Raw genomic sequence first — 55,566 nt, forward strand, 5'->3', positions numbered from 1 at the left:
CGGCGAGATCCGCGAGTCCGTGCCGTGGATCCCCGCGCTCGACATCGCCCTCTCCTTCCGCCTGGACGCGCTCTCGATCGTCCTCGCCCTCGTGGTCAGCGGAGTCGGCGCCCTGGTCCTCGCCTACTGCGCGACGTACTTCAGCCGCGACGAGCCCTCGCTGGGCCGGTTCGCAGCGCTCCTGTCCGCGTTCGCCGGAGTGATGTACGGGCTGGTCACGGCCGACGACGTGATCATCCTCTTCGTCTTCTGGGAGGCGACGAGCGTCCTCTCCTACCTCCTCATCGGCCACTACAGCGGGCGCAAGGAGAGCCGGGGTGCCGGGCTCCAGGCGCTCCTGGTCACGACTCTCGGCGGGCTGGCGATGCTGGTCGGGATCATCGTCCTGATCGTGCAGGCCGGTACCACCAGCCTCTCCGGGATCGTCGCCGCCGCCCCCTCCGGCCCGATCGTGTCGACGGCCCTGGTGCTGGTGCTGCTCGGCGCGTTCTCGAAGTCGGCCCTGGTGCCGTTCCACTTCTGGCTGCCGGCCGCGATGGCCGCTCCCACGCCGGTCAGCGCCTACCTGCACGCCGCCGCGATGGTGAAGGCGGGCATCTACCTCGTCGCGCGCCTCGCGCCGGGCTTCGCCGACGACTCCGTCTGGCTGCCCGTGGTGGTGAGCGTCGGAGTCTGGACCATGCTCGTCGGCGGCTGGCGCTCGCTCCGGCAGTACGACCTCAAGCTCGTGCTGGCCTACGGCACCGTCAGCCAGCTCGGCTTCCTGACCGTCGCCGTCGGCTTCGGCTCGCGCGACGCCGCGCTGGCCGGACTGACCCTGCTCGTCGCCCACGCTCTCTTCAAGGCGCTGCTCTTCCTCACCGTCGGCATCGTCGACCACCGCGCCGGCACGCGCGACCTCCGCAAGCTCAGCGGCCTGGGACGGCAGGCGCCGGTGCTCGCGAGCGCCGCCCTCGTCGGCGTGCTGTCGATGGCGGGCATCCCGCCGCTGCTGGGCTTCGTCGCCAAGGAGGCCGTGTTCACGAGCCTGATCTCGGCGATCGAGCAGGGCTCGTTCTGGGCCTGGGTCGCGCTGGTCGGCCTCGTCCTCGGCTCGATCCTCACCGTGGCCTACTCCGCGCGCTTCTTCTGGGGCGCCTTCGCCCGGAAGAAGGGGCTCGAGGACACGCACCTGCACGCCGAGCCGTGGACCTTCACCGCCGCCCCGGTGCTGCTGGCCGCCGCCAGCGTGATCGGCGGGATCGCCGCCTCCGTGCTCGACCCGCTCGTCGCCGTCTACGCGGACACCCTCCCCTACGCCGCCCCGGACGCCGACCCGGAGCTCGCCGCCGCCGCGGAGGCCTCCGACCACGGCGGCTACCACCTCGCGCTCTGGCACGGCTTCGAGCCCGCGCTGGCACTCAGCGCCCTCGTGATCGCCGTCGGACTACTGCTCTTCGCCAAGCGCGTCGCCGTCGCGCGCGCGCAGTCGATGCTGCCCAACCGGATCGACTCGGCCGAGGGCTACTGGGCCACCGTCCGCTGGCTCGACCGCGTCGCCAGCACGGTCACCGAGTCCGTCCAGCGCGGCTCGCTCCCCCGCTACCTGACGGTGATCTTCGCGGTCTTCGTCCTCGGCGTCGGCGGTGCGGCCGCCCTCAACCGCACCTGGCCGGGCGATCTCGTCTTCTGGGACAGCCCGGGCCAGCTCGCGGTCGCGGCCGTGATGATCCTCGCGGCGGTGCTGTGCGCGATCGCCCGCAACCGCGTCGCCGCCGTGCTGCTGGCCGGCGCCACCGGCTACGGGATGGTGGCCCTCTTCGCCCTGCAGGGCGCACCGGACCTCGCCCTCACCCAGGCGCTGATCGAGACGGTGACCCTCGTGGTCTTCGTCCTGGTGCTGCGCCGCCTCCCGACCCGCATCGCCGCGAAGCACCAGCCGATGCGCAAGCGCCTGCGCGCCGTCATCGGCATCGCGGTCGGAGCGGTCATGGCCCTCGCCGCCACCATCGCCCTCGGCGCCCGGACCGCGACGCCGATCTCGGCCGAGCTGCCCCGCCTCGCCTACGAGGAGGGCAAGGGCCGCAACATCGTCAACGTCCTGCTCGTCGACATCCGCGCCTGGGACACGATGGGCGAGATCTCGGTCCTCGTCGTGGTCGCCACCGGCGTCGCGAGCCTGATCTTCCTCTCCAGCCGGGCCGGAGGCGCTCCCCGCCTCGAGTCGCAGAGCGCCGACGACCGCCGCGAGCGCGCGATGGACCTGACCACCTCCTCCGCCGACGCCGAGCGCGACGGCGACCGGGGCTCCTGGCTCGTCGCCGGGCGCACGCTCCGGCCGGAGAACCGCTCGATCGTGCTCGAGGTGCTGGTGCGCCTGCTCTTCCACCCCGCGATGATCGTGTCGGTCTACCTGCTCTTCACCGGACACAACACCCCGGGCGGAGGCTTCGCGGGCGGCCTGCTCGCCGGTCTCGCCCTCGTCGCGCGCTACCTCGCCGGCGGCCGCTTCGAGCTCGGCGAGGCCGCGCCGATCGACGCGGGCAAGGTCCTCGGACTCGGCCTCTTCTTCGCCGTCGGCACCGCCGTCTCCTCCCTCGCCTTCGGCCTCGAGGTCCTCGAGTCGAGCTGGCTCGACCTCGAGGTGCCGGTGCTGGGCGAGCTCCACCTGGGCACGTCCACCCTCTTCGACATCGGGGTGTACCTGATCGTGATCGGCCTCGCCCTCGACATCCTCCGCAGCCTCGGCGGCGAGGTCGACCGCCACGGCGAGGAGGCCGAGCAGGGCTCCCCCTCGGGCGACGGCGTCACGCACTCGACGGACAGCACCCCCGGCCCCGGCCAGGGCACGGTCGACGGGCTCGAGACCTCGCTCCCCACCGGCTCCACGGTCGTCGGCGGACCGGGCAGGGGGGACGGCGCATGAGCATCACCCTCGTCCTCGTCGTCGTGATGGCGGTGATGTACGCGGCGGGCGTCTACCAGATGCTCGAGCGCAGCCTCACCCGCATCCTGATCGGGTTCCTGCTCGTCGGGAACGCGACCAACATCCTCATCCTGCTGATGGCCGGCCGCTCGGGCATCGCGCCGTTCGTCACCGACGACGGGCGCTCCTACGAGCAGATCGCCGCCGAGATGGCCGACCCGCTGCCGCAGGCGCTGATCCTCACCGCGATCGTGATCACCTTCGGGGTGTCCGCCTTCCTCCTCGCGATGATCTACCGGCGCTGGCGCCTCGCCAACGCCGACCAGGTGGAGGACGACGAGACCGACGCCTCCGTCCGCGAGGACGCGGCGGGCATCTCGGCCCAGACCACCGCCGACGACCGGGCGCTCGACGTCCTGCTCGAGTCCAGCGACGAGGGCACCGCCGCCAAGCACGGGGAGAGCGACATGACCGACGACAGGAAGGAGGACCGATGAACGCCCTGATCCCGCTCGTCGTCACCCTCCCCCTCCTGGGAGCGGCCGTCGCGCTGATCCTCGGACGCCACCGGCGCGCGCAGATCACCGTGAACATCGTGACGCTCTCGAGCGTTCTGGTGATCTCCTCGGTGATGCTCGTGCTGGTACTCACCGGCGACGGAGGCGGCAGCGCCGTCTACGTGGGCGGCTGGGAGCCGCCGTGGGGCATCGTGCTGGTCGTCGATCCGCTCGCCGCGCTGATGCTCGTGATCACCTCGATCACCCTGCTGGGCGTCCTGCTGTTCTCGGTCGGCCAGGGCCTCGTCGACGGCAACCGCGAGACGCCGGTCACGATCTTCCACCCGACCTACCTGATCCTCTCGGCGGGCATCCTCAACGCCTTCGTCGCGGGCGACCTCTTCAACCTCTACGTCGGCTTCGAGATCCTGCTGGCCGCGAGCTACGTGCTGATCACCCTGGGCGGCACCGCGCCGCGGATCCGCGCCGGCACGACCTACGTGGTCGTCAGCCTGGTCTCGAGCGTGTTCTTCCTCTCGGCCATCGGCCTGCTCTACGGCGCCACCGGCACGGTCAACATGGCGCAGCTCTCGATCCGCATCGCCGAGCTCCCCGCCGACGTGCAGCTGGTGCTCCACGTGGTGCTGCTGCTCGGCTTCGGGATCAAGGCGGCCGTCTTCCCCCTGTCGTTCTGGCTCCCGGACTCGTACCCCACGGCTCCGGCGCCGGTCACCGCCGTCTTCGCCGGACTCCTCACCAAGGTCGGCGTGTACGCGCTGATCCGCACCGAGACCCTGCTCTTCCCCGGCGGGAGGCTGAGCGAGGTGCTGCTGGTGGTGGCGCTGCTGACGCTGATCGTCGGCATCCTCGGTGCGGTCGCGCAGGCCGACATCAAGCGGATGCTGTCCTTCACGCTGGTCTCGCACATCGGCTACATGGTCTTCGGGATCGCCGTGGGCACCCCGGCCGGCTACGCGGCCACGATCTTCTACGTCATCCACCACATCACGGTGCAGACGACGCTCTTCCTCGCGACCGGCCTGATCGAGCGCGTCGGCGGCACCACCTCGATCCTGCGCCTCGGCGGGCTGCTCAAGGCCTCGCCGCTGCTGGCGCTGCTCTACTTCATCCCCGCGATGAACCTCGGCGGGATCCCGCCGTTCACCGGCTTCCTCGGCAAGGTGGGGCTCTTCGTCGCCGGCACGGAGTCGGCCGTCGACCAGCCGTCGTGGCTGATCTGGGCCGTCATCGCCGCCGGGGCCGTGACCTCGCTCCTGACCCTCTACGCCGTCGCGCGCGTCTGGAACATGGTCTTCTGGCGCCGCCAGGAGGAGGTGCCCGGCTACGAGTCGCCCCTGATCGACCAGCTGCAGGAGGACCCCGACGACACGGGCAGCATCCGCACCCGCCACTCGCCGCCGATGATGGTGCTCGCCACCGCGGGGATGGTCGTCGTCGGCGTCGTGCTGACCGTCGGCGCCGGTCCCCTCTACGACGCGAGCGAGCGAGCGGCGAGCGCGGTCGCCGACCCCGCGACCTACATCGCGACCGTCTACCGCGACTCGTCCTTCGGAGAGGAGGGGCCGCGATGAGCCCCCGCCGCCGCGTCGACATCTGGAACCGCGTCGCGATGTTCGTGACCCTCGTCGGGATCTGGGTGCTGCTCTGGGACGACGTCTCGGTGCTGTCGATCGTCACCGGCTTCCTGGTCGCCCTGCTGATCACCCGGGTGTTCTACCTGCCGCCGGTCGAGTTCTCGAACCGCATCAACCCGTGGTTCGTGCTCCTCTTCCTCCTGCGCCTGCTGGCCGACATCGCGGTGGCCTCGGTGCGGGTGTCCTGGCAGATCCTGACCCTGCCCGTCCCGGTGCACAACGCCATCGTCGCCGTGCACCTGCGCAGCCGCTCCGAGGGGATGCTCGTCTGGACGACGGAGGCCGTCTCGCTCGTCCCCGGCTCCCTGGTGATCGACGTGGACCCGCAGCTGAACGTCCTCTACCTGCACGTGCTCGGCGTGACCCACGACGAGGGCGAGCGGATCGACGAGGTGCGCCGGACGGTCCTCCGGACGGAAGCGCGCATCGTCCGGGCCATCGGCTCCCGCGAGGACGTGCAGCGCGTGAATCGGCCGATCGAGGCCGGATCGGGGGTGGTCCGGTGATCGACTGGCTGATCTGGATCCTGGTGCCGGTCTTCGGCGCCGCCTGCCTGCTCGCGCTCGTGCGGATCCTCCGCGGTCCGTCCGTGCTCGACCGGGTCGTCGCGGCCGACGTGCTCGTCGCGACGATCATCTGCGGGATCGGCGCCGAGATGGCGGTCAACCACCACGCGCGGACCCTGCCCGTCGCGCTCGGGCTCGCGCTGTTCGCCGTCTTCGGATCGATCAGCGTCGCCAAGTTCATGGCCAACCGCGAGGAGGACTGACATGGACCTGTTCTTCGACGTGCTCACCGCTGTGCTGCTGCTGGTCGGCGCCCTGCTCTCGCTGCTGGCCGCGATCGGCTTGATGCGGTTCGACGACCTGCTCTCCCGGATGCACGCGGGCACGAAGCCGCAGGTGCTCGGACTGATCTGCGTGATGCTCGCGGTCGCCATCCGGAACCCCGGCTTCGCCGCCGCAGGGACCATCGTGCTGGTGATCGGCTTCCAGCTGCTGACCGTGCCCGTCTCGGCGCACATGGTCGGCCGGGCGGCCTACCGGGCCGAGGCCGTCTCTCCCGGGTACCTCGTCGCCGACGAGCTCGCGGAGGCGGTCACCCGCGCCGACGAGCAGGCCCGCGCGACCGGGCCCGAGACCGCGCACGCGTCCGAGGAGCGGGCGCGCACCTCCTCCGCGCCCCCGCCCGAGGACGAGGACGGCCCGGCCGCGACCGCCTAGGCGACGAGGACGAGCTGCACGGCGGAGGCGCCGGTCATGCTGCGCAGCGCGAATCCGCCGATCGCGAGGGTGACGGCGACCAGGCCGCCGACCAGCAGCACCAGCAGCGGCACCACCCACAGCAGCGCCCGTCGGCGTCGGGCTCGGGCCTCGTCCGGTGTCTCATCGATCACCCGTCGACTGTACGGGACGGCGGAGGGCGTGCCCCCGGCGCCCCCGGGGCGCCCGATAAACTCGACCCCATGACCCTGGACTCCGCTACCTCCGGCGCGCCCGAGAACTCCCCCGGCCCCGACTCCGAGGCCGAGCACCGCCGGGGAGCCGAGTGGTGGCGCACCGCCGTCATCTACCAGATCTACCCGCGCTCCTTCGCGGACGCGGACGGCGACGGCATCGGCGACCTGCCCGGCATCGCCTCGCGCCTCGAGAGCCTCGCCGAGCTCGGCGTCGACGCGATCTGGCTCTCGCCCTTCATGACCTCGCCGCAGAAGGACGCGGGCTACGACGTCGCCGACTACTGCGACGTCGATCCGCTCTTCGGCACCCTCGCCGACTTCGACGCGATGCTCGCCCGCGCTCACGCCCTGGGCATCCGGATCATCGTCGACCTCGTCCCCAACCACTCCTCCAGCGCCCACCGCTGGTTCCAGGAGGCGCTCGCCGCTCCCGCGGGCAGCGCCGAGCGGGCGCGCTACCTGTTCCGCGACGGCCGGGGCGAGTCGGGCGAGCTGCCCCCGAACAACTGGGAGTCTGTCTTCGGCGGCCCCGCGTGGACCCGCGTCATGGAGCCCGACGGCTCGGCCGGCCAGTGGTACCTGCACCTCTTCGACACCTCGCAGCCCGACTTCGACTGGACGAACGAGTGGGTGCACGAGCGCTTCCGGGAGGTCCTCCGCTTCTGGCTCGACCGCGGCGTCGACGGCTTCCGCGTCGACGTCGCGCACGGGATGATCAAGGCCGAGGGGCTGCCCGACTACACGCCGCCCGCCGACAGCGGGTCGATGGGCGGAGTCGCTCCCGCCGACGGCGAGGAGCCCGCCACCGCCCCCTACTGGGCGCAGGACGGCGTCCACGAGATCTACCGCGACTGGCACTCCCTGCTCGCCGAGTACCCGGACGACCGCGTGCTCTGCGCCGAGGCGTGGGTGCAGCCGCTCTCCAAGCTCGCCCGCTGGGTCCGCCCCGACGAGATGCACCAGGCCTTCAACTTCGCCTACCTCGAGACCCCGTGGAGCGCACCCGCCCTCCGCGACATCATCGACTCCTCCGTCGAGGCCTTCGCCGCCGTCGGCGCCCCGTCGACCTGGGTGCTGTCGAACCACGACGTCGTGCGCCACGCGAGCCGCCTGGCACTGACGTCCGACAACCCGCAGGGCTACGGCATCGGCCCGCGCACGCCGGGACTCCCCGACCCCGTCCTGGGGCTGCGCCGCGCTCGTGCCGCGACCGCCCTCATGCTCGCGCTCCCCGGCTCCGCCTACGTCTACCAGGGCGAGGAGCTCGGGCTCCCCGAGGCGATCGACCTGCCGGACTCGGCGCGTCAGGACCCGACCTGGTTCCGCACGGGCGGCGAGCGCTACGGCCGTGACGGCTGCCGGGTGCCGATCCCGTGGGAGGCGGACGCACCCGCGTACGGCTTCAGCGGCACCGGCGACTCCTGGCTGCCGCAGCCCGGCGACTGGGCGCCGCTCGCGCGCGACCGCCAGCGCGGTGTCGCGGGCTCGACGCTAGAGCTGTACCGGTCCCTGCTCGCGGTGCGCCGCGCCGAGGACCTGGGCTCCGGCGCCGTCGAATGGCTCGAGGGCTACCCGGAGGACGTCGTGGCGTTCCGCAACGGAGCCGTCACGGTGATCGCGAACCTCGGCGAGGCTCCGGTCGAGCTGCCCGTCGGCTCCGTGGTGCTGTCCTCGGAGGAGCTGCACGAGCCGGCGCTGCCCGCCGACACCACGGTCTGGCTGCGCGCGGAGTAGCGGGCCGCGGGGTCCGCCCGGCGGCGCCCGCGTCCCGCCGCCGGTTCAGCGCCCGGCGTTGGCCTTGAGCCAGAGGTAGGAGTCGACCTTCGTCACGCCGTCGAGGCGGATCTCGAAGTGCAGGTGAGGGCCGGTCGACATGCCGGTCGTGCCCACCAGGCCGAGGAGCTGACCGACCTTCACCGGGTCGCCCTCGGACACGGCCGCCGAGCCGTGCTGCATGTGCGCGTACACGCTCGAGACGAGCTGCCCGTCGATCTCGTGGTCGACGATCACGTGCACGCCGAGCGAGCCCTCGCCGTCGATGACCGTGCGCACGACGCCGTCGGCGATCGCCTGGATGGGCGAGCCGTCGCCCGGGTTGAAGTCGGTGCCGCCGTGGTTCACCGAGCAGCCCGCGCAGTTGCGGTAGCCGAAGCGGTCGCCCACCGGCACGCCGACGGCGAAGGGCCACTGGATGGACGCGTTCGGGTCGTTCGTGAAACCGGTGTCGGAGGTGCGGACGATGTCGGCGACGTTGGTCTGCGTCTTGCGCTCCTGCACGCCGAACCCGTCGCGGGCGACCGTCTCGGCGCTGACCTCGCCGGCGACGAACGACTGCGCGCCGCGGCGGGCGTCGGCGCCGAAGGGGGTCGAGAGGCTCTGCGCCTGCACGTCCTCCGCGGTCAGGAGCGATGTGGCCGGCAGAGAGGTCGCCGCCACGATGGCCGCGACGAAGGAGAGGGCGACGAGTCCGCCGACCCGGGCCCGGCGCACGGGCCGGAGCGGCGTCGCGCGCGGTGCGGGGACGGGGGCCGGGGTGCTGCGGATCGAGGCGACGCGGCGCTCCGCTTCGCGCAGCTGCTCCGCCGTCGGAGCCGCGAGGAGGTCGTCGGAGCCGCTCGCCAGCGAGACGTCGGAGGCGAGGGCCAGAGCGCGCTCGCGCTCGCGGAGCTCGCGACGGGAGAGGGGTGGAGTCGATTCGCCGGGGGTCGATGCAGGGGCAGCGGGGGCGGGCGAATCGGGGCTCACGAAATCGATGTCTTCCGTCGGGGGCAGGGGACGAGCGGGCCTCCAGGGAGAGGCACCGCTCGGCTCCGTGAGCGCAGCCTGTGCGAACATCACGAATTCATAAAGGATAACCACGGCCGGCGGGATCCGGCCAGAGGCCGCCGCACACAGGCGCGATCGGGGCACGACGCGCGGCGAGCCCCGGCGGGATCCTGCGCCGATCCGCCTCTCGGCGCACGGAATCCTTGTCGGCTCGGCCTGGGAGAGCGGTTACACCTCGTCCGCGCGCAAGCGGCGCAGCAGATCCTCCAGCTCGGCGAAGAGAGGATCCGGTGCCGCGATGAGCAGCCCGGAGCCGAAGGGTGCGCCGTCGAGTCCCGCGACCCGCGCACCCGCCTCCTCGGCGATGAGGGCGCCCGCAGCGAGGTCCCACGGGTTCAGGCCCCGCTCGTAGTACGCGTTCAGCTGCCCGGTGGCCACCGAGCACAGGTCGAGCGCCGCCGAGCCGATGCGGCGGATGTCGCGGACCGAGCCCAGGAGCTCCTGCACCACGGCGCCCTGGCGCATCCGGCGGCCCGCGTCGTAGCCGAAGCCGGTGCCCACCAGCGCGAGCGAGAGGGAGGAGGGAGCCGAGACCTGCAGCGCGACTCCGTCCCGCTCGGCTCCCCCGCCTCGGCTGGCCGTGGTCACCTCGCCCGTCGCTCCGTTCACGACCGCGCCGGCGAGCGCGGTCCAGGTCGCGGGATCCGGCTCCCCCTCCACCACAGCGATGCTGACCGCGTAGGAGGGGATGCCGTAGAGGTAGTTGACGGTCCCGTCGATCGGATCGACGACCCAGGTCAGCCCGCTCGTGCCGCCCCCCGACCCCGACTCCTCGCCGAGGAAGCCGTCGTCCGGACGCGCCTCGGCCAGGCGCCGGCGGATCAGCTCCTCGACCTCCCGGTCCGCGGCCGTCACCACGTCCTCCGGAGACGACTTCGACGCGGCGATCTCGACACCGTCCTCCCGCCGCTGGCGGGCGAGGTGCGCCGCCTCGACGGCGATCGAGCGGGCGATGGCGAGGAGGGGGGCGTTGTCGCTCATGGTCCCAGCCTAGGGATCGGGCCCATCATGGGGGGATGAGCACCCCTATCGCCCTCACCGGAGCCACCGGAGCCGTGGGCGGTCGCGTCGCGCGCGAGCTCGCCGACGCCGGTCACGCCCTCCGCCTGCTGGTCCGCGACCCGTCCCGCGCGCCCGAGCTCACCGGGGCCGAGGTGGTGCGCTCCTCCTTCGCCGACGCGGGCGACTCGCTCGAGGGCGTGCGCCTCCTCCTGATGGTCTCCGCCTCCGAGAACGAGGAGCGCCGCGCCGAGCACCTCGCGTTCGTCGGTGCAGCCGCCGCCGCGGGTGTCGAGCACGTCGTCTACACCTCCTTCGCCGGAGCCGCACCCGACGCGGTCTTCACCCTCGCCCGAGACCACGCGGCCACCGAGGACGCGATCCGCCGCTCGGGCATGGGCTGGACGTTACTCCGCGACAACCTCTACCTCGACTTCCTGCCCGCGATGCTCGGCGAGGACGGCGCGATCCGCGGACCCGCGGGAACGGGCCGGGCCGCCGTCGTCGCGCGCGAGGATGTGGCCCGCTCGGCCGCGGCTGTCCTCCGCTCCCCCTCCGAGCACCGCGGAGCCGCCTACGAGCTGACCGGGCCCGAGGCCCTCACCCTCGACGAGGTCGCGGCGACCCTGACGGCGGCGGGCCGCCCCGCCGTGTACGTCGACGAGACCCTCGAGGAGGCGTACGCGTCACGCCGCCGCTGGAACGCACCGGGCTGGCAGCTGGACGCCTGGGTCAGCACCTACTCCGCGATCGCCGCCGGACAGCTGGAGCACGTCTCGTCCGACGTCGAGCGGCTGACCGGACGGCCGCCGCTCTCCCTCGCAGCGTTCCTGGAGCAGGAGGCGCGGGGCTGAGGCGACGGGGCGGGCCGGAAAGGCGCTCCCCCGGAAAGGCGCTCCGCCGGAAGGGCGATCCCCCGACATGCGGAACGCCCCGCGCATCTCGTGATGCCGGGGCGTCTGCTGGGTGTTCCTGCTCGGTGGCGAGTGAGGGATTCGAACCCCCGAAGGCTACGCCGTCTGATTTACAGTCAGATCCCTTTGGCCGCTAGGGTAACTCGCCGTGGCGCACCCGACCACGTGTTCACAACCGGAGGCGCTCAGCAAGGATACCCACGCGACCGGCGGATCGGAAATCGGTGCCGCGAGGCCTCAGTCCGCCTCCGCCGCGTAGCGGGACGCCGCCTCCGCGACCTTCCCCGCGTAGCTCCCGGCCGGGTTGTAGGCCGCGATCGCCGCCCGCCATCCCGACTCCGTCGAGAGGTCGCCGCCGGCGTCGCAGAGGTACCGGGCGGCGGTCACCGCCTGCTGGTCCACGTTCTGCGGATCCCATCCGCTCGACGCCCACGCCATCCACGTCGCCGGGATGATCTGCAGCGGACCCATCGCCCGGTCGACCTCGGCGTCGCCGTCCAGAGCCCCGCCGTCGTTGTCGGGGACCCGGTCGAAGCGCGTTCCGTCCAGGCGCGGACCGTAGATCGGCTCCGTCGGCCGCCCGTCCTCGCCCAGCTCGCCGCCGTCGATCGTGCCGTGCCTGCTCTCGACGTAGCCGATGCCGGCCAGGGTCGCCCAGTCCAACCGGCAGTCGGGGTCGACCGACGCCGTGAGGAGGGCCGTGCCCGCGTAGGCGGTGAGCGCACGCAGCGGGATGCCGCTCCCCTCGGACGCCGTGCCCAGCCACGCCTCGTCGGCGAGCAGTCGCACCGGCGTCGCCGCGGCCTGCTCGGGATCCTCCAGCACGACGGGGTCGGCCGCGACGGGAGCGGTCGCCGCGGGAGGGACTGTGGACAGGCCCTCCTCGACCGTCAGCGCGGGCGGCCGCTGGCCGCAGCCGGCCAGGAGGAGGCCGGCGAGCGGGACGAGGACGAGAACGGGGAGGCGGCGCACCCCTCAGAGGTACCAGCCGCGCCTGGGGCCGGGCTCCGCCACGCCTGAAAGCTAAACTCGGAGCCATGGCAGATTCAACGTTCGACGTCGTCAGCAAGATCGACAAGATGGAGGCGGACAACGCCCTGAACCAGGCCCACAAGGAGGTCGAGCAGCGCTACGACTTCAAGAACGTCGGCGCCTCGATCGCCTGGAGCGGCGAGAAGATCCTGATCAAGGCCAACACCGAGGAGCGGGCGAACGCCATCCTCGACGTCTTCCAGTCGAAGCTGATCAAGCGCGGCATCAGCCTCAAGAGCCTCGACGCGGGCGAGCCCTTCGCGTCCGGCAAGGAGTACCGGATCGAGGCCACCCTCAAGGAGGGCATCGACCAGGAGCACGCGAAGAAGATCAACAAGCTCATCCGCGACGAGGCGCCGAAGTCGGTCAAGTCGCAGATCCAGGGCGACGAGCTCCGCGTCTCCTCGAAGAGCCGCGACGACCTCCAGGCGACCATGGCGCTCCTGCGCGGGGCCGACCTCGAGCTCGACCTCCAGTTCGTCAACTTCCGCTGAGGAATGACGCACACGGGAGCACGCGCGTGACCGCCGGAATCGACGAGCCCGACCGGCGGGGCCGCACCGGACTCGACAGGGACGGGCTCGACCTCGTCGGGAACCCCGACGTGGTCGTGAAGGAGGTCACCCTCCTCTCGAGCGACTGGTACGTCCTCCGCACCACCCGCTTCGACTACCGGCACCGCGACGGCAGCTGGACGAGCGAGCAGCGCGAGACCTACGACCGGGGTAACGGCGCGGCGGTCCTGCTCTACGACGCCGACGCGCGCACCGTCGTCCTGATCCGGCAGTTCCGCTACCCCGCGTACGTGAACGGCGACCTCGACGGGATGCTCCTCGAAGTGCCCGCCGGTCTCCTGGACGAGGACGGGCCCGAGGAGGGCGCCCGCCGCGAGGCGTCCGAGGAGACCGGACTCGAGGTCGGCCGGCTCGAGCACGTGTTCGACGCGTTCATGAGCCCCGGCTCGGTCACCGAGAAGCTGCACTTCTACGCCGGGCGCTACCGCGCGGGGACCCGCAGCGGAGCGTTCGCGGGACTCGCCGACGAGGGCGAGGACATCGAGGTCCTCGAGCTCTCGTTCGACGAGGCGCTGACCCAAATCGGCGTGCAGATCGTCGACGCGAAGACGATCATGCTCCTGCAGTGGGCGGCCCTGTCCGGCCCGTTCTCGCGCTGACCCGCGGACGTCGCGGCTCCGTGCGCCTCAGCGCGCGTACTCGGCGAGGGCGCGTCCGGTCAGCGTGTCCGCCGCCGCGAGCCCGGCCGGAGTCCCCTCGAAGACGATCGTCCCTCCGTCGTGCCCGGCTCCGGGCCCCACGTCGATGATCCAGTCCGCGTGCGCCATCAGGGCGCGGTGGTGCTCGATCACCACGACCGAGTTCCCGGAGTCGACCAGCCGGTCGAGCAGTCCGAGCAGTGTGTCGACGTCCGCGAGGTGCAGGCCCGTGGTCGGCTCGTCGAGCAGGTAGACGGATCCGGACGAGGCCATGTTGATCGCGAGCTTGAGGCGCTGGCGCTCGCCCCCGGACAGCGTGTTCAACGGCTGTCCGAGCGTGAGGTAGCCGAGACCGACGTCGACGAGACGGGCGAGCACCGTGTGCGCCGGTCCGCTCGCGAAGAACTCCGCGGCGTCGACGATCGGCATCGAGAGCACCTCGTGGATGTTCCTCCCGCGGAGGCGGTACTCGAGCACCTCAGCGGTGAACCGCTTGCCGTCGCACTCCTCGCAGACCGACGAGACCGTCGCGGCGGGGCCCAGCTCGGTGAAGATCATCCCGGCCCCCTTGCAGACGGGGCAGGCGCCTGCCGAGTTCGCGCTGAAGAGCGCCGGTCTCACACCGTTCGCCTTCGCGAAGGCCGCCCGGATCGCGTCGAGGACCCCGGTGTAGGTCGCCGGATTGCTGCGCCGCGAGCCGCGGATCGGCGACTGGTCGGCCACCACCACGCCGGGCCGACCCGCGAGCGAGCCGTGCAGGAGCGACGACTTCCCCGACCCTGCGACTCCGGTGACGACGGTCAGCACGCCCAGCGGGACGTCCACGTCGACGCCGCGGAGGTTGTGCGTGGAGGCCCCGCGGATCTCCACCGCCCCGGTCGGACGGCGCACGGCCTCCTTCAGCGGGACGCGGTGACCGAGATGACGGCCCGTCAGGGTGTCGGACGTGCGCAGCTGCGCCACCGTCCCCTCGAACCGCAGCTCGCCGCCGTGCGCACCGGCCCTCGGACCGAGGTCGACCACGTGATCGGCGATCTCGATGATCTCCGGCTTGTGCTCGACCACCAGGACGGTGTTGCCCTTGTCCCGCAGGCGGCGCAGCAGCTCGATCATCCGCGAGACGTCGTGCGGATGCAGACCCGCCGTCGGCTCGTCGAAGACGTACGTGACGTCCGTGAGGCTCGATCCCAGATGCCGCACCATCTTGACCCGCTGCGCCTCACCGCCCGAGAGGGTGCCCGACTCCCGATCGAGCGACAGGTAGCCCAGCCCGACCTGGACGAGGGCGTCGAGCGTCCCGAGGAGGGTCTCGACGATAGGAGCGACGGACGGCGCCTGCAGCCCGCGGAGCCACGCGGCGAGGTCGGTCGCCTGCAGCGCGGCGCACTCGGCGATGTTCCGGCCCCCGATGCGCGACTCCAGTGCCGCGCGGGTGAGCCGGCCGCCTCCGCACTCGGGACAGGCGGCGAAGGTGGCCACCCGCTCGGCGAAGGCGCGGATGTGCGGCTGCGCCGCCTCCTTCGCCAGGTAGAGGCGGGTGACCTTCAGCAGGAGGCCCTCGTAGGTCATCGTCATCCCGGCGATGGCCATCTTCGTGGCCGGACGGTGGAGGAACGCGTCCATCTGCTCGGGCGTGAAGTCGGCGATCGGCACATCGGCCGGATAGAGGCCCGACTCGGCGAGGCCCTTCCAGTACCAGCCGCCGACGACGAAGTTGGGGATCGCGTCGAGAGCGCCGCCCTCGAGCGACTTCGAGCGGTCGATCAGCGCGTCGAGGTCGATGCTCGACACCCGGCCCGTCCCCTCGCACCGCGGGCACATCCCCTCCGGCAGGTTGAAGGAGAACGCACCGCTCGTGCCCGCGTGCGGATCGCCGATCCGGCTGAAGAGGATCCGCAGCATCGTGTACGCGTCGGTCGCCGTGCCGACCGTGGACCGGCCGTTCGACCCCATCCGCTCCTGGTCGACGACGATCGTGGCCGACAGTCCGTCGAGCGACTCCACGTCCGGGCGGGCCGGCGACCCCATGAACTGCTGCACGAAGGCGGAGTAGGTCTCGTTGATGAGGCGCTGGGACTCGGCCGCGATGGTGCCGAAGACGAGCGACGACTTGCCGGAGCCCGAGACCCCGGTGAACACGGTGATCCTCCGCTTCGGGATGTCGACGTCGATCCCCCGGAGGTTGTTCTGGCGCGCACCGCGCACCCGGATGACGTCGTGGGGCGAGGCCGTGGTCATGCTGTCTCCGTCCAGAGCGGTGCCCGAATCCTAGAGGAGGTGCGCGGCGTCCGCGCCGGAACGACGAACGGCCCCCCGGAGTGCACCGGAGGGCCGTTCGGAGAGCACGCGTCAGAGCGCGACCGGCTCCGCCCGCGAGATCGCGATCATGTCCTCGCGAGGAACGACCTTCACGCGCGCACGGCCCTCGGGCTCGCCGAGCGCCATCTCGTGCTCGTCCAGCCGGTGCCAGCCGTCGAGATCCGTGTAGGCGATCTCCCGCTCCTCGAGCAGGGCGACCACGGCCGCCTCCTCGGGGTGCTCGGGCGTCCACCAGGACGCCTGGTCGTTGAGCACGTGCGCGACGGTCTCCATGGCGTCGGACTTGGTGTGCCCGATGAGGCCCACCGGTCCGCGCTTGATCCAGCCGGTCGCGTACACGCCGTGGACCTGCTGGTCCTCGTCGTCCAGGACCTGGCCCTCGCGGTTCGGGATCACGCCGCGCATCTCGTCGAACGGGAGGCCGTCGAGCGGCGAGCCGAAGTAGCCGACCGCGCGGTACACGGCCTGGACCGGGACCTCGCGGATCTCACCCGTGCCGCGCACTCCGCCCTCGCCGTCCGGCTCGGTGCGCTCGTACCGGATCGCGCCGACCCGACCGGATCCGTCGTCCACGAACTCGAGCGGCTTCGCCCAGAAGTGCAGGTGGAGACGACGCGAGGCGCTCCCGACCTCGCGGGTGCGCCACTGGTTGAGCACCCGGTTGATGACCATGACCTGCTTGTTGGTCGCGATGGCGGCCTCCGAAGCGGGATCGAGGTCGAAGTCCTCGTCGGCGACGATCATGTCGACGTCGCGCAGCTCGCCCAGCTCGCGCAGCTCCAGCGGCGTGAACTTCACCTGAGCGGGACCGCGGCGCCCGAAGACGTGCACGTCGGTGACAGGAGACGCCTTCAGCCCCTCGTAGACGTTCGGCGGGACCTCGGTGGGCAGGAGGTCCTCGGCGTGCTTCGCCAGCATCCGCGAGACGTCGAGCGCCACGTTGCCGTTGCCGATGACGGCGACGGAGGACGCCTCCAGCGGCCAGGTGCGCGACACGTCGGGGTGGCCGTCGAACCAGCTGACGAAGTCGGCCGCACCGTAGGAGCCCTGGAGCTCGACACCCGGGACGTCGAGCGGAGCGTCGCGGACGGCGCCGGTCGCGAAGATCACGGCGTGGTAGTGCCGCTTGAGATCCTCGAGCGTGATGTCGGTCCCGAAGTGCACGTTGCCGAAGATGCGGATGTCGCCCCGGTCGAGCACCTCCCGCAGCGCGGTGATGATCCCCTTGATGCGCGGGTGATCGGGCGCGACGCCGTAGCGGACCAGGCCGTAGGGCGCGGGCAGGTGCTCGAACAGATCGATCGAGACGTCGTACTTCTTCTCGGCCTTGATCATGAGGTCGGCGGCGTAGATGCCCGCGGGACCCGCGCCGACGATGGCCAGCCTGAGCTTGGTCATTGCGTTCCTCCTGCCGGGGCGCCGCAGCGCACAACCGGTCTCATTCCTGCGGCGCAGGGCGCGCCGCGACGATCGGGGTCAGCCGTTGCGCTCGACGACGGTGTCGGCGAAGCGCGTCAGCGCCTTGCGGACGGAGCCGTCGGGCAGCGGAGCGAGGGCGGCGACGGCCTCGTCGGCCCACCGGTGGGCCTCGGCGAGGGTCTGCGCGGTGACGTCGTGATCGCGCAGCTGAGCGATGGCGTCCGAGATGTCGGCCCTCTGCTCCTCCGTGTGCGCGATGGCGTCGTTCGAGCGGCTCACATAGCTCTCGATGCGGGCGAGGAGAGCCGCGGCGTCCCTGTCCGAGGAGGCGCGCTCGCGCAGGCGCAGGATCGGCAGCGTCGACACGCCGGCGCGGATGTCCGTGCCGGGGTTCTTGCCGGTCTCCTCCGGCTGGGGAGAGAGGTCGATGACGTCGTCGACGATCTGGAACGCGACGCCGATCTTCTCGCCGAAGACGCGCATGGCCTCCTCGTACTCCTCCGGAGCCTCCGAGAACGCGACTCCCGTGCGGCCCGCCGCGGCGATCAGGGACCCGGTCTTGTCGGCCAGGACGGACAGGTAGTGCTCGACCGGGTCCTCGCCGTCGGTCGGGCCGACCGTCTCGTGCAGCTGCCCGAGGACGAGCCGCTCGAACGTGTCGGCCTGGAGCCGGATCGCCTTGTCGCCGAGCTCGACCATCAGCTGGTTCGCGCGGGCGAAGAGCAGATCGCCCGTCAGGATGGCCACGTTGTTGCCCCACACGGTCTGCGCCGACGGGACGCCGCGGCGCTTCTCCGCCTCGTCCATGACGTCGTCGTGGTAGAGCGATGCGAGATGCGTGATCTCGATCGCCTGCGCACCGAGCAGGACCTGCGGCGTGTTGCCGCGGCCCAGCGACGCGGCCAGGAGGGTGAGCATCGGGCGCACGCGCTTGCCGCCCGCCTCGAGGAGGTACCGGGTGGAGACGTCGGCCACAGCGTCCGCGAAGGACAGCTGCCGGACGAGACCCTCCTCGACCTGCTCCAGACCCGCGTCGATCGTGCGGGCGAGAGCCCGGTCCGACGAGGAGGAGAAGATGCGCTCGGAGAGGCCGAGCTGCGCCGTCAGAGACGGGCTGCGACGGGCGACGGGCGCAGTGGCGTTCACAGGGAAACCCTAACGTCTCGGCCTGTGCGGACCCCGGTCGTCATCGGGTCGCCGCGATCGGCTTGACGCCGCGGTGCAGCGCCACGATGCCAGCGGTCAGATCGCGGTAGGCCACGCGCTCGAAGCCCGCCGCGCGGAGCCAGGCGGCGACGACGCTCTGCTCCGGCCAGGCCCGGATGGAATCGCCGAGATAGTCGTACGCAGGATTGTTCGACGACGCGAGGCGCACGACGGCGGGCATGACCGTCGACAGGTAGAAGTCGTACGCGGCGGCCAGCGGAGCGATCGGCGGAGTCGAGAACTCGCAGATCACGACCCGGCCGCCGGGCTTCAGCACACGCAGGAACTCGGCGAGCGCCGTCCTCGGCTCGGCCACGTTGCGCAGACCGAACGAGATGGTCACGGCGTCGAACGACTCGTCCTCGAACGGGAGGTCCATCGCGTCGGCCTGGACGAACTCGATCCGGTCGTTGCCCGCCTGACGGCGACGGCCGACGGCGATCATCCCCGGGGAGAAGTCGGCTGCGACGACCTGGGCGCCCGACCGCGCCAGCGACGCGCTCGACGTTCCGGTGCCGGCCGCGATGTCGAGAATGCGCTCACCGGGAGCAGGGTTGACGGCGCGAGTCGTCGCGATCCGCCAGAGCCGGTCGTTCCCCACCGAGAGGAGTCCGTTCACCAGGTCGTAGGCGGGAGCCACGGTGTCGAACATCGAGGCGACCTCGTCGGGCCGTTTGGTGAGGTCTGCCTTCGTCACGATCCGCAAGTCTACGGCGAGACGAGGGACGGCGGCTGTGCATCCGCCGTCCCGCGCCCGGTCGGCGCGCTCCCCCCTGGGGAAGCGCCGGGACCGCCCCGCTCCGCCTCGCGCGGCGGCCCCGGACCGGATCACGGTAGCAACGGAGCCCTGCGCCCCGAGCCCCGCGGCATGGGACGTCCCATCCTCTGGCGCGGGCGTACCCTGCTGAGGTGACGCTCATCGGCGCTGGAACCCCCCTGCTGCGTGCGGAGACGACTCCACTGGACTCTCCGCCGTCGCTCCTCTCCCACTCCGACCCGAGGCGGCCCCTCCTCTGGCAGCGCGACGGCGCCGGGCTCAGCGGACGCGGGGAGGCCCTGCGCCTCGAGTTCTCGGGCCCGGAACGGCTGCGGGAGGCGGCGGCGGCCTGGCGGCGGCTCTGCGACGCGGCGACGGTGGAGGACCGGGTCGGACTGCCCGGGACGGGGCTGGTCGCGTTCGGGACCTTCGCTTTCTCGAGCCGATCCGAGGCGACGAGCGTGCTGATCGTGCCGCGCACCGTGATCGGGACGCGCGACGGCCGGTCATGGCTGACGCGGATCACGATCGGCGAGGCGGAGAGACCGTATACGCCGAGCGAGGAGCCGCTGGGGGCGGAGTACCACGTGCCGCTCTCGCCGGGTGCGCTGCCGCCGGACGGGTACCGCGCGGCGGTCGCTGCCGCGGTGGAGACGATCCGGGCGGGTGAGCTGTCCAAGGTCGTGATCGCGCGCGATCTGCAGGGGCGGCTCCCGCCGGGGGCGGACCTGCGTCGGATGCTGGGTGCGCTCACCGAGCGGTACCCGGACTGCTGGGGCTTCGCCGTGGACGGATTCCTCGGCGCCAGTCCGGAGACGCTGGTCGCGGTCGATCGGGGCGAGATCTCGGCGAGGGTGTTGGCCGGCACGGCCGCACGAGGCGAGGATCCCCTCGCCGACGCGGACGTGGAGGCCGCTCTGCTCGAGAGTCCGAAGGACCGCTCGGAGCACGCTTTCGCTCTCGCCAGTCTGGTCCGGGAACTCGAGCCCCACACACGGGAGCTGACGGCGGGCGCCGCCCCGTTCACGCTCCGCCTGCCGAATCTCTGGCACCTCGCGACGGACGTGCGAGGAATTCTGGACGACTCCTCCAGCGCGCTCGATCTCGTCGATGCTCTTCACCCGACCGCCGCAGTGGCCGGCACTCCGACCGCCGACGCCCTTGCGCTCATCGAGCACCTGGAGCCCTTCGACCGCGGTCGGTACGCAGGACCCGTCGGCTGGATCGACGGCAACGGCGACGGCGAGTGGGCCGTCGGACTCCGCAGCGCCGAGGTCACGGCCGAGGGCGCGGTCACGGCCTGGGCGGGCGCCGGCATCGTGGCCGACAGCGTTCCCGAGTCCGAGCTCGCCGAGACCCGCATGAAGTTCCGCCCGATCACCGACGCGCTGGCCTGACGCACGTCGGGAGTCGCTGAAGCCGTCGGCTACCCCGCCGGGTCCCCGTCGAGCCGGGGAGCACCCGGCCGTTGTCCTGCGCCCACCGGCGGACGCCCGGGCAGTGCCGGCGGCCGGGTCGTCACGCGACGGCCGGTCGGTGTGGTCCAGTCCGCTGTGCCGTCCGGATGGAGCAGATACGTCCAGCGGTCGCCGTGGCGCACGTGGTGGTGGGCGACGCACAGGGAGGCGAGGTTGTCGGGAGTCGTCTCTCCCCCGTTCCGCCATTCGACGCTGTGGTCGGTCTCCGTCGAGGACGCCGGCCGGGTGCAGCCCGGGAAGCGGCAGGTCTGGTCGCGGAGGCGGACCAGCAGCCTCATCCTCGGCGGCGGGAGGCGGTGGCGGCGCCCGACGGAGACGACCGCGCCGGTCTCCTCGTCGATCAGCACGGGAGTGAAGGCGGCGGCGTCGTCGATGAGCGCTCGCACCGCCTCGGCGGGGATCGGCCCGTAGCCGTCGAGCTCGGCGGCCGCCTCGTCGTCACCTGCGGCGGTGCTCGCCGCCACGGTGACTCTCACCTCGGCCCGCGGCCCGGTCGAGGGCGCCGCGGCTCCCTCCGGAGTGGTCCACGCCACGTCCCCGTGGCAGAGCAGGTCGGCCCACGCGTCGGCGCGGAGCTGCGCCAGCGTCCGCAGATCGCGGTCCCCTTCGGCGCCGTTTCGCAGATCCCTCGCGATGCGGTCGAGCCGGGCGAGCGCTCCGACGGCCTCGGGCGCGGGGACGTGCGCGCACACCGTCGCCATGCCGTCGATCCCGGCTGTCATCCACACCCGGCGGTCCTCGCGGGCGCGAGCGTGCCGCTCGGCGAGGGGCTCGTCGTGCAGCTCCTCCCGCACCCGCGCGAGGGCGTGGCGCAGCTGCCCCGGGGTCAGCGTCTCCGCGAGGTCGACGGCCCGGTCGTCGTAGGCCGCGCGCGCCGCTGCCGGGAGGGTCGCCGCGACGGAGCAGACGAGCTGGCCGGCCTCCCAGCGCATCCTGGCGTCGGCGAGCGCGGAGCGGGTCCGCGGCAGCTCCTCCATCAGGAGCGAGGCGTGCAGCAGCTCCCTGGCGGCGGTGCGCTCGGAGACCCCGAGGGCGACGGCGAACTCCGCTCGGATCGACCGTTCGACGAGGTCCGTCGCATCCTTGCTGTCCGTCGAGGAGCCTCGGGCGAACGCGTCGGGACAGGTCAGCGCCGCGCGGTGTCCCGCGTGCAGCGCCTCCGCCGCGGTCAGGAGCACCGGGGAGGCGCTCCTCGCGAGCGCCGCCGCCCGGTCGCCGAGGGCGAGGACCTCTCCTCGCACCGTCTCCGCATCAGCCATGCCTCCAGCGAAGCAGCAGCAGACGAGCTGCGGAGCTCGAACGAGGCGTCCCCGGGAGAACAGCGTCCGACGACGACCTGTGGAGGACCGACCGACCGGACCCGTGCGGACTCAGCGCTCGAGCCGGATCTCCACGATGCCCGGCCCGTCACCCGGCGAGGTCAGCGCCTGCTCCAGCTCGCCGCGCGTCGCCGCACGACGGTGGCCCCACCCGTAGCCGCGCGCGAGAGCCTCCAGATCGGCGTTCTGCGGGGTGAACTGCACGCGGTCGAACGCATCAGGATGCGAGCTCGACGCGACCTCGAGTCCGTCGAAGATCGTGCCGCCCCCGTCGTTCACGACGACGAGCTGCACGCGCGGGCGTCGCTCTCCGGGCGGGAGGAGGAGGCCGCCGGCCTCGTGGAGCAGAGTGAGATCGCCGAGGACCGCCCGGGTGACTCCGCCGGCTCCCTGCTCGGTCGCCTGCGAAGCCACCGCGATCCCGAGAGCCGTCGAGATCGTGCCGTCGATGCCGGCGAGGCCGCGGTTCGCCAGGACGGATATCCGCTTGCCCGGCAGGGTCCCGTCGGCGACGCGGATCAGCCGCGACGCTCCGAACAGCAGCCGGTCGTGCGGCCAGGTGACCTTCCAGACCGCGGCGACGACGAAGTCGCGGGTGAGCGGTGCCCTGATCGCGGCGAGGGCGTTGCGCGCGTAGCCGCGGCGGTCCTCGACCGACATCGACCCCGCGTCGGGGACCTCGTCCAGCTCGTCGGGGTCGACCGTCAGGGCGCGGCTCGCGGACACCCAGGATCCGGCCCAGGCGCGCTCGCCGCGCTCAGGACGCGGCGACCCCTCGGGGCGGACCACGTCGACGCCTCCGACGCGGCGGGCGCGCCGGCCGGGGTTGTAGAACTGATCGCGCACGGCGTCCACGACGATCACCTCGACGTCCTCGCGGCGCAGCAGTTCGGGGACCTCGCGGGAGAGCGTCGGGTGTCCGAGCACGATCGCCCGGCGGATGCGTCCGCCGAAGTCGGGCTCGCCGAGCAGGCGCCGCCAGGCGACGACGAGCTGCGGTCCGAAGCGGGCGCCGGAGGAGACCTCGGCCAGCAGCGGCCAGTCGCCAGCGCGAGCGATCTCCTCGGCCGCGGCGCCCGCCTTGTCCCCGGCGATGACGACCGTGAGCGGCTCACCGGGACCGGCGGTCACGACGGCACGCGGGATCCCGGATCCGACAGCGGGCGACGAGACCGGTCCGATCCGCTCCATGTCAGGCAGAGCGGAGGAGAGCGGGTCGCGGAAGGAGAGGTTCAGGTGGACCGGCCCGCGTCGCGCCGCGGTGACGGCACGATCGGCGAGCGCCCGCGCGTCCTCGGGCCGGGAGCCGTCGTCCGGAGCAGCGACGTCCTCGAACAGCCGCACGGCACGCCCGTACAGCTCGCGTTGCTCGGCCGTCTGGTTCGAGCGGATGCCGCGCAGCTCGTCGGGCCGGTCGGCGGTCAGCACGATCATCGGCACGTCCGAGGCGTCCGCCTCGAGCACGGCCGGGTGCAGGTTCGCGGTCGCCGTGCCGGAGGTCGTGATCACGAGCGCCGGCATCCGGGATTCGAGGGCGAGGCCCAGCGCCAGGAACCCCGCGGAGCGCTCGTCGATCCGCACGTGCAGCCGGATGTCGCCGCGGGTCTCGAGCTCGGCCGCCACCAGGGCGAGCGCCTGCGAGCGGGAGCCCGGAGCGACGACGACGTCGCGGACGCCGAGCGCGACGAAGCGGGTGAGGAGGTCGACCGCGAATCGGGTGGAGGGGGCGACCGGCCGGTGCTCAGGCATCCCGGCGGCCGGGGCCGTCGGCCTCGCCCTGCTCGTCCATGTCGGCGAGGTCGCGCTCGAGCTGGGCGATGCGCTCTGCCTGCAGGCGCTCCTCCTCGGGGTCGCGCTCGGTGCGGAGGGTGCCGAGGAAGTCGGGGTCGTCGTCCGGAGCGGTGTAGCGGCGGCCGGCGGCGCGCTGCTTGCGGGGACGGCCGATCCAGAACCACAGTCCCGCACCGATGACCGGGAGGATCAGCACCACCAGGAGCCAGGACCACTTCGGGATCGCCCGCACGGCGTGACGGTTGCTCATCGCGACGTCGATCACGGTGTAGACCGTGAAGACGGCGAGGGCCACGAGCAGGCCGATGACGAGGCGGATCATGGACACGAGTCTACGTCCGGCACCCCCGTCGGGGAGGGTCCGCACGGACGCTGGACAGGAGGCTCCCACGGTGCTCACGGAAGCGCGTGCAGGGGCCGACGTACACTGTCCCGGTGAAACTGAGCCGCGCGGTCGTCGTCTACTCGCTCCTGCGCCTGGCGATGTTCGCCGGCGTCTTCGTGCTGGTGTACCTGCCGGCGCGCACCTTCGTCGACTCGGAGCTGACGGCCGCGGTCACCGCGGGCTTCGTCGCCGCGATCGCGAGCCTGTCCCTCTCGTACATCCTGCTGAGGAAGCCCCGCGAGCGCATCGCGGAGGCGATCTACGAGCGCCGCAAGGACGTCCCGCGCGCTCCGACCGACGACGACGTCGAGGACGCCGCGGTCGACGCGACCCGCGACGACCGCTGAGCCGGGCGCTCCCGCCGGCGAGGGCTCCCCTCGGACGCGCGCCCGCTCGCACCAGGCCCGGCGCGCATCAGCCGGTCTCCTCCGAACCCGCCCCACCCGAGCCCGCCTCGTGCGAGCCGCCGCTCTAGAACGCCAGCGCCGCCCCGAGGATGACCGCGTAGGCGAGCCCGCCCAGGCTGGTCAGCTGCAGCGCCAGGATGAGCTCCTTCGCCGTCTTCGCCGTCAGGGTGATCAGGATGGCCGGCAGGATCATCAGAAGCACGAAGAGCGTCAGCCACGCCAGCGGGTAGAACAGCGCGAGGATCACCGCGATGCCGAACGGGATCAGCACGAAGCCCGTGTAGATCGCCCGGGACACGGCCGGTCCCGCGAGGACCGCGAGGGTCCGCTTGCCCGAGAGGCGGTCGGTCGGGATGTCGCGGATGTTGTTGACCATGAGCACGGCGCAGGCGAACAGGCCCGCCGCCACGGCGCCGAGCCACGACTCCTGGTTGGTGCGGCCGATCTGCACGAACGTGGTGCCGACGGTGGCGACCAGGCCGAAGAACACGAAGACGAAGAGCTCGCCGAGCCCGAGGTAGCCGTAGGGGCGGCGTCCGCCGGTGTAGAACCACCCGGCCGCGATCGCCGCCGCGCCGACGACCAGGAACCACCACTGCCCCGAGAGGGCGGTGAGCACGAGGCCGGCGACGGCCGCGATCCCGAAGAAGACCAGGGCGACGGTGAGCACCTGGCGGGGTTTCGCCGCTCCGGAGCCGGTCAGCCGCGAGGGTCCGACGCGGTTGGCGTCGGTGCCGCGCACGCCGTCGGAGTAGTCGTTGGCGTAGTTGACGGCGATCTGCAGGGCGAGCGAGACGGCCAGGCAGAGCAGGGCGCGCACCCAGTGCCAGCCCTCGTCGACGACCTGGGTCGCTCCGGTGCCGATGAGCACGGGGGCGACGGCCAGCGGGAGGGTGCGGAGGCGGGCGCCGGCGATCCACTCGCGGGGACCGGCGGGCTTCACGACGACCGCTCGCGGGCTGCCCCCGGGGCGGCCGCTGGAGGACTTCTTCTTGCGACTCGTACTCGACACGGAGGGAATCCTACCCACCGGCCCGTCGACGCTCGGAGCCGGTCAGGCCTGCTCGGCGAGCACCTCGAGGGCGCGGCGGTCGGGCTTCCCGGAGGCGAGGAGGGGGATGCGGCCGACCGGCAGCACGGCCGCGGGAGCGGCGGCGCGCCCGAGGCGGTCGGCGATCAGGGCGCGCAGGTCGGTGAGCGCGGGAGCCTCCTCCGCCGTCACGACGACCGGGACCTCGCCCCACTGCTCGTCCGCCCGCCGCACGACGACCGCGTCGGGGACGGTCCCCTCGCGCAGCACGGCCTCGACGGCGTCGAGCGACACCTTCTCCCCGCCCGACACGATCACGCGGTCGAGCCGACCGGTCACCCGGAGGCGCCCGTCGACGATCGACCCCGCGTCGCCCGTGCGGTACCAGCGCTCCCCGTCGAGTTCGAGGAAGGCGGAGGCGCTGCGCTCGTGGTCGATCGCGCCGTCGGCGTCGAGGTAGCCCTCCGCGAGGGTCGGGCCGCCGAGCAGCACCTGCCCGTTCTCGACGCGCATCCGCACGTCGTGGAGCGGGACGCCGTCGTAGACGCAGCCGCCGGACGTCTCGCTCGATCCGTAGGTCAGGCGGATGCGCACGCCGAGGGCGGCGGCGCGGTCCCGCAGCGGCTGCGGCGTCGCCTGGCCGCCGATCAGGAGGGCGTCGAACGAGCGGAGCGCCTCGGCCGCGGCCGGATCGCGCTCGGCGAGGTCCAGCAGCCTCGCGAGCTGCACGGGGACCAGCGAGGAGTACCGCCGCTCCCCCGCCGGCATCGTCCGAGCAAGAGCGAGGAAGGCCGCCGCGTCGAAGCCGCCGGCCGGGAGGACGACCGGGTCGGCCTCCGCGGTCAGCGAGCGGACGAGCACCTGCAGTCCCGCGACGTAGTGGGTCGGCAGGCAGAGCAGCCAGCGTCCCGGCCCGCCCAGCTCGGCGAGGGTCGCGGAGGCGCTGGTGAGCAGGGCCGCTGTCGAGAGCGCGACCCGCTTGGGCGGCCCCGACGAGCCCGAGGTCTCGACGACGACGGCGACGCGCTGGGGCACGACGGCGCCATCGGAGGCGGTCGCGGCGCCGGGGGCGGAGACGCGGATCGCCGGGCCGCTGCCGTCCAGGGCCGCGCGCAGAGCGAGGAGGACGGCCTCGACCGTCGCGTCGACACCGGCGAGCGGGCGGGTCACCTGCGTGCCCTCCGGCTCAGAACTGCCACGGGAACGGCGACCAGTCGGGCTCGCGCTTCTCGAGGAAGGAGTCGCGTCCCTCGACGGCCTCGTCGGTGCCGTAGGCGAGGCGCGTGGTCTCGCCCGCGAAGAGCTGCTGGCCCACGAGGCCGTCGTCCACGGCGTTGAACGCGTACTTCAGCATCCGGATGGCCGTGGGCGACTTGGTGAGGATCGTCTCGGCCCACTCCACCGCGGTCGTCTCGAGCTCGGCGTGCGGGACGACCGCGTTCACGGCGCCCATCTCGTAGGCGCGCTGCGCGGAGTACTCCCGCGCGAGGAAGAACACCTCGCGCGCGGCCTTCTGCCCGATCTGGCGGGCGAAGTACGCGGAGCCGTAGCCCGCGTCGAAGGAGCCGACGTCGGCGTCCGTCTGCTTGAAGCGCCCGTGCTCGGCGGAGGCGAGGGTGAGGTCGCAGACCACGTGCAGCGAGTGCCCGCCTCCCGCGGCCCAGCCGGGGACGGCCGCGATGACGACCTTCGGCATGAAGCGGATGAGGCGCTGCACCTCGAGGATGTGCAGGCGGCCGTTCCGCGCTGAGTCGATGCCCTCGGCGGTCTCGCCGTCGGAGTACCGGTAGCCGTCGCGGCCGCGGATCCGCTGGTCTCCCCCGGAGCAGAACGCCCAGCCCCCGTCGCGCGGGCTCGGGCCGTTGCCGGTGAGGATGACGACGCCGACGCGCGGGTTCGTCCGGGCGTCCTCGAGGGCGCGGAACAGCTCGTCGACCGTGCGCGGCCGGAACGCGTTGCGGACCTCGGGCCGGTCGAACGCGACCCGCGCGATGCGGCCGGAGCGGTCGTGGTGGTAGGTGATGTCCTCGAGTGCGTCGAAGCCGTCGACGGTCGCCCAGCGGTGGGCGTCGAACAGTTCGGAGACCTGCGTGCTCATGCCACGACCCTACTGATCCGGACTGCACGGCGACTCGACACCGCCCGGGCAGACGGAAGGGGACCCCGCTGACGCGGAGTCCCCTTCCGGTGCTCGCCCCTACTTGGCGGCGGAGGTGGTGCGGTTCTCGGCCGACACCATCCAGGCGTACTGCTCGAGGCTCTGGATGATCGCGTGGAGGAGATCCGCGCTGGTCGGGTCCTCCTCGTCCACCTGGTCGTGGACCTCGCGCATGGTGGCGGCGGTGTTCTCGAGGCGGATCGTGACCAGGTCGACGGTCTCGGCCGTGTCGATCTCGCCGTGCGGGTACTCGGGGAGGGTGGTGGTCGCGGCGACGGTGTCGCTGCGGCCGTCCGGGATCCCGTGGAGGGCGCGCATGCGCTCGGCGATGTCGTCGCTGAACTCGCGCGCGGCCTCGATGATCTCGTCGAGCTGCAGGTGGAGGTCGCGGAAGTTCTTGCCGACGACGTTCCAGTGGGCCTGCTTGCCCTGGACGTGGAGCTCGATCAGGTCGACGAGGACGATCTGGAGGCTGTCGAGCAGCTCCTTGGAGGCCTTGAAGCCCTTCTCGGCGTTCTGACGGCGGCTGGTCTTGGCACCGGAGCCCGCGGGGGCTTCGACGTGGCGTTCGAGGGTGGTGGTCATGGACCGTTCCTTTCTCTTGCAGTGCCGGGTGCGGTGTCCCGCCCCGAGTCTGGCTTCTTCGGCTGGACGGCGCCCGCACGCGCGGGGTGCGCGCGCTGGGCGGGGCCCGTGGTTGCGGGGATCAGATCGTGGCGACGGATCCGGAGTCGACGCGGTAGTTCGAGCCGTTCACGAACGAGGCGCAGTCGGAGCAGAGGAAGGCGATCATGGCTGCGACCTCCTCGGCCTCGCCCCGGCGCTTCAGCTCCATGTACGGCCGCTCTTCGTCGAGGAAGGACGAGATCGCCTCGTCGACCGAGGTGCCCCTCTGCTCGGCGCGCTTGGACATCATCGCGTCGGTCATCGGAGTGCGGATGAACGCGGGCGAGACCGTGTTCACGAGCAGGCCCTCCTGCGCGTAGGAGCGCGAGAGTCCCTTGGCGAAGGCGAGGACGCCCGCCTTCGCGGCGCAGTAGGGCAGTTCGTCGTCGTAGGGCTGCACGGCGTCCTCGGAGGCGGTGAGCACGAGCCGGCCCCAGCCTCCGGTGCGGAGGTCGGGGAGGAACTCGCGCACGAGCCGCACGGGACCGAGCAGGTCGACCTCGAGGGTGCTGGTCCAGCCCTCGTCGTCGATCTCGTGGAAGAGGCCCTGCGCCCCCGTGACTCCGGCGCACTGCACGAGGATGTCGATCGCGCCGACCGCTCCGGCCACGCGGCGGTGCAGCTCGGCGAGCTGCTCCGTGCTGGTGACGTCGGCGGCGAAGGCGCGCAGGCGGCCCTCCGGAGCGTCGAGCCCGGCCGCCGCCCGGTCGAGCTCCGCCTGGTCCTTGTCGGTGATCACGACGGTCGCGCCCTCGGCGAGGAGGAGCTGCGCCGTGGCCAGGCCGATGCCGGAGTCGCCTCCGGTGACGAGGGCGATGCGGCCGCTGATGCCGAGATCCATGCTGAGGTGCTCCTTGTGGGTGCGGTGCGAGGGGGTGGTACCGGTCTACGCCCCTCGGAGCCGGCCCTCAACGGGTTGCGCGGACGCCGTCGGCGGGGTTACGCGCGACCGACCTTCTCCGGCGCCAGCTCCTCGATGGTGATGGCCGCGTTGATCAGCGCGAGGTGGCTGAGCCCCTGCGGCAGGTTGCCCCAGAAGGCCAGGTCGTCGACCGCGATCATCTCGGACATGATCCCGACGTCGTTCGGGACCGTGGCGACGAGCTCGTCCATCAGGGCGACCGACTCGTCGTGCCGACCGACGCAGGCCAGGGCGGACGCGAGCCAGAACGAGCAGGCCACGAACGGGTGCTCCTCGCCCTCCATGCCGGAGTAGCGGAACAGCAGCGCGCCGCGGCCGAGCTCCTTCACCAGGGCGTCGATGGTGGAGATCATCCGCTCGCCGCGCTCGTAGCCGCTGGGCGCGTGCAGGAGCACCGAGGCGTCCAGCTCCTCGCTGCCCGGGTACATCACGTAGGAGCCGAGCTCCTCGGACCAGCAGTGCTCCTCGATCCACTCCCGGATGCGGTCGCGCTCGAAGCGCCATCGGTCGGGGCTGCCCGCGACCTGGCCGAGCTCCGCCAGGTGCACGGCCGCGTCGAGCGCCTGCCAGCAGCCCATCTTCGAGGAGGTGTAGTGCTGCTCCTCCTCCAGCTCCCACATGCCCGCATCGCGGTTCCGCCACAGGTCGCAGGTGGTGTCGGCGACGCGGGCGAGGAGCCGGCCGGTCTGGATGTCGAGGACGTTGCCCTCGTCGACGTAGATGCGGCAGATGTCGAAGAGGTCGCCGAAGACGCCCAGCTGCAGCTGGCTCTGCGCTGCGTTGCCGGCGACGACCGGGCCGATGCCGGCGTAGCCCGGGACGTCGAACTCCTCCAGGACGGTCGGCATGGAGCCGTCGAGTCCGTAGAAGATGTGCAGATCCGGCCCGTGCTCCTTGATCGTGCGGAGGAGCCAGGACAGCGCGGCGTGCGTCTCCTCGCGCAGGCCGAAGCGCACCAGCGCGTGCATCGTGTACGCGGCGTCGCGCACCCAGGCGAAGCGGTAGTCCCAGTTCTTGCCGCCGTTGGGCGACTCCGGGAGCGACGTGGTCGCGGCCGCGGCGATGGCTCCTGTGGGCGAGTAGATCAGCAGCTTGAGCGCGAGGGCGCTGCGCTGGACGGCCTCGGACCACGGGCCGTCGTAGGAGAACTCCTCCGACCAGTCCTGCCAGCTGCGGATGGTGCGGTCGATGCCGCGGTCGACGTTCTTCGCGACCGGGAAGTGCAGCGGCTCGTCGTGCGTGGCCGACACGACCAGGACGTGCCGCACGGCGTCCTTCCCCGCGGTCACGACGAAGGAGCCCGTCAGCTCGTCGCCGGCGCCGGAGGGCGCGTCGTCGCCGTCGGGCCCGTGCTCCTGGCCGGTGACGCCGATGGTGATGTCGCCGGCGCGGATGAGCGAGCGGCCGTCGGCGTTCTGGATCCACGGGGAGAACCGGCCGAGCCCCGTTCCGGGACGCACGGCCCACCGCATCCGCACCTCGCCGTCGACACCGTCCACGCGGCGCGCGAGCTCGGCCCACGGGAGGCGGCCCGCGATCCCGGTGACGAGCGCGTCCGTCACGCGGACGGTGCCCGACTCGGTGGTGAAGGTGGTCTCGAGGACGTTCGTGTCGCGGATGTAGGCGCGCGAGACCTCGGCGGGCTCCTCGGGGGCGAGCTCGACGCAGCCGCCGGACTCGGCGTCGATCAGGGCGGCGAAGGCGGGGGTGGAGCCGAGGTCCGGGACGGGCATCCAGTCGACGCTGCCGTCCTTCGCGATCAGGGCGACCGTGCGACCGTCTCCGATCGCGGCGTAGTCGCGCAGGGGCCTGGTCGAGCGGGGTGCAGCCATCCCCTCACCGTAGGGCGCGGGCGGTGCGCCGATTCGGGCTTGCGGGCGGACGGGCTTGCTTGTAGCGCCCGGTCAGGTCGCGGCGACTCCGCCGTACTCCTCGAGGCGGTCGGTGAACTCGCCGCGGTCCTCGTCCTGCAGGACCCCGTTCGCGTACCCGGCGAGGAACGCGCCCTGCGGGTCCGGCGAGAGGCCGACTCCGTCGAGCATGTCGGCGACCAGGCCGGTCGGATCGGCGTCGAGGTCGACGAGGCCCAGCTCGATCGCGGGCACGAGGTCGGCGGAGGAGCGGGCGGTGACGATCCAGAGCGCGGCCGAGGCCTCCTCGTCCGAGAGGTCGCCGTCGAGCTCGTAGCCCGCCTCCGACCACTCCTCGGGGGTGTCGGCCACCTCGACGTCGTCGAAGCCGAGGGGCGAGAGCGCTGCGGTGAAGCGGTCGACCGCCGCCTGCCTATCGGCGTCGGTCGAGACGTCGGCGGCGGCGTACTCGGTCGCCGAGATGTAGTCGTAGAGGAGGGAGGGCCCGCCGTAGGCGTTCTGCGACTGCTCGTAGTACTCGTCGTCGGCCGAGGTCCACTCCTCGGGGACGGCGCCCTCGACGGCCGCGACGGCCTTCTCGGCACTCGCGCGCACGTCCTCCGCGGACGGCTGGCCGAGGATCGTCGCGGCGTCGCCGTCCTGGTAGCCGGGGTAGTCGTAGAGCGGATCGGACGGGTCCCCGCTGCCGAACGGGTCGTCCGTCGGGTCGCCGAACGGCTCGGACGGAGCGCTCGTCGACGCGCTGCCGGCGGCGGAGTCGAGCGCGCCGCCCACTCCGACGGCGACGAGCGTGCCGAGCACGCCGGTGTAGACGACGCCCACGAGGAGGCTCGTGCCCAGCGCGATCCAGGCGCCCCTGCCGAGCGGGCGGTGGGAGGGGACGGAGCCCTGCGTCGGGCCCGGGGCGGGCGCGGGCGGCGGGCTCATCGGCATCTGGCTCATCGCACTCCTCCGGACTCCAACGGCAGCCTCGTCAGTCTGGCACCTCGGCGGCCGCTCGGAGGAGGGACCCCGGGGGCTTGCGCGCGCGTCGCCGACCTCCTGCGCGCGGGTGGCCGCCGCGTGGCCCCGGCCGGTGGACAATGGCCGGATGGACGACGTCGTGCCCGCCTCCCCGCTCCCCTCCCTCGGCGAGATCGACGCGGGACTCCGCGTCGTCGCTCTGCCGCTCCGCACCCGCTTCCGCGGCGTCGACCACCGCGAGATCGCGCTCGTGCGCGGCCCCGAGGGCTGGACCGAGTTCTCGCCCTTCCTCGAGTACGGCGCAGAGGAGTCGGCGGCGTGGCTCCGGGCGGCGATCGACTACGGCTGGAGCGAGCAGCCGGCACCGCTGCGCGACCGCATCCCGGTGAACGCGACCATCCCGGCCGTGGCACCGCACGAGGTCGCCGCCGTGCTCGCGAGCTACCACGGCTGCCGCACGGCGAAGGTGAAGGTCGCCGAGCGCGGCCAGACGCTGGCCGACGACGTGGCCCGGGTCGTCGAGGTCCGCCGCCTGCTCGGTCCGGAGGGCCGGATCCGCGTGGACGCGAACGGCGGCTGGAACCTCGACGAGGCCGAGCACGCCGTCCACGCCCTCGCGGAGTCCGACCTCGAGTACGTCGAGCAGCCGTGCGCGAGCGTCGACGAGCTGGCGGAGCTGCGCTACCGGGTGAAGTACATGGGCATCCCGATCGCCGCCGACGAGAGCGTCCGCAAGGCCGCCGATCCGCTCGCCGTCGCCCGGGCCGGAGCCGCGGACCTGCTGGTCGTGAAGGCCCAGCCGCTCGGCGGGACGCGCCGGGCGCTGGCCCTCGTCGCCGAGGCGGGGCTGCCGGCGGTGGTCTCGAGCGCGATCGACAGCTCGGTCGGACTCGCCATGGGCGCCGCCCTGGCCGCGGCGCTCCCCGAGCTGCCCTTCGACTGCGGACTCGGCACCGCGTCCCTCCTCGCCGCGGACGTCACGGAGCGGCCGCTGCGGCCGGTCGACGGCAGCATCCCCGTCGGCCGCGTGGAGGTCTCGGAGGAGCTCCTCTCCCGTCACGCCGTGTCGCCGGAGCGGCTCGCCTGGTGGCGGGCGCGGCTCCGCGACTCCTACGCGCTGCTCTGATCGTCGGCGGCGGGCGCCGCGTCCGAGGAGCGGCAGAATGGGAGCGTCGGCCGCCGGTGCCCGACGCATCCCCCACCCTCGAGCATCGGAGCACCGTGAGCGCATCGACCGTCCCCGTCTTCCTCGACTGCGACACCGGCATCGACGACTCGCTCGCCCTGGCGTACCTCCTCCGCTCGCCCCGGGCCCGCCTCGTCGGGATCAGCACGGTCAGCGGCAACACCGACGCCCGCCGGGCCGCCGTCAACAGCCTCGGCCTGCTCGCGCTGGCAGGCCGCGACGACGTGCCGGTCGCCGTGGGGGCGCACCACTTCCTCGAGGAGGACTACGCCGGCGGATCTCCGCACGTGCACGGCGACGACGGCATCGGCGGGGTCGCGCTGCCCGAGGGCGGCGAGCCGGTCGACGAGGATCCGGCCGACCTCCTCCTCCGTCTCGCTCGTGAGCACGAGGGCGAGCTGCGGCTGGTCGCGATCGGCCCGCTGACGAATCTCGCGCTCGCCCTCCGTGCACACCCGGAGATCGCGTCCCTCGTCCACTCGGTGACCGTGATGGGCGGAGCCGCGCTGGTCCCCGGCAACGTGACCGCCGTGGCGGAGGCCAACATCTGGCACGACCCTGCCGCCGCCGCCGAGGTCGTCGCGGCCGACTGGGATCTGACGCTCGTGCCCCTGGACGTGACCATGCGGCACCTGCTGACGGAGGAGGACCGCGCCGTCCTGCTCGCGTCGCCCGATCCCCTCGCGCAGGCCATCGGGCAGGCGCTCGACTTCTACTTCGACTTCTACGTCGGCCACTTCGGCGAGCGCACCGCTGCCATGCACGACCCCATGGCCGCCGCGATCGCCGTCGACGCCGTCGCCCTCACCTCCGCCCCGCGCGTCCACGTCACTGTCGACGCCACCCACGGCCCCGGCCGCGGCCAGACCGTCGCCGACCTCCGCGGCATCTACCGCGGCGTCCATCCCTCCGACGCCCGCACCCGCATCGTCCTCGCCCTCGACGCCCCTTTCGCCCCCCACCTCATCGACGTCGTCACCGCCGTCTGACCCGTCCGCCGTCGCCCCCGGCGTCCACCACCGCCATCCGACAGGCACGGATCCGCCCGCAGCCCGTCCATGCCCCCTGTGCGCGACACGCCCGCTCCGCGCACTACTCGACCAGCAGGCACCGCCCCCTGCGCGTCCATCTGCGGGAACTCGATCGGCCCGCTCCCCGCGTTCGCGCCATGGGATCTCGATACGCGCGCCGCGCGCGCTACCCGATCAGCATGTTCCGTCGACCGCCGTTTCCGCGGGCCTCCCGCGAAGCGCAGCCCACCCGGACCCGACCGCGAAGCGGAGCCCACCCGGACCCGACCGCGAAGCGGAGCCCGGCCAGACCCGACCGCGACGCGGAGGCCCCCCGCGGCGACCGCGAAGCGGAGCCGTCCTCAAAGCGTGTCCTGGTGGGCGGTCGGCGGGGCCTGGTGGGGTCGATCGCAAGGCGGAGGCGTCGGGCGTAGCGGCGCTACGTTCGTCGCCGACAACGCCGCGAGGGGCCCCACCAGGCCCCGCCGACCCGATTACATGCCGGTGTCGAGGCCGGAGTAGGCATGGAGTCCCTTGAAGAACACGTTGACGACGCCGAAGTTGAACATGACGGCGGCGAAGCCGACGATGGCGAGCCAGGCGGAGGGGGTGCCGCGCCAGCCGCGGGTGGCGCGGGCGTGGATGTAGCCGGCGTAGATGGTCCAGATGATGAAGGTCCAGACCTCCTTGGTGTCCCAGCCCCAGTAGCGGCCCCAGGCCTTCTCGGCCCAGACGGCGCCGGCGATGAGCGTGAAGGTCCAGAGGATGAAGCCGAGGATCGTGACGCGGTAGGCGAGGTTCTCGAGGGTGAGGGAGCTGGGCAGGGTGCGCAGGAAGCGGAGGACCGAGCGGGGGCTGTCGCCGGAGGATTCGCGGCGGGCCTGGAGGAGCTGGGTGACCGAGAGCGCGAAGCCGAGGGCGAAGAACGCGGTGCCGAGGATCGCGACGAGCACGTGGATGACCAGCCAGTAGGACTGGAGTGCCGGCGGGAGCGGGACGACGGCGACGTAGTAGTTGACGGTCGCGATGCCGAGGAGCACCAGGACGAGGCCGGTGATGAACGCTCCGAGGAAGCGGAGGTCCCAGCGCAGCTGGACGGCGAGGAAGACGCCGATGATGATGAGCGTCCCGGTCATCGAGAACTCGTACATGTTCGCCCAGGGGACGCGGCCGGCGGCGACGCCGCGGAGCACGGTCGCGCCGAGGTGGAGCACGAAGCCGAGGAGCGTGAGCGAGAACCCGATGCGCATGGTCTTCGAGCGGGCGGGGGCGCGGTAGACCTCGTCCTCGACGCGGCTGCCGATGCGGGAGAGCGTCGCGGTGCGTCCGGAGCCTGCGGCAGCGACGGTGGCCTTGCCGCTGGCCGCGCGGTCGGCGGCGGCCGCGGAGGCGACGCGCTCCGCCTCCTGCACGACCTCGATCGACTCGCCGTCGGCCAGGGAGGCGCGGCGGGCGAGGTCGATCGCGAAGAAGACGAACGCCATGGCGTAGATGCCCATGGCGGAGGAGAGGCACAGCACCGAGTACTGCGAGAGGGTCGCGATCACCTCCTCAGGGTAATCGCTCGCCGCCCCGCCCGCCCCTTCGCGCTTGCACAGACTCGGCCCCTGCCCAGCCGGGCGACGGCTGTGGAGGGGTCTCCGGGACGTCCGGGAGGCGGGTCAGTCGAGCGGGGCGTGCCGGTCGGCGATCGTCCGCACGGCGCGCACCAGCTGGGGGTCCTCGCCGCGGGCGAGTCCCGCGTACTCGAGGAGGAGGCCGCCGTCGTCCTGGGCGGTCGCCTTCACCCACACGCGGCGCCGCGGGACGAACAGCGAGGTGAGGAGTCCGGCGAGCACGAGGATCGCGAAGAGCAGCACCCAGCCCTGGGTCGCGTCGTGGTGGATGTCGAACGAGGCGAAGCGCTTGACGCTGTCGGTGCCGATCCGCGTCGGGTCGGCGCCCGTGTCGTCGAAGGTCACGCTGCCGAGCCCGTTCGGGAGCTGAGCCGTGTCGCCGGGCTTGAGGGTGATCGGCGCGACGCCGGTGGTGCCGCCGGTGAGCCGGGTCAGCGAGTCGGTGTTGAGCACGTAGACGGATGTGGGCACTCCCCCGTCGAGGCCGAGGTCGCCCGCGAAGACGTTCAGCGAGAGCACGGGGTACTGCAGGTCGGGGAAGATCGAGGTCGACGCCCCGGAGGCCAGCGTGTCCTGCGTCGGGTAGAAGAAGCCGGTGAGGCCCAGCTGCTCCGAGAGCCCGTCCGGCACCTTCACGACGCCGACGGAGGTCAGGTTCGCGTCCTGCGGGAGGAACGGCACCGAGTCGGTGAAGATCGCCCGGCCCGAGGGGTCTCGGACCGTGATCGTCGGGGCGTAGCCGTTACCGAGGAGGTAGACGTTCGTGCCGCCGATCGCCAGCGGGTCGTTGACCTTGATCGTGCGGTCCTCGGTGCCCCCGCCGCGCTCGGAGGTCGTGACGTTCGCGGTGAAGTCGACGGGCTGGCCGAGCGCCGACTGGTTCTGCTCCTCGTACTTCACGTCGAGGCTGTCGAGGGTCAGCTGGTACGGGTCGAGCTGGCTGCTGTCGAAGAAGCGGCCGGGGTTGAAGGAGTCGTAGGCCGCGAGGTTGTTCGCGAACCCCTGGGAGCCCTCGACCAGCACGCGCTGCCCGCTGTAGCCGAACCCGCCGCCCACTCCGACGGCGACGAGGATGCCGACCAGGGCGGAGTGGAAGACCAGGTTGCCGGTCTCGCGGAGGTAGCCGCGCTCGGCCGAGACGCTCGACCAGCGGCCGCGCGGGTCGTCGTAGCGCTCGACGCGGTAGCCCGCCCGGCGCAGGACGGAGTGGGCGGAGGCGACGGCCTCCTCCTCCGTCGCGCCCTCGACCTCGCGGACGGTGTAGCCGGCGAGGCGCTGCAGGCGCGCGGGGGTGCGCGGCGGCCGCGACCGCATCGCCTGGAAGTGGTGGCGCGTGCGCGGGACGATGCAGCCGATCAGGGAGATGAACAGCAGCAGGTAGATGCTCGAGAACCAGGCGGAGGTGTAGGTGTCGAACGCCTGCACCTTGTCGAGCAGGGGCGCGAGGTCGGGGTTGTCGACGAAGTACTGGGTCACGCCGTTGGGGTCGGAGGAGCGCTGCGGCACGAGCGATCCGGGGACCGCCGCGATCGCCAGCAGCAGCAGGAGGAACAGCGCCGTGCGCATGCTGGTGAGCTGGCGCCACATCCAGCGGAGCCAGCCGGTGAACCCGAGCGCCGGCTGCGTGACGGTGCCGTCGGAGTCGTAGTGGTCGGCGGGGCGGAAGGAGGCGTCCGTCCTCCGCTGCGCGGCCTCGTCGGGGCGGCGCGTGCTCTCCTCGGGCTCAGATCGCCGGCTGGAAGCCATCGATCACCGCCGAGAGGGATCCGTAGACGAGGGTGTTCCAGATGCCCGTGACCATCAGGACTCCGATCAGGACGAGGGCGGCGCCGCCGAGGATGTTGACCACGCGGATGTGGCGCTTCACGAAGGCGAGCGTGCTGGTCACCCAGCTGAAGCCGAAGGCGACGAGGAGGAAGGGGATGCCGAGTCCGAGGCAGTAGACCAGGGCGAGGAGGGCGCCGCGCCAGGGCGAGCCCACGCCGTAGCTGAGGGCGAGGATCGAGCTCAGCGTCGGGCCGAGGCAGGGCGTCCAGCCGACGCCGAAGACGATGCCGAGCAGCGGCGCTCCGATCAGCCCGGTGGCGGGACGGATCCCGGGCCGGAGCGAGCGCTGGAGGAACGAGAACTGCCCGATGAAGACGAGCCCCATCGCGATCACGACGAGCCCGAGGACGCGGGTGATCAGGTCGGTGTACTGGCGCAGCCAGAAGCCGACCGTGCCCGCCGCCGCACCGTAGAGGACGAACACCAGCGAGAATCCGAGCACGAAGAGGAGGACGCCCAGCACGACCCGGCGGCGTCCGCGTGCCGCGCGCTCGTCGGCGTCGGTGAATCCGCCGACGTAGGCGAGGTAGCCGGGCACCAGCGGGAGCACGCAGGGCGACGCGAAGGACACGAGCCCGGCCAGGAGCGCGATCGGCACGGCCAGCAGGAGCTGACCGCTGACGACGATGTCGCCCACGCCGCTACTCCCCCTCGGCGAGCGTGTCGCCCACGAGGGTCGAGAGGATCGACGCCTCCTGGAGCTGGCCGAGGATGCGCGACGCGACGCGCCCCTCCCTGTCGAGGACGAGCGTCGTGGGCACAGCGTTCGGCGGGACGGTGCCGGTGAAGGCGAGCTGCACCGACGAGTCGGTGTCGACGATGGAGGGGTAGCCGAGCCCGAAGGTCTCGGCGAAGGCGGCCGCGGTGGGGGCCTGATCGCGCACGTTGACGCCGACGAACGACACGCCCTTGTCGGCGAACTCCGTGTTCACCGTCTCGAGGTCAGCGGCCTCGGCGCGGCACGGGGCGCAGCTGGCGTACCAGAAGTTGACGACGACGACCTGCCCGGCGAGGTCGGCGGAGTCGATGGTGGCGCCGGTCTCGTCGGTGCCGGAGAAGACGATGGGGTCGTCCCGGTCGGCGGCGGCGATCTCGGTGACGGTGCCGTCCCCCGAGATGTAGCCCTTGTTGCTCCCGTTGCGGTACTGGTCGGCGAGCGGATCCTCGGAGCAGCCCGTCAGCGCGAGCGCGGCGGCCAGCGCGAGGACGCCCGCTGCGCGGAGCCGCCCCGTCCGGCGCATCAGACCGCTCCCACGTCGGTGGCCAGGCCCTGCAGGCCGGCGGCCGGGTCGGAGTAGCCGACCTCGACGAAGCCGTCCCCGCGCCGCTCGAGGGTCGTGATGCTCGAGAGGGCGCAGCGGCGCTTGCGCGGATCGTGGAAGAGGCGCTCTCCGGCGAGGGCGCGGTGAACCGTCCAGATGGGGAGCTGGTGGCTGACGATCGCGGCGTCGCCCTCCTCGGTGCTTTGCCACGCCGACTCGATCGCCGCGTACATCCGCGCCGAGATGGAGAGGTACGGCTCGCCCCAGCTGGGCTCGAAGGGATTGCGGAGCCACGGCCAGTGCTTGGGGTTCCGCAGGGCGGAGCTGCGCGCGGCGAGGGACTTCCCCTCGAAGCGGTTGCTCGGCTCGATCACCCGCTCATCGGTGCGGATCTCGAGCTCGAACGCCTGCGAGATCGGCTGCGCGGACTCCTGCGTGCGCTGGAGCGGCGACGCGATCAGCGCCGTGACGTGGCGCCGGCGCTCGAGCAGGTCGTCGGCGGCGGAGCGGGCCATGCGGTGGCCCAGATCCGAGAGCCGGAAGTTCGGGAGTCGTCCGTAGAGGACCCGGTCGGGGTTGAACACCTCGCCGTGCCGCACGAGATGGATCTGATCGGCAACCACGAGCGTCAAGTGTACGGAACGCGGCGTGGGGGAACGCCGGGAAAGGGTCGCCTGAGCCGGACCTGAGCGGAGCCTCAGCGGCGCGCCGAGACCGCCGCCGACAGCCGCCGCACGAGCGGTCCGGGCAGGTGCCGCACCACGGCCATCGGGACCCCGAAGCGCAGCGACGGCACCGAGACGACGGAGCCGCGCGCGACGTCGCGGAGGAACTCCTCCACCACCGCGTCCGCGTCGAGCCAGAGGAAGGAGGGGATGGAGGAGGTGTCCATCGCCGCCCGCTCGTGGAACTCGGTGCGCACCCAGCCCGGGCAGAGCGCGGCCGAGCGGACGCCCGTGCCGCGCAGCTCGACGGCCAGCGACTGCGCGAAGGCGGTCGCCCACGCCTTCACCGCGGAGTAGGGGCCGAGGTGCACGAAGCCCGCGACGCTCGACACCGTGAGGATCGCGCCGCGGCCGCGGGCGGTCATCGCCTCGGCCGCCGCACCCGAGAGCACGGCGACCGAGCGCACCATCACCTCGAAGGCGTGGTCCTGAGCGGCGACGTTCGGCTCGGCGAAGGTCCCGTCGATCCCGAAGCCGGCGTTGTTGACGAGGACGCGGACGGGCCGGGCAGGATCGACGAGCCGCGCTCGCACCTGCTCGACCTGCTCGCGGTCGCCGAGGTCCGCGGGCAGGACCTCGACCGCCGCGGCGCCGAGGCCGCGCAGTCCGGCCGCCGCCTCCTGGAGGCGCTGCTCGCTGCGGGCGACGAGGACGAGGCTCCAGCCGCGGCGCGCGAACGCCCGGGCGAAGGCGAGGCCGATGCCGGAGGACGCGCCGGTGATCAGTGCGGTGCTCATGCTCCGACGCTACCCGTCGCCGCCCGGCGGCCCCCGAGTAGACTCCCCTACCGTGACCGACGAGACCCGCCTCCCCCGAACCACTGTCAAGAAGCTCGCCGCGCTCGAGGACGGACCCGTCCGCGTGTCCGGCTGGGTCGAGACCGTGCGCGACCAGAAGAAGGTGCAGTTCGTCGTCCTGCGCGACGAGTCCGGTGCCGTGCAGCTGGTGAACCCGGCCGTGCGCGAGGCCGTCGAGGGCGACGACGCGTCGGCTGCGCGCCTCGCGATCACCGAGGAGATCTCCGGCCTCGCCCAGGGCTCCTTCATCACCGTCACCGGCGCGCTCAAGCACGACGAGCGCGTGAAGCTGGGCGGCATCGAGGTCAAGCTCGAGACGCTCGAGGTCGTCGCCGCGTCGATCCCGGAGGCGCCGATCGCGCCCGACTCCGGCATCGACAAGCGGATGGACTGGCGCTTCCTCGACCTGCGCCGTCCCGAGCAGAACCTCATCGCCCGCGTGCAGACCACGTTCGAGCACGCGCTGCGCACGTACTGGATCGAGCACGACTTCATCGAGATCCACACCCCGAAGCTCATGGCGAGCGCCTCGGAGTCGCGGGCCGAGCTCTTCGAGGTCGAGTACTTCGAGACGAAGGCCTATCTGGCGCAGAGCCCCCAGTTCTTCAAGCAGATGGCGCAGCCCGCCGGCTTCGGCAAGGTCTTCGAGGTCGGCCCCGCCTTCCGCGCCGACCCGAGCTTCACCTCGCGTCACGCGACCGAGTTCACGAGCGTCGACGCCGAGGTCTCCTGGATCGACTCGCACGAGGACGTCATGGAGCTGCACGAGCAGCTGATGGTCGCCGGCCTCACCGCCGTCGTCGAGAAGCACGGCGCCGAGGTCAAGGCGCTCTTCGACATCGACCTGACCGTCCCGACCACGCCGTTCCCGCGCATCCCGCTCGCCGAGGCCAAGCGCATCGTCGCCGAGCGCGGCTACGAGGTGCCCCGCGCCGACGACGACATGGACCCCGAGGGCGAGCGCCGCATCGCGGCCTACGTGCAGGAGGAGTTCGGGCACGACTTCGTGTTCCTCACCGACTACGCGTCGAGCATCCGGCCGTTCTACCACATGCGCCGCGAGGGCGACGGGACGATCACCAACAGCTACGACCTCATCTACAACGGCGTCGAGATCTCGACCGGAGCGCAGCGCGAGCACCGCGTCGACGTCCTCGTCGAGCAGGCCCGCGAGAAGGGCCTGGACCCGGAGGAGCTCGAGTTCTACCTCGACTTCTTCCGCTACGGCGTCCCGCCGCACGGCGGCTTCGGCATGGGCCTCTCGCGCGTGATCATGCTGATGCTGAACCAGGCGAACCTCCGCGAGGTCACCTACCTGTTCCGCGGCCCGACCCGCCTGCTGCCCTAGGCGCGCACCACGGTCGAGGGAACCCCGGACCATCGAGACCGCCGCGGACGGCGGGTCCCCTCGACGGGCCGGGGTTCCCTCGCGCCAGCGGCTAGGGAGCCGGCAGCACCACGAGGTCGAGGTAGTCGGCCAGGCACGCCACCATGTCCACCGCGTCGCGCTCGAGCAGCCACTGCAGCTGCACGCCGTCCCAGAGCGCGATGATCGACGCCGCCACCCGCTCCGGATCGGACCCCTCGCGGAGGCGCCCGGCGGCCTGGAGCTCGCGCAGCTCGGCCGTGTACTCGCTGCGGAGCCGGCGGAACCGCGCGGCGAAGAAGTCGCGCCCCGGGTGCTCCTGCGTCGTCGACTCGCCGCAGAGCACGGCGTACAGCTCGATCACTCCGGGCGCCGTCTCGTTGTAGCGGGTCTGCCGCAGGATGCCGGCGACCAGCCCCTCCTCCGGGTCCGGCGGCGAGGAACCGTCGCCCGTGATCAGGTCGCGGTGCTCGAGGACCGCGAAGAGCAGGTCGGTCTTCGACGGGAAGTAGTGCAGGAGGCTCGTCTGGCTGAGCCCGACGCGGTCGGCGACCTCCTGGAGGGAGCCGCGGGCGTAGCCCCGCGCGGCGAAGACCTGGTGGGCGGCCTCGATGATGGCGCGGCGGCGCTCGGCCGACTTCGCGTACGGGCCGCGTCGCCTCGTCGCCTCCGCCATCGACCCCTCCTCCGCACTGGAGGCGCCTCGCCGTGCCCCTCGAACGGCCAGCGTAGCGGCGGCGGAGGAGCAGTGCCGCCAATTTCGAGTACCTACTCGAATTCGTGGTAGCGTCCCGATCATCGCCGGGTGAGACTCCCCGGCTCTCCACCACGACGAAGTGAGGGAAGATGCATCCGTTCACCCGGAGACAGCTCATCGCCGCCGGTCTCGGCACCGCGGCACTCGGGAGCCTGACGGCCTGCGCGACACCGGGCACCGTCTCGGTCAACACGGCGCCGACGATCGCCCCGGCCACCGGCCCGGTCCGCCTGCAGTACTGGGGCTGGCTGAAGGACCTGCAGAAGGTCTGCGACGTCTGGAACGCCTCGCACCCCGAGATCCAGGTCGAGGCCGTCTGGATCCCCGGCGGCAACGCGGGCGGGTACCAGAAGCTCTACTCGGCCCTCGCCGCGGGCGGCGGGCCCGACCTCGGCCAGGTCGAGATCCGCTCCGTCCCCGAGTTCATGCTCGTCAACGGCCTCGTCGACCTCACCCGGTACGGCGTCGAGCAGTACCGCGACCTGTACGACCCCACGCTCTGGGGCCAGGTCAGCTACACCGGCGGCGTCTACGGCATCCCGCAGGACAGCGGCCCGATGGCGCTCTTCTACCAGCCCGAGGTGTTCGGGAAGGTGGGTGCGGAGCCGCCGACGACCTGGGACGACTGGGCAGCGGTGGCGACGGAGCTGCGCGGAGCCGGCTCCTACATCGACTGCTTCCCCCTCGCCGACGCCTCGGTCTTCGCCGCGTTCGCGACGCAGGCCGGTGCGCAGTGGCTGCGCCCGGAGGAGGACGGCTGGGTCATCGACATGACCGACGACGCCACGACGCGCGTCGCCTCCTTCTTCGACACGGCCATCGACCAGGACCTGGTGCAGACCGGCTACGGCGCCTACTCCCCCGCGTGGTTCGCGGCCGCGGCGAAGGGCGGCATCGCCTCCTGCGCCACCGGCAGCTGGGGCGACGCCCTGATCGAGGGGGTCAGCGGAGGCGCGGGCAAGTGGCGCGCGGCTCCCATGCCCGTCTGGGGCGACACCGGCTTCGGCTCGAGCTTCCTCGGCGGATCGACCGCCGCGGTGTTCTCGAGCAGCAAGCACCCGGAGGAGGCGATCGAGTTCGCCGTCTGGATGACCACCACGCAGGAGGGCATCGACGCGATGATCGCCAACAGCGGCATCGGCTGGTCTCCCGCGGTCGGCGAGATCGGCACGGCCCGCAAAGGTCCGAGCGACTTCTTCAGCGGGCAGAACTACAACGAGGACGTCCTCGTGCCCGCATCGAAGGAGCAGAACCCGGACTGGTCCTGGTGGCCCGTCACGCAGCAGTCCTTCAACATCCTCAGCGACGGCTTCCGGAAGAAGGCGTCCGGGCTCTCGCTCGTGGACGCGGTCGCCGAGGCGGAGCAGCAGATCATCACGGTCTTCGAGAACAAGGGCCTGAGCATCAGGAGGGCCTCCGCATGACCACCACGACTTCCCCCGCCGCCGCCGCGGTCGCGGCCACCACGCGGACGCCGGGCGCGCCCCGGCGCAGCCGCGCGGTCGCCCGCGCCCCGTGGATCCTCCTCGGACCCTTCCTGGCCCTGTTCGTCCTCACGTTCATCGTCCCGATCGTCGTCGCCGTCGGCTCCAGCTTCACGAAGGTGACGCGCTCCGGCCTCTTCGGCGAGGCCGGGGTCACCAGCGGGTTCGCGGGCTTCGACAACTACGCGCAGGCCCTCGCCGACGGCAACTTCATCGCCTCCATCGGGCGGATGTTCCTCTTCGGCATCGTCCAGGTGCCGGTGATGATCGCCCTCTGCACCGTCCTCGCGCTGATGCTCGAGTCGGCGTCGGCGAAGTTCCCCGGCTTCTTCCGGGCGGCCTACTTCCTCCCTTACGGAGTGCCCGGAGTCATCGCGACGATCCTGTGGTCGTTCCTCTACGTGCCCGGCCTCAGCCCGCTCATCGACGCGGCGAACGTGGTCGGGCTCCAGCCCGACTTCCTCGGTGCGGACACGGTGCTCTGGTCGATCGCGAACATCTCGCTCTGGAGCTACACCGGCTACAACATGCTGATCATCGTCGCCCAGCTCAAGGCGATCCCGGTCGAGCTCTACGAGGCGGCGAAGGTCGACGGCGCCTCCACCTGGCGCGTCGCCCGCAGCATCCAGCTGCCGCTCATCCGCCCCGCGCTGGTGCTGACGACGATCTTCTCGATCATCGGAACGCTCCAGCTGTTCGCCGAGGCGCAGGTGCTGAAGACGGTCGCTCCGGCGATCGACAGCCAGTACACGCCGAACCTCAGCGCGTACACCACGGCCTTCGCCTACAACGACTACAACGTCGCCGCCGCCCAGGCCGTCCTGATCGCGCTGGTCGCGTTCCTGCTCTCCTTCACGTTCCTCTCGATCTCGAACAGGAGGTCGTCATGAGCCGCACCGAGACCCCGCCGACCACGACCACCGGAGTCGTCACCGCCGACCGCCCCGTGAAGGCCGGACGCGGGCCCGACCGCTCGGCCGGCCGCAACCGCGCCTCGACCATCATCGTCACCGCGATCCTCGTCGTCGTGGCGGTCTACTTCCTCATCCCCGTCTACTGGGTCGTCGTCGCGGCGACCAAGACGACCGAGGACCTCTTCGCCACCTACGGCTTCTGGTTCGCCCCGACGTTCGCGCTCTGGGACAACCTGACGCAGGTGCTGACCTACGGCGACGGCATCTTCGTCCGCTGGTTCCTCAACTCCGTCCTCTACGCCGGAGTGGGCGCCCTGCTCGCGACCTACCTCGCCGCGGCGGGCGGCTACGCGCTGGCCAAGTACGAGTTCCGCGGCAGCAGGCTCGTGTTCGGGACGATCCTCGCGGGCGTCCTGGTGCCGGGCACCGCGACCGCTCTGCCGCTGTTCCTGCTCTTCAGCCAGATGGGCATCGCGAACACCTACTGGAGCGTGCTGATCCCCTCGCTCGTCTCGCCGTTCGGGCTGTTCCTCTGCCGGATCTACGCTCAGGCGACCGTGGACACCGCGATCATCGAGGCGGCGCGCATCGACGGCGCCGGGGAGCTGCGGATCTTCCACACGCTCGGGCTGCGCATCCTGACTCCCGCGCTGGTCACCGTGTTCCTCTTCCAGCTGGTCGGGATCTGGAACAACTACTTCCTGCCCCTGGTGATGCTCTCGGACACGAACCTGTTCCCGATCACACTGGGACTGAACAACTGGCTCGGACAGGTCGACCGCCTGCCCGAGTTCTACGAGCTGACGACCGGCGGCGTCCTGCTGTCGATCATCCCGCTCGCCATCGCCATGATCGTGCTGCAGCGCTTCTGGCGCGGCGGCCTGACGGAAGGCTCCGTGAAGTGACGACTCCCCCGACGACCTCCCACTACCTGACGGACACCGGACCGGGCTCCGGCCGCCGCCGGGCCCCCCGCTCGTGGCTGCACACCGACGCCCCGGCGCTCCCGCTGGACGGGGAGTGGCGCTTCCGCCTGCTCCCCGCCGCTCCGGGGACCCCGGGCGGCGCCGGCGTGCTGCCGGAGGGCGAGGGCGTGGACGCCGTCGGGGACGAGTCGTTCGACGACTCCGGCTGGGACCTGATGCCGGTGCCCTCGCACTGGGTGCTGCAGGGCGACGGGCGCTACGGACTGCCGGTCTACACGAACGTGCAGTTCCCGTTCCCGACCGAGCCGCCGTTCGTGCCGGACGCGAACCCGACGGGCGACTACCGCCGCACTGTCGTGGTCCCGGAGGAGTGGGACTCCGCCGAGGCGGTCGTCCTGCGCTTCGACGGGGTCGAGTCCCGCTACCGCGTCTGGGTCAACGGCGTCGAGATCGGGATCGGCTCCGGCAGCCGGCTCGCGCAGGAGTTCGACGTCACCGGCGTCGTCCGCCCGGGCGAGAACCTCGTCGTGGTCCGCGTGCACCAGTGGTCGGCCTCGAGCTACGTGGAGGACCAGGACCAGTGGTGGCTGCCGGGGATCTTCCGCTCGGTGCACCTGCTCGCGCGCCCCGTCGGCGGGATCGAGGACGTGTGGCTGCGCTCCTCCTTCGCCGGCGGCGCGGGCCGCATCGAGGCGGAGGTGACCGCCGCGGCCGACGCGTTCCCGCTGACGCTGCGCGTGCCCGGGCTCGGGATCGAGACGGTCTGGGCCTCGGCGGAGGAGATCGCCGCGATCGAGGTCCCCGAGGTCGAGCCGTGGTCGGCGGAGGCTCCGCGCCTCTACGACGCGACGCTCGCCTCCGCCGGCGAGACGGTCTCGCTGCGGCTCGGCTTCCGCACGGTCGAGATCCGCGGCGACCGCTTCCTGGTCAACGGCGAGCGCGTCGTCTTCCACGGAGTCAACCGCCACGAGACGCACCCCGACCGCGGTCGAGCGTTCGACGAGGACTCCGCCCGCGAGGACCTCGCGATGATGAAGCGCTTCAACGTGAACGCCATCCGCACCAGCCACTACCCGCCGCATCCCCGTCTGCTCGATCTCGCCGACGAGCTCGGCTTCTGGGTGGTCCTCGAGTGCGATCTCGAGACCCACGGCTTCGAGCGGGTCGGCTGGGCGGGCAACCCCAGCGACGACCCCGCCTGGCGAGAGGCCTACCTCGACCGCATCGAGCGGACCGTCGAGCGCGACAAGAACCACCCGAGCATCGTGCTCTGGTCCCTCGGCAACGAGGCGGGCACCGGCGCGAACCTCGCCGCGATGTCGGCCTGGGTGCACGGCCGCGACCCCGAGCGCCCCGTCCACTACGAGGGCGACTACACCGGCGCGTACACCGACGTGTACTCGCGGATGTACTCCTCGATCCCCGAGACCGAGCGGATCGGCACCGACGGCTCGCTCACTCCGCTGCTCGGCTGCTCCCCCGGCGAGTCCGCTCGGCAGCGCTCCAAGCCCTTCCTGCTCTGCGAGTACGTGCACGCGATGGGCAACGGCCCGGGAGCGATCGACCAGTACGAGGACCTCTTCGACCGCTTCCCGCGGCTGCACGGCGGCTTCGTCTGGGAGTGGCGCGACCACGGCCTGCGGGCGCGCACGCCGGAGGGCGTCGAGTACTACGCGTACGGCGGCGACTTCGGCGAGGTGGTGCACGACGGCAACTTCGTGATGGACGGCATGGTGCTCTCCGACGGCACGCCCAGCCCGGGCCTGTTCGAGTGGAAGCAGATCGTCGCTCCGGTGCGCCTCACGGTCCGCGGCGACGGCGTCGTCATCGAGAACCGCCGGCACGACGCCTCCACCGCCGATCTGCGCTTCGCGTGGCGGGTCGAGCGGGACGGGCGGGTCACCGCGGAGGGAGTGCTCGACGCCCCGGTCATCGCGGCCGGCGACGCCGTGCACGTCGAGCTCCCCCCGCTCGAGGTGCGTCCCGGCGGCGAGACCTGGCTCACCGTCGACGCGGTCCTCGACGCCTCGACCGCCTGGGCGGAGGAGGGCCACGTGCTCTCCACCGGTCAGCACCTCCTCGCCGTGCCGTCGGCGGTGCCCGCGTGGACCCGCGCCGTCCGCGCCGCTCGGCCCCTCGAGGGCGGCGCGCTCGGAGTCGCGCGGTTCCGCGACGGCCGGCTCGCCTCCCTCGCCGGCCTGCCCGTCGACGGACCGCGCGCCGAGCTCTGGCGCGCCCCGACCGACAACGACGAGGGCGCGGGCTTCCCCGGCTACGTCACCGGCGACCCGTACGACGGCGACGGCCGCGGGATGCCGGCCCCCTCCTCCGCCGCCCGCTGGCGCGAGGCCGGACTCGACCGCCTGGTCGGCCGCGTGCAGGAGGTGGACGCCTCCGCCGGGCTCCGCCGCGTGACCCGCTTCTCGGCCGCGGACCTCGATGCGGGACTCCTGATGGAGGAGCGCTGGAGCGTCGACGGGGAGAGCACGGTCCTCCGCGTCGACCTCGTGCCGACCCGGGGCTGGGACTCCGTCTGGCCGCGGCTGGGCATCCGGATCGACATGCCCGCGTCGATCGACGGCGCGGAGTGGTTCGGCACCGGCCCGCTCGAGTCCTACCCCGACAGCCTCCGGGCCGCGCGGGTGGGGCGCTTCACGGCGGACATGGACCGGCTGACGACTCCGTACGCCCGCCCGCAGGAGAGCGGTCACCGCAGCAGCGTGCGCGAGCTGACGCTGACGGAGGCGGGCTCGCCCCGGCTCCGCATCGAAGCCGCGCGCGACCTGCACGGGCGCCTCCCCGGCTTCACCCTGGCGAGGCACACGCCGCGGGAGATCACGGCCGCCGCGCACCCGCACGAGCTGCCGGCGTCGGAGCGCGCGGTCCTCGTGATCGACGCCGCCCAGCACGGCCTGGGCTCCCGCGCGTGCGGTCCGGACGTGTGGCCCGACTTCCAGCTGCGGCCGGAGGCGCGGACGATCCTCCTCCGCTTCACCGCGGCCGGCTGAGCGCCGGGAGAGGACGAGGGAAGGCCCGCGGGATCGCGTCCCGCGGGCCTTCCCTCGTCCTCCGGACGCGTCAGTCGCTCTGCGTGCGCGGCAGCGGTCCGCCGATGAAGAGGTCCGTGTTCATGCGCCGGCGGCGCATCACGACCAGGACGGCCGCGCAGGCGACGAGCGACGCGGCGACCGCGCCGCCGCCGATCATCAGCGCGGTGGTCGGCGTGATGCCGGCCGGTCCCGCCGAGGCGGCCGTGCTGAGGAAGGCGGTGCGCGCGGCGCTGATCGCGGTGCCGCAGACCTGCTGCGCCTCCCACGGTGCGGCCGTGGTGTCGCTGTCACGGTAGGAGACGGTCACGGCTGCCGTGCGGTGCGACTCGCGGCCGAAGGCGACGACGCAGTAGACGGAGGGGTCGGGGTCGGCGATGACCGCGTCGCCCAGCGCCAGCTCGGCCCAGCCGATGGAGTCGGACTGCACGGCGACGTCGCCGGCGGCCAGGTCGGCGCGGGACCCGGAGGTCTCGAAGGCGCCCACGGCGACCTCCTCGTCGGCGTCGAAGCCCCAGACGGCGCCGCGGGGCGCCTCGGTGCTGCCGTCGCCGAGCTCGCGCGGCTCGAGCAGGAGGCCGTTGCCGGTGGAGGGCGCCAGCCGGAAGACGACCTTGGCGGCGGAGCCCTGGTCGCCCGTGAGGTCGACCGTGAAGGCGCCCGACTTGGTGATCAGCGCGGTCGGCACGGTCGCGGTGCCGCTCCCCGCCTCGAGGGTCAGCGGGGTCTTGGTGCCGTTCGGGTCGCGGAGGACCGCGGAGACGGCCTCGCCGCTGGCGAAGCCGGTGTACGAGAAGCCGACGCCGTAGAAGCGGGCGAGCTCGACGGTGAGCGCCTCCGGCTGCACGGCGAGCTCGCGGGTGAGGAAGACGTCCGCGGTCGCGGCACCGGCCGCCGGCTTCGCGCCCTCGGTCGAGGTGCCGAGCTCGGTGCGTCCGGGGGCCGACGCCGCCGGAGTGACGGCGCCCGCACCGGAGGAGCCGGCGCTGCCGGACGTGGTGGTGCCGGTTGTGGTGCCGCCGCCGGAGGTGCCGCCGGACGTCGCTCCGCCGGTGGTGCCGCCGCCGGAGCCGGAGCCGCCGGAGGACGATCCGCCGCCGGTGGAGGGCTGGCTCGGCTGCTGGGGCGCGGGGTCGACCGGTGCCGGATCGACCGGCGCGGGGTCCACGGGCGCGGGGTCGACGGGCGCGGGGTCGACGGGCGCGGGGTCGACGGGCGCGGGCTGCTCGGGTTCTGCCGGCTCCTCGGGCACTCCGGGAACGGAGGGCTCCTCGGGGACGCCGGGAACGGGGTCGGAGCCGCCGTCGCCCGGCTGCTCGGGATCCTCCGGCACGCCGGGGATGGTCGTCGCGGCCGGCTGCTCGACCGTGGTCGAGACCGTCGAGGCGGAGGGTGCCGCGACGGCCGCTCCAGGGAGGGCCAGGCCGAGCACGAGCGCCGCGAGAGCGGCGGCGGGCAGGGCGAGTCGGCGGGATGACGGCATGGCGGTTCCTTCCTCCACGGGCGACGATCTGCGTCCGCGCACGGAGGAGCGCACTCCCCCCTCACGAGGGTAAGGGCGAGAGGCGAGCTTTCGCGAGCCGTCCCGTCCCCCGTCAGAGGGACGTCGCGGTCGTGCTTCCGTCCGGACGGCCCGGTCGAAGCTCACCCGCGATCGAGGAGGGCCCGCCGGAGCCGCGCGGGATCGACCCGCCAGAAGGTGTGCACGCGCCCGTCGATCAGCACCACCGGGATCTCCTCGACGAAGCGCTCGTGCAGCTCGGGATCGTCGAGGATCGACACCTCCGAGACGGCGACCGACGCCTCGCCGCCCAGATCGGCGACCACCTGCTCGACCACGGTCCGCGCGTCGTCGCAGAGATGACAGCCCGGCTTGCCCACGAGCGTCAGCTCCACGTCCACCATGCGGTCAGTGTACGGCGGCCCCGGCGACGGGCGCCGAGACGGCGAGCGCCGCCGGGACGATCCGTGAACGCAGACGAGCGCCCGACCCCGGAAGGGCGGACGCTCGAGTGGGAAGAGGCGCGAGCCTACTTCTTGTTGCGACGCTGGTGGCGAGTCTTGCGAAGCAGCTTGCGGTGCTTCTTCTTCGCCATACGCTTGCGACGCTTCTTGATGACAGAACCCACGAAGACCTCACAACGTTCAGGGGGTCGACCGCCCGACGGGCGGCCGCTTACGAAAAACTGGCTCCCGCGAGCTTACACGACCCGGGGCTCCACCGTTTCCGGCTCCTCGGCGCCCCTCACTTGCGGATGCGCAGCGCCTCCGCGACCTTCGTCGCTCCCTCGCTGACGCCCCGCTGGATGTCCTGCACCACGGTGCTGACCTGGTGGGTGCGCTCGGCGAGCGCCCGGCCCAGCGACTCCGCCCGGGCCGCGGTCGGAGCGTCGAGCAGGGCGCCGGCCGCCTCGTCCTCGGCGAGGAAGGGCAGCAGCCAGTCCTCGACCTCCGCCAGCGGCGCGTACTCGAGCGCGTAGAAGCGGTGCTGTCCGCTCTCGCGCACCGTGACGAGGCCGGTCTCGCGCAGCACCTTGAGGTGCTTCGAGACGGTCGGCTGGCTCAGCTCGAGGCGCGCCACGATCCGCGACACGCTCATGCCCTCGGCCGAGCCGTCCCGCCGCTGCTCGAGCAGCAGGGCGAGGATGTCCCGGCGGGTCCCGTCCGCGATCACCCCGAAGATGTCAGCCATGCGCCCAGGCTAGTCAGCGCCCCGGGGGCCCGGCACCGAGCGGGTAGCATGGCCGCGATCGAGTGGAGGATCCGCCGTGGTGGTTCGGCAGCAGTTCCGCAGCCCCGTGGGCGTCTCGCCCGTCTCCCCCTGGTCGGGTTTCGAGCGGGCCCGCGACCTCATCGACGACTTCGCCGGACGCTCGCCGTCCCGCTTCGCGATCCTCATCTTCTCGGCGCTCGTGCTCGTCTTCACCCTGCTGTTCTCGCTGCCGGTGTCGAGCACCACGGGCACCGTCACTCCGTTGCACGACGCCTTCTTCACCGCGATGTCGGTGATCTGCGTGACCGGCCTCGCGACGGTCGACATGGCGACGCACTGGTCGGCGTTCGGCCACTCGATCATCTTCGTCGGCGTGAACATCGGCGCTCTGGGAGTGCTGACGCTCGCCTCGATCATGGGCCTGGCGATCTCGCGCCGCCTCGGGCTCCGGGCGAAGCTCATGGTCGCCAGCGACTCGAACCCGCTGCGGATCCACTCCGGCCCCGTCGCCGAGGGCCAGGCCGTGCGCCTGGGCGAGATCGGCGGACTGCTCGCCACCGTCGCGATCAGCGCCGCCGCGATCGAGATCATCGTCGCGCTCCTGCTGTTCCCGCGGATGCTGATCGACGGGATCCCGATCGGCGAGGCCGTCTGGCACTCCTTCTACTACTCCGCGATGGCGTTCACGAACACCGGCTTCGCCCCGAACGCCGCGGGACTCACCCCGTTCGAGGACGACTACTGGTTCCTCGGCATCCTGATGCTCGGCGTCTTCCTCGGCTCGATCGGCTTCCCCGTCATCTACGCCTTCTCCCGCGGCTGGCGGCGCCCGCGCAAGTGGTCGGTGCACGTGAAGCTGACGCTGGTCACCTCCGTGATCCTGCTCGTCGCCGGGGCCGTCCTCTACATCGTCCTCGAGTTCGACAACCCGAGGACCTTCGGCAGCCTCGATGCGGGAGACACCGTCTTCCAGTCCTTCTTCCTCTCGACGATGACGCGGTCGGGCGGCTTCTCGACGATCTCGGTCCCCGACCTCAACGGCTCGAGCCTGCTCGTGACGGACATGCTGATGTTCATCGGCGGAGGATCGGCCTCCACGGCCGGCGGGATCAAGGTCACGACCCTCGCGATCCTCTTCCTGGCCGCCTTCGCCGAGGCCCGCGGCAACAACGACATGGAGGCCTTCGGCCGCCGGATCCCGAACGACGTCCTGCGCCTGGCCGTCTCGGTCGTGCTGTGGGGCGCGACGACGGTCGCCGTGTCGAGCGTCCTGATCCTGCACATCACCAAGGCCTCGCTCGACCACGTGCTCTTCGACGTGATCTCGGCCTTCGCGACCTCCGGGCTCTCGACGGGGCTCACCGCGGAGCTGCCGCCGTCCGGGGTCTACATCCTGGCGCTGACGATGTTCATGGGCCGCGTTGGTACCGTGACTCTCGCCGCCGCGCTCGCCGCGAGCCAGCGGAGGCAGTTGTTCAGACGACCGGAAGAGAGGCCCATCGTTGGTTGACCGCATCAGGTACGACGCCCCGGTGCTGGTGATCGGCCTCGGGCGCTTCGGAGCCGCCACGGCCGGCCAGCTCGACCGCCTCGACCGCGAGGTCCTCGCCATCGACGCCGACGCCGGTCTCGTGCAGAAGTGGTCGGAGCGGGTCACCCACGCGGTGCAGGCCGACGCCCGCTCGCTCGACGCCCTCGCGCAGATCGGCGCGCAGGACTTCCAGGTCGCCGTCGTCGCGGTCGGCTCCTCCATCGAGGCGTCCGTGCTGATCACTGCGAACCTCGTCGACCTCAAGATCCCGCAGATCTGGGCGAAGGCGATCTCGCGCTCGCACGGCAAGATCCTCGAGCGGATCGGCGCGAACCACGTGATCTACCCCGAGGCGGAGGCGGGCGAGCGCGTCGCGCACCTGGTCTCGGGCCGCATGCTCGACTTCATCGAGTTCGACGACGACTTCGTGCTCGCGAAGATGTACCCGCCCAAGCCGATCCGGGGGCTGACGCTCACGGAGTCGGGCGTGCGCCGCAAGCACCGCGTGACCGTCGTCGGCGTCAAGAGCCCGGGCAAGCCCTTCACCTACGCGACCGAGCAGACCGTCGTCTCGAACCACGACCTCATCGTGGTCAGCGGCACCCCCAGCGACATCGAGCGCTTCGCGGCCCTCGGCTCCTGACCCGCGCCCCCTCCTCCTCCTCCTCTGCGGGATGCCGCTCCGGTACGCCCGCTCCGGCGTGTCGCGTACCCGAGCGGCGTCCCGCGGAGAGGAGGGCGGAGTCAGGAGGCGGCGAGCTCGCGGGCGCGGGCCAGCGCGGCGTCGGTCGCCCGCGTGAAGAGGGCGGCGAGGTCGGCCTCCTGCAGGACCGCGACGGCCCGTTCGGTGGTGCCCTTCGGGCTCGTGACCCGCCGGCGCAGCTCCGCGGGCTCCTCGCCGGAGTCCGCGAGCAGCTCGGCCGCGCCGCGGAACGTGCCGACCACCATCGTCGACGCCTGCTCCGGACTGAAGCCCTTCGCGACAGCGGCCGCGATGAGCTCCTCGATCAGCAGGAACACGTAGGCGGGCCCCGAGCCGGAGATCGTCGAGAGCGCGTCGAGCTGCGACTCCGGCACCTCGACCACCTCGCCGACCGTCTCGAACAGGCGGCGCACGAGCGCCAGGTCCTCGTCGCCGGACCGCGTGCCCGCGCTGAGGCCGGTGACGGCGCGGCCCACGACCGCGGGAGTGTTCGGCATCGAGCGGAGCACGGCGACGGACGCGGGCAGGTGCCGCTCGAACGTGGCCGCGGTCACGCCGGCGGCGACGGAGACGACGACCGCGCCCGGGGCGAGCGCGTCGGCGATCTCGTCGAGCAGGTCCGGCACCATGTGCGGCTTGACGGCCACGAGCACGATCGCCGCGCCCTCGACCGCACGCCGGTTGGCCTCCGGGTCGTCCGCGGTGGCGAAGGCGGTGACCACCGGGTGGCCGTCCCACGCGGCGGCCTTCGCGGAGTCGCGGTTGGTCACCCGCACGCCCCCCTCGACGCGCACGCCGGGAGCCAGCAGGCCCTGGAGGATCGCGCCCCCCATCGAGCCGAGGCCGAGGACGGCGATGGACGGGAGCAGGACGGGCGCATCGGTCACGCCGCTCATCCTACGAAGAGCCCGCGGCAAGGGGGTCCGGGTGCGGTCCGGGGCCTCGTAGGATGGCCCGACCATCCAGCGGCGAGCCCGAGGAGACCACGTGAGCGCATCCGGAGGCGGCACCGCGATCATCGCGGCGCTCGCGGCCAACCTCGGCATCGCCCTGACGAAGTTCGTCGCCTGGTTCTTCTCCGGATCCGCCTCCATGCTCGCCGAGGGCGTGCACTCGCTCGCCGACTCCGGCAATCAGCTGCTCCTGCTGCTCGGCGGCCGCAAGTCGCGGAAGGCCGCCGACGAGGAGCACCCGTTCGGCTACGGGCGCGAGCGCTACGTCTACGCCTTCGTGGTGTCGATCATCCTGTTCTCCGTCGGCGGCGTCTTCTCGCTCTACGAGGGCATCGAGAAGATCGCCGAGCCGCACGAGCTCGAGAACGCCTGGCTGCCGATCCTGGTCCTCGTGATCTCGATCTGCCTCGAGGGCTACTCGCTGCGCACCGGAGTGAAGGAGTCGAACCGGGTCCGCGGCTCGCAGTCCTGGTTCCAGTTCATCCGCCGGGCGAAGGCGCCGGAGCTGCCGGTCGTGCTCCTCGAGGACGTCGCCGCGCTCACCGGCCTGACGTTCGC

52 protein-coding genes and 1 tRNA gene (2 of these 53 cut by a window edge) are annotated in these 55,566 nt (G+C 72.3%); 22 read left to right on the top strand and 31 right to left on the bottom strand.

Going from position 1 to position 55,566, the window contains the following annotated elements; translation table 11 throughout:
• The 6 genes in view from C5C99_RS01450 to mnhG are tightly spaced (at most 1 nt apart) and all read left to right on the top strand, a layout consistent with a single transcriptional unit that may run on beyond the window.
• On the top strand, nucleotides 1-2,905 hold the 3' portion of the coding sequence (locus C5C99_RS01450) for a Na+/H+ antiporter subunit A (protein ID WP_104335860.1). 152 nt of this gene lie to the left of the window's left edge; the window shows 2,905 of its 3,057 coding nt (coding positions 153-3,057); its start codon lies beyond the left edge, outside the window; it ends in the stop codon at nucleotides 2,903-2,905.
• The gene (locus C5C99_RS01455; RefSeq protein ID WP_104339483.1) at nucleotides 2,902-3,402 is read left to right on the top strand and encodes a Na(+)/H(+) antiporter subunit C; all 501 of its coding nucleotides are present in this window, start codon (nucleotides 2,902-2,904) and stop codon (nucleotides 3,400-3,402) included. The genes C5C99_RS01450 and C5C99_RS01455 overlap by 4 nt, the downstream gene beginning before the upstream one ends.
• Complete coding sequence (locus C5C99_RS01460; RefSeq protein ID WP_104262962.1) at nucleotides 3,399-4,994, top strand: Na+/H+ antiporter subunit D; 1,596 nt, start codon at nucleotides 3,399-3,401, stop codon at nucleotides 4,992-4,994. The genes C5C99_RS01455 and C5C99_RS01460 overlap by 4 nt, the downstream gene beginning before the upstream one ends.
• Complete coding sequence (locus C5C99_RS01465) at nucleotides 4,991-5,563, top strand: Na+/H+ antiporter subunit E (protein ID WP_104234245.1); 573 nt, start codon at nucleotides 4,991-4,993, stop codon at nucleotides 5,561-5,563. The genes C5C99_RS01460 and C5C99_RS01465 overlap by 4 nt, the downstream gene beginning before the upstream one ends.
• Nucleotides 5,560-5,826 (top strand): monovalent cation/H+ antiporter complex subunit F, encoded by a 267-nt coding sequence (locus tag C5C99_RS01470; RefSeq protein WP_308470711.1) that lies wholly within the window; start codon nucleotides 5,560-5,562, stop codon nucleotides 5,824-5,826. Before C5C99_RS01465 ends, C5C99_RS01470 begins: the two co-directional genes overlap by 4 nt.
• Before the next feature lies 1 nt (nucleotide 5,827).
• A complete protein-coding gene (gene mnhG, locus C5C99_RS01475) occupies nucleotides 5,828-6,280 on the top strand; it encodes a monovalent cation/H(+) antiporter subunit G (protein WP_244229587.1) in 453 nt (150 codons plus the stop codon).
• On the opposite strand, the gene C5C99_RS16975 is transcribed toward mnhG, so the two are convergent.
• Nucleotides 6,277-6,453 (bottom strand): hypothetical protein, encoded by a 177-nt coding sequence (locus C5C99_RS16975; protein ID WP_159939698.1) that lies wholly within the window; start codon nucleotides 6,451-6,453, stop codon nucleotides 6,277-6,279. The genes mnhG and C5C99_RS16975 overlap by 4 nt on opposite strands.
• A gap of 69 nt (nucleotides 6,454-6,522) precedes the next feature.
• Between C5C99_RS16975 and C5C99_RS01480 the strand changes: the two genes are divergently transcribed.
• Nucleotides 6,523-8,250, top strand: a complete 1,728-nt coding sequence (locus tag C5C99_RS01480) for a glycoside hydrolase family 13 protein (RefSeq protein WP_104339484.1) — start codon at nucleotides 6,523-6,525, stop codon at nucleotides 8,248-8,250.
• Nucleotides 8,251-8,295: 45 nt separating this feature from the next.
• Here C5C99_RS01480 and C5C99_RS01485 read toward each other — a convergent pair whose 3' ends face one another.
• Nucleotides 8,296-9,261, bottom strand: a complete 966-nt coding sequence (locus tag C5C99_RS01485; protein ID WP_104339485.1) for a M23 family metallopeptidase — start codon at nucleotides 9,259-9,261, stop codon at nucleotides 8,296-8,298.
• Nucleotides 9,262-9,510: 249 nt separating this feature from the next.
• Nucleotides 9,511-10,323, bottom strand: coding sequence for an inositol monophosphatase family protein (locus tag C5C99_RS01490; RefSeq protein ID WP_104233409.1), 813 nt, complete (start codon nucleotides 10,321-10,323; stop codon nucleotides 9,511-9,513).
• Nucleotides 10,324-10,358: 35 nt separating this feature from the next.
• Here C5C99_RS01490 and C5C99_RS01495 point away from each other — a divergent pair, with 35 nt between their 5' ends.
• Nucleotides 10,359-11,195, top strand: a complete 837-nt coding sequence (locus tag C5C99_RS01495) for an SDR family oxidoreductase (RefSeq protein ID WP_104272791.1) — start codon at nucleotides 10,359-10,361, stop codon at nucleotides 11,193-11,195.
• 126 nt (nucleotides 11,196-11,321) lie between these two features.
• Here C5C99_RS01495 and C5C99_RS01500 read toward each other — a convergent pair.
• Both C5C99_RS01500 and C5C99_RS01505 read right to left on the bottom strand, forming a co-directional pair.
• Nucleotides 11,322-11,403, bottom strand: a tRNA-Tyr gene (locus C5C99_RS01500).
• Between the two features lie 89 nt (nucleotides 11,404-11,492).
• The gene (locus tag C5C99_RS01505) at nucleotides 11,493-12,227 is read right to left on the bottom strand and encodes a hypothetical protein (protein ID WP_104247936.1); all 735 of its coding nucleotides are present in this window, start codon (nucleotides 12,225-12,227) and stop codon (nucleotides 11,493-11,495) included.
• 65 nt (nucleotides 12,228-12,292) lie between these two features.
• Between C5C99_RS01505 and C5C99_RS01510 the strand changes: the two genes are divergently transcribed.
• Together C5C99_RS01510 and C5C99_RS01515 are read left to right on the top strand one after the other, a co-directional pair.
• On the top strand, nucleotides 12,293-12,781 hold the full coding sequence (locus tag C5C99_RS01510; RefSeq protein WP_104223606.1) for a YajQ family cyclic di-GMP-binding protein: 489 nt from the start codon (nucleotides 12,293-12,295) through the stop codon (nucleotides 12,779-12,781).
• A gap of 26 nt (nucleotides 12,782-12,807) precedes the next feature.
• A complete protein-coding gene (locus C5C99_RS01515) occupies nucleotides 12,808-13,461 on the top strand; it encodes an NUDIX domain-containing protein (RefSeq protein ID WP_104223605.1) in 654 nt (217 codons plus the stop codon).
• A 27-nt stretch (nucleotides 13,462-13,488) separates the two neighbouring features.
• Here C5C99_RS01515 and C5C99_RS01520 read toward each other — a convergent pair whose 3' ends face one another.
• The 4 genes from C5C99_RS01520 to ubiE all read right to left on the bottom strand — a co-directional run bounded on the left by C5C99_RS01520 (nucleotide 13,489) and on the right by ubiE (nucleotide 19,141).
• Nucleotides 13,489-15,738: an excinuclease ABC subunit UvrA gene (locus tag C5C99_RS01520; RefSeq protein WP_104339486.1), complete on the bottom strand. Its 2,250-nt coding sequence runs from the start codon at nucleotides 15,736-15,738 to the stop codon at nucleotides 13,489-13,491.
• 111 nt (nucleotides 15,739-15,849) lie between these two features.
• The gene (locus C5C99_RS01525) at nucleotides 15,850-17,217 is read right to left on the bottom strand and encodes an FAD-dependent oxidoreductase (RefSeq protein WP_104257164.1); all 1,368 of its coding nucleotides are present in this window, start codon (nucleotides 17,215-17,217) and stop codon (nucleotides 15,850-15,852) included.
• A gap of 78 nt (nucleotides 17,218-17,295) precedes the next feature.
• Nucleotides 17,296-18,384 (bottom strand): polyprenyl synthetase family protein, encoded by a 1,089-nt coding sequence (locus tag C5C99_RS01530; RefSeq protein WP_104339487.1) that lies wholly within the window; start codon nucleotides 18,382-18,384, stop codon nucleotides 17,296-17,298.
• A gap of 40 nt (nucleotides 18,385-18,424) precedes the next feature.
• Nucleotides 18,425-19,141, bottom strand: coding sequence for a bifunctional demethylmenaquinone methyltransferase/2-methoxy-6-polyprenyl-1,4-benzoquinol methylase UbiE (gene ubiE / locus C5C99_RS01535; RefSeq protein WP_104226060.1), 717 nt, complete (start codon nucleotides 19,139-19,141; stop codon nucleotides 18,425-18,427).
• A 212-nt stretch (nucleotides 19,142-19,353) separates the two neighbouring features.
• Between ubiE and C5C99_RS01540 the strand changes: the two genes are divergently transcribed.
• Nucleotides 19,354-20,598: an isochorismate synthase MenF gene (locus C5C99_RS01540; protein WP_374953719.1), complete on the top strand. Its 1,245-nt coding sequence runs from the start codon at nucleotides 19,354-19,356 to the stop codon at nucleotides 20,596-20,598.
• Nucleotides 20,599-20,627: 29 nt separating this feature from the next.
• Here C5C99_RS01540 and C5C99_RS01545 read toward each other — a convergent pair whose 3' ends face one another.
• The 3 genes from C5C99_RS01545 to C5C99_RS01555 all read right to left on the bottom strand — a co-directional run bounded on the left by C5C99_RS01545 (nucleotide 20,628) and on the right by C5C99_RS01555 (nucleotide 24,111).
• On the bottom strand, nucleotides 20,628-21,938 hold the full coding sequence (locus C5C99_RS01545; RefSeq protein WP_104272793.1) for an HNH endonuclease signature motif containing protein: 1,311 nt from the start codon (nucleotides 21,936-21,938) through the stop codon (nucleotides 20,628-20,630).
• A gap of 111 nt (nucleotides 21,939-22,049) precedes the next feature.
• The gene (gene menD, locus C5C99_RS01550) at nucleotides 22,050-23,747 is read right to left on the bottom strand and encodes a 2-succinyl-5-enolpyruvyl-6-hydroxy-3-cyclohexene-1-carboxylic-acid synthase (protein WP_104339488.1); all 1,698 of its coding nucleotides are present in this window, start codon (nucleotides 23,745-23,747) and stop codon (nucleotides 22,050-22,052) included.
• Entirely contained in the window at nucleotides 23,740-24,111 is a 372-nt protein-coding gene (locus C5C99_RS01555) for a PLD nuclease N-terminal domain-containing protein (RefSeq protein WP_104225908.1), read from the bottom strand. Before C5C99_RS01555 ends, menD begins: the two co-directional genes overlap by 8 nt.
• A 113-nt stretch (nucleotides 24,112-24,224) precedes the next feature.
• Here C5C99_RS01555 and C5C99_RS01560 point away from each other — a divergent pair, with 113 nt between their 5' ends.
• On the top strand, nucleotides 24,225-24,521 hold the full coding sequence (locus tag C5C99_RS01560) for a DUF4229 domain-containing protein (RefSeq protein WP_104239140.1): 297 nt from the start codon (nucleotides 24,225-24,227) through the stop codon (nucleotides 24,519-24,521).
• Between the two features lie 124 nt (nucleotides 24,522-24,645).
• Here the strand turns inward: C5C99_RS01560 and C5C99_RS01565 are convergent, their stop codons facing one another.
• The 7 genes from C5C99_RS01565 to C5C99_RS01595 all read right to left on the bottom strand — a co-directional run bounded on the left by C5C99_RS01565 (nucleotide 24,646) and on the right by C5C99_RS01595 (nucleotide 32,170).
• Complete coding sequence (locus C5C99_RS01565; RefSeq protein WP_374953720.1) at nucleotides 24,646-25,593, bottom strand: 1,4-dihydroxy-2-naphthoate polyprenyltransferase; 948 nt, start codon at nucleotides 25,591-25,593, stop codon at nucleotides 24,646-24,648.
• Nucleotides 25,594-25,635: 42 nt separating this feature from the next.
• Nucleotides 25,636-26,781 carry an AMP-binding protein gene (locus C5C99_RS01570; RefSeq protein ID WP_181074524.1) on the bottom strand — a complete coding sequence of 382 codons (1,146 nt, stop codon included), beginning with the start codon at nucleotides 26,779-26,781 and terminating at the stop codon, nucleotides 25,636-25,638.
• A 16-nt stretch (nucleotides 26,782-26,797) separates the two neighbouring features.
• A complete protein-coding gene (locus C5C99_RS01575; RefSeq protein ID WP_104339490.1) occupies nucleotides 26,798-27,709 on the bottom strand; it encodes a 1,4-dihydroxy-2-naphthoyl-CoA synthase in 912 nt (303 codons plus the stop codon).
• A gap of 99 nt (nucleotides 27,710-27,808) precedes the next feature.
• Entirely contained in the window at nucleotides 27,809-28,354 is a 546-nt protein-coding gene (locus tag C5C99_RS01580; RefSeq protein ID WP_104223596.1) for a Dps family protein, read from the bottom strand.
• Nucleotides 28,355-28,475: 121 nt separating this feature from the next.
• Nucleotides 28,476-29,276: an SDR family NAD(P)-dependent oxidoreductase gene (locus C5C99_RS01585; RefSeq protein WP_104339491.1), complete on the bottom strand. Its 801-nt coding sequence runs from the start codon at nucleotides 29,274-29,276 to the stop codon at nucleotides 28,476-28,478.
• 98 nt (nucleotides 29,277-29,374) lie between these two features.
• Nucleotides 29,375-31,189 carry a glycoside hydrolase family 15 protein gene (locus C5C99_RS01590; protein ID WP_104247930.1) on the bottom strand — a complete coding sequence of 605 codons (1,815 nt, stop codon included), beginning with the start codon at nucleotides 31,187-31,189 and terminating at the stop codon, nucleotides 29,375-29,377.
• 72 nt (nucleotides 31,190-31,261) lie between these two features.
• Complete coding sequence (locus C5C99_RS01595) at nucleotides 31,262-32,170, bottom strand: hypothetical protein (RefSeq protein WP_104247929.1); 909 nt, start codon at nucleotides 32,168-32,170, stop codon at nucleotides 31,262-31,264.
• 148 nt (nucleotides 32,171-32,318) lie between these two features.
• On the opposite strand from C5C99_RS01595, the gene C5C99_RS01600 reads away from it, so the two are divergent.
• Both C5C99_RS01600 and C5C99_RS01605 read left to right on the top strand, forming a co-directional pair.
• Nucleotides 32,319-33,317, top strand: a complete 999-nt coding sequence (locus C5C99_RS01600) for an o-succinylbenzoate synthase (RefSeq protein WP_104254851.1) — start codon at nucleotides 32,319-32,321, stop codon at nucleotides 33,315-33,317.
• A 95-nt stretch (nucleotides 33,318-33,412) separates the two neighbouring features.
• Nucleotides 33,413-34,366 carry a nucleoside hydrolase gene (locus tag C5C99_RS01605; protein WP_104272828.1) on the top strand — a complete coding sequence of 318 codons (954 nt, stop codon included), beginning with the start codon at nucleotides 33,413-33,415 and terminating at the stop codon, nucleotides 34,364-34,366.
• A 515-nt stretch (nucleotides 34,367-34,881) separates the two neighbouring features.
• Here C5C99_RS01605 and ccsB read toward each other — a convergent pair.
• The 6 genes from ccsB to C5C99_RS01635 form a co-directional block, all read right to left on the bottom strand.
• On the bottom strand, nucleotides 34,882-35,886 hold the full coding sequence (ccsB, locus tag C5C99_RS01610; protein WP_104224871.1) for a c-type cytochrome biogenesis protein CcsB: 1,005 nt from the start codon (nucleotides 35,884-35,886) through the stop codon (nucleotides 34,882-34,884).
• 162 nt (nucleotides 35,887-36,048) lie between these two features.
• A complete protein-coding gene (locus C5C99_RS01615) occupies nucleotides 36,049-37,749 on the bottom strand; it encodes a cytochrome c biogenesis protein ResB (RefSeq protein WP_104339492.1) in 1,701 nt (566 codons plus the stop codon).
• Nucleotides 37,727-38,467, bottom strand: coding sequence for a cytochrome c biogenesis CcdA family protein (locus C5C99_RS01620; RefSeq protein ID WP_258063588.1), 741 nt, complete (start codon nucleotides 38,465-38,467; stop codon nucleotides 37,727-37,729). Before C5C99_RS01620 ends, C5C99_RS01615 begins: the two co-directional genes overlap by 23 nt.
• A 4-nt stretch (nucleotides 38,468-38,471) precedes the next feature.
• Nucleotides 38,472-39,071: a TlpA disulfide reductase family protein gene (locus tag C5C99_RS01625; protein WP_104249773.1), complete on the bottom strand. Its 600-nt coding sequence runs from the start codon at nucleotides 39,069-39,071 to the stop codon at nucleotides 38,472-38,474.
• Nucleotides 39,071-39,715, bottom strand: a complete 645-nt coding sequence (locus C5C99_RS01630) for a histidine phosphatase family protein (RefSeq protein ID WP_104336194.1) — start codon at nucleotides 39,713-39,715, stop codon at nucleotides 39,071-39,073. The genes C5C99_RS01625 and C5C99_RS01630 overlap by 1 nt, the downstream gene beginning before the upstream one ends.
• Before the next feature lie 74 nt (nucleotides 39,716-39,789).
• Complete coding sequence (locus C5C99_RS01635; protein ID WP_104339493.1) at nucleotides 39,790-40,554, bottom strand: SDR family oxidoreductase; 765 nt, start codon at nucleotides 40,552-40,554, stop codon at nucleotides 39,790-39,792.
• Between the two features lie 52 nt (nucleotides 40,555-40,606).
• Between C5C99_RS01635 and aspS the strand changes: the two genes are divergently transcribed.
• On the top strand, nucleotides 40,607-41,962 hold the full coding sequence (gene aspS / locus C5C99_RS01640; RefSeq protein WP_244229585.1) for an aspartate--tRNA(Asn) ligase: 1,356 nt from the start codon (nucleotides 40,607-40,609) through the stop codon (nucleotides 41,960-41,962).
• A 91-nt stretch (nucleotides 41,963-42,053) separates the two neighbouring features.
• Here the strand turns inward: aspS and C5C99_RS01645 are convergent, their stop codons facing one another.
• Nucleotides 42,054-42,656, bottom strand: coding sequence for a TetR/AcrR family transcriptional regulator (locus C5C99_RS01645; protein ID WP_244230513.1), 603 nt, complete (start codon nucleotides 42,654-42,656; stop codon nucleotides 42,054-42,056).
• A 170-nt stretch (nucleotides 42,657-42,826) separates the two neighbouring features.
• Between C5C99_RS01645 and C5C99_RS01650 the strand changes: the two genes are divergently transcribed.
• Genes C5C99_RS01650 through C5C99_RS01665 form a run of 4 tightly spaced genes read left to right on the top strand, consistent with a single transcriptional unit; the run spans nucleotide 42,827 to nucleotide 49,069 of the window.
• On the top strand, nucleotides 42,827-44,161 hold the full coding sequence (locus C5C99_RS01650) for an ABC transporter substrate-binding protein (protein ID WP_104224859.1): 1,335 nt from the start codon (nucleotides 42,827-42,829) through the stop codon (nucleotides 44,159-44,161).
• The gene (locus C5C99_RS01655) at nucleotides 44,158-45,111 is read left to right on the top strand and encodes a carbohydrate ABC transporter permease (protein WP_104225918.1); all 954 of its coding nucleotides are present in this window, start codon (nucleotides 44,158-44,160) and stop codon (nucleotides 45,109-45,111) included. The genes C5C99_RS01650 and C5C99_RS01655 overlap by 4 nt, the downstream gene beginning before the upstream one ends.
• Nucleotides 45,108-46,040, top strand: coding sequence for a carbohydrate ABC transporter permease (locus C5C99_RS01660; protein ID WP_104225919.1), 933 nt, complete (start codon nucleotides 45,108-45,110; stop codon nucleotides 46,038-46,040). The genes C5C99_RS01655 and C5C99_RS01660 overlap by 4 nt, the downstream gene beginning before the upstream one ends.
• Nucleotides 46,037-49,069, top strand: a complete 3,033-nt coding sequence (locus C5C99_RS01665) for a glycoside hydrolase family 2 TIM barrel-domain containing protein (RefSeq protein WP_219813597.1) — start codon at nucleotides 46,037-46,039, stop codon at nucleotides 49,067-49,069. The genes C5C99_RS01660 and C5C99_RS01665 overlap by 4 nt, the downstream gene beginning before the upstream one ends.
• Nucleotides 49,070-49,139: 70 nt before the next feature.
• Here C5C99_RS01665 and C5C99_RS01670 read toward each other — a convergent pair whose 3' ends face one another.
• From C5C99_RS01670 to C5C99_RS01685, 4 genes are all read right to left on the bottom strand, one after another.
• Nucleotides 49,140-50,591 (bottom strand): hypothetical protein, encoded by a 1,452-nt coding sequence (locus C5C99_RS01670; RefSeq protein ID WP_104339494.1) that lies wholly within the window; start codon nucleotides 50,589-50,591, stop codon nucleotides 49,140-49,142.
• A 161-nt stretch (nucleotides 50,592-50,752) separates the two neighbouring features.
• Nucleotides 50,753-51,013, bottom strand: coding sequence for a glutaredoxin family protein (locus tag C5C99_RS01675; RefSeq protein WP_104224855.1), 261 nt, complete (start codon nucleotides 51,011-51,013; stop codon nucleotides 50,753-50,755).
• 125 nt (nucleotides 51,014-51,138) lie between these two features.
• Complete coding sequence (locus C5C99_RS01680) at nucleotides 51,139-51,237, bottom strand: 30S ribosomal protein bS22 (RefSeq protein ID WP_003792170.1); 99 nt, start codon at nucleotides 51,235-51,237, stop codon at nucleotides 51,139-51,141.
• A 116-nt stretch (nucleotides 51,238-51,353) separates the two neighbouring features.
• Nucleotides 51,354-51,800: a helix-turn-helix transcriptional regulator gene (locus C5C99_RS01685; RefSeq protein WP_104224854.1), complete on the bottom strand. Its 447-nt coding sequence runs from the start codon at nucleotides 51,798-51,800 to the stop codon at nucleotides 51,354-51,356.
• Between the two features lie 160 nt (nucleotides 51,801-51,960).
• Here C5C99_RS01685 and C5C99_RS01690 point away from each other — a divergent pair, with 160 nt between their 5' ends.
• Nucleotides 51,961-53,331 carry a TrkH family potassium uptake protein gene (locus tag C5C99_RS01690; protein WP_244229642.1) on the top strand — a complete coding sequence of 457 codons (1,371 nt, stop codon included), beginning with the start codon at nucleotides 51,961-51,963 and terminating at the stop codon, nucleotides 53,329-53,331.
• Nucleotides 53,324-53,995 (top strand): TrkA family potassium uptake protein, encoded by a 672-nt coding sequence (locus C5C99_RS01695; protein ID WP_068255410.1) that lies wholly within the window; start codon nucleotides 53,324-53,326, stop codon nucleotides 53,993-53,995. Before C5C99_RS01690 ends, C5C99_RS01695 begins: the two co-directional genes overlap by 8 nt.
• A gap of 101 nt (nucleotides 53,996-54,096) precedes the next feature.
• Here the strand turns inward: C5C99_RS01695 and proC are convergent, their stop codons facing one another.
• Nucleotides 54,097-54,888 (bottom strand): pyrroline-5-carboxylate reductase, encoded by a 792-nt coding sequence (gene proC / locus C5C99_RS01700; RefSeq protein WP_374953311.1) that lies wholly within the window; start codon nucleotides 54,886-54,888, stop codon nucleotides 54,097-54,099.
• Nucleotides 54,889-55,042: 154 nt separating this feature from the next.
• On the opposite strand from proC, the gene C5C99_RS01705 reads away from it, so the two are divergent.
• Nucleotides 55,043-55,566, top strand: the 5' portion of a protein-coding gene (locus C5C99_RS01705) for a cation diffusion facilitator family transporter (RefSeq protein WP_104329364.1). Its footprint extends 511 nt past the window's final position; the window shows 524 of its 1,035 coding nt (coding positions 1-524); it begins with the start codon at nucleotides 55,043-55,045; the stop codon falls past the right edge of the window.

Origin of the sequence: Rathayibacter sp. AY1C4 (assembly GCF_002932195.1) — a bacterium.
Taxonomy (GTDB): Bacteria; Actinomycetota; Actinomycetes; order Actinomycetales; family Microbacteriaceae; genus Rathayibacter.

What these genes read in the sequence shown, in the direction of transcription:
- C5C99_RS01455 (WP_104339483.1), top strand. Translation starts at nt 2,902, where the DNA reads ATGAGCATCACCCTCGTCCTCGTCGTCGTGATGGCGGTGATGTACGCG.
- C5C99_RS01460 (WP_104262962.1), top strand. Translation starts at nt 3,399, where the DNA reads ATGAACGCCCTGATCCCGCTCGTCGTCACCCTCCCCCTCCTGGGAGCG.
- C5C99_RS01465 (WP_104234245.1), top strand. Translation starts at nt 4,991, where the DNA reads ATGAGCCCCCGCCGCCGCGTCGACATCTGGAACCGCGTCGCGATGTTC.
- mnhG (WP_244229587.1), top strand. Translation starts at nt 5,828, where the DNA reads ATGGACCTGTTCTTCGACGTGCTCACCGCTGTGCTGCTGCTGGTCGGC.
- C5C99_RS01480 (WP_104339484.1), top strand. Translation starts at nt 6,523, where the DNA reads ATGACCCTGGACTCCGCTACCTCCGGCGCGCCCGAGAACTCCCCCGGC.
- C5C99_RS01490 (WP_104233409.1), bottom strand. Translation starts at nt 10,323, where the DNA reads ATGAGCGACAACGCCCCCCTCCTCGCCATCGCCCGCTCGATCGCCGTC.
- C5C99_RS01495 (WP_104272791.1), top strand. Translation starts at nt 10,359, where the DNA reads ATGAGCACCCCTATCGCCCTCACCGGAGCCACCGGAGCCGTGGGCGGT.
- C5C99_RS01510 (WP_104223606.1), top strand. Translation starts at nt 12,293, where the DNA reads ATGGCAGATTCAACGTTCGACGTCGTCAGCAAGATCGACAAGATGGAG.
- C5C99_RS01520 (WP_104339486.1), bottom strand. Translation starts at nt 15,738, where the DNA reads ATGACCACGGCCTCGCCCCACGACGTCATCCGGGTGCGCGGTGCGCGC.
- C5C99_RS01525 (WP_104257164.1), bottom strand. Translation starts at nt 17,217, where the DNA reads ATGACCAAGCTCAGGCTGGCCATCGTCGGCGCGGGTCCCGCGGGCATC.
- C5C99_RS01545 (WP_104272793.1), bottom strand. Translation starts at nt 21,938, where the DNA reads ATGGCTGATGCGGAGACGGTGCGAGGAGAGGTCCTCGCCCTCGGCGAC.
- menD (WP_104339488.1), bottom strand. Translation starts at nt 23,747, where the DNA reads ATGCCTGAGCACCGGCCGGTCGCCCCCTCCACCCGATTCGCGGTCGAC.
- C5C99_RS01555 (WP_104225908.1), bottom strand. Translation starts at nt 24,111, where the DNA reads ATGATCCGCCTCGTCATCGGCCTGCTCGTGGCCCTCGCCGTCTTCACG.
- C5C99_RS01575 (WP_104339490.1), bottom strand. Translation starts at nt 27,709, where the DNA reads ATGAGCACGCAGGTCTCCGAACTGTTCGACGCCCACCGCTGGGCGACC.
- C5C99_RS01580 (WP_104223596.1), bottom strand. Translation starts at nt 28,354, where the DNA reads ATGACCACCACCCTCGAACGCCACGTCGAAGCCCCCGCGGGCTCCGGT.
- C5C99_RS01585 (WP_104339491.1), bottom strand. Translation starts at nt 29,276, where the DNA reads ATGGATCTCGGCATCAGCGGCCGCATCGCCCTCGTCACCGGAGGCGAC.
- C5C99_RS01590 (WP_104247930.1), bottom strand. Translation starts at nt 31,189, where the DNA reads ATGGCTGCACCCCGCTCGACCAGGCCCCTGCGCGACTACGCCGCGATC.
- C5C99_RS01595 (WP_104247929.1), bottom strand. Translation starts at nt 32,170, where the DNA reads ATGAGCCAGATGCCGATGAGCCCGCCGCCCGCGCCCGCCCCGGGCCCG.
- C5C99_RS01600 (WP_104254851.1), top strand. Translation starts at nt 32,319, where the DNA reads ATGGACGACGTCGTGCCCGCCTCCCCGCTCCCCTCCCTCGGCGAGATC.
- ccsB (WP_104224871.1), bottom strand. Translation starts at nt 35,886, where the DNA reads ATGGGCATCTACGCCATGGCGTTCGTCTTCTTCGCGATCGACCTCGCC.
- C5C99_RS01615 (WP_104339492.1), bottom strand. Translation starts at nt 37,749, where the DNA reads ATGGCTTCCAGCCGGCGATCTGAGCCCGAGGAGAGCACGCGCCGCCCC.
- C5C99_RS01625 (WP_104249773.1), bottom strand. Translation starts at nt 39,071, where the DNA reads ATGCGCCGGACGGGGCGGCTCCGCGCAGCGGGCGTCCTCGCGCTGGCC.
- C5C99_RS01635 (WP_104339493.1), bottom strand. Translation starts at nt 40,554, where the DNA reads ATGAGCACCGCACTGATCACCGGCGCGTCCTCCGGCATCGGCCTCGCC.
- C5C99_RS01645 (WP_244230513.1), bottom strand. Translation starts at nt 42,656, where the DNA reads ATGGCGGAGGCGACGAGGCGACGCGGCCCGTACGCGAAGTCGGCCGAG.
- C5C99_RS01650 (WP_104224859.1), top strand. Translation starts at nt 42,827, where the DNA reads ATGCATCCGTTCACCCGGAGACAGCTCATCGCCGCCGGTCTCGGCACC.
- C5C99_RS01655 (WP_104225918.1), top strand. Translation starts at nt 44,158, where the DNA reads ATGACCACCACGACTTCCCCCGCCGCCGCCGCGGTCGCGGCCACCACG.
- C5C99_RS01660 (WP_104225919.1), top strand. Translation starts at nt 45,108, where the DNA reads ATGAGCCGCACCGAGACCCCGCCGACCACGACCACCGGAGTCGTCACC.
- C5C99_RS01670 (WP_104339494.1), bottom strand. Translation starts at nt 50,591, where the DNA reads ATGCCGTCATCCCGCCGACTCGCCCTGCCCGCCGCCGCTCTCGCGGCG.
- C5C99_RS01675 (WP_104224855.1), bottom strand. Translation starts at nt 51,013, where the DNA reads ATGGTGGACGTGGAGCTGACGCTCGTGGGCAAGCCGGGCTGTCATCTC.
- C5C99_RS01685 (WP_104224854.1), bottom strand. Translation starts at nt 51,800, where the DNA reads ATGGCTGACATCTTCGGGGTGATCGCGGACGGGACCCGCCGGGACATC.
- proC (WP_374953311.1), bottom strand. Translation starts at nt 54,888, where the DNA reads ATGGGGGGCGCGATCCTCCAGGGCCTGCTGGCTCCCGGCGTGCGCGTC.